Origin of the sequence: Rhodococcus sp. IEGM 1307, assembly GCF_030056915.1 — a bacterium.
GTDB classification, from domain to species: Bacteria; Actinomycetota; Actinomycetes; order Mycobacteriales; family Mycobacteriaceae; genus Rhodococcus_F; species Rhodococcus_F opacus_D.
This window is the reverse complement of the sequence record NZ_JASHKW010000004.1, coordinates 195206-251375: the sequence shown is the minus strand read 5'-3', so window position 1 is coordinate 251375 and position 56170 is coordinate 195206. Positions and strand designations below refer to the sequence as shown.

General features: G+C 66.7%; 54 protein-coding genes, 1 tRNA gene and 10 pseudogenes (1 of these 65 only partly in view). 32 read left to right on the top strand and 33 right to left on the bottom strand.

Annotation, left to right across the window (positions count from 1 at the left end; translation table 11 throughout):
• Positions 1–1014, bottom strand: the 5' portion of a protein-coding gene (locus QM841_RS09835) for an ABC transporter ATP-binding protein/permease (protein ID WP_283331854.1). It extends 714 nt beyond the left edge of the window; 1014 of the gene's 1728 nt are visible here — the first part of the coding sequence; its start codon is at positions 1012–1014; its stop codon lies off the left edge, out of view.
• 188 nt (positions 1015–1202) lie between these two features.
• Between QM841_RS09835 and QM841_RS09830 the strand changes: the two genes are divergently transcribed.
• On the top strand, positions 1203–2276 hold the full coding sequence (locus QM841_RS09830; protein ID WP_502943243.1) for a serine hydrolase domain-containing protein: 1074 nt from the start codon (positions 1203–1205) through the stop codon (positions 2274–2276).
• Positions 2277–2341: 65 nt separating this feature from the next.
• Here the strand turns inward: QM841_RS09830 and QM841_RS09825 are convergent.
• The 7 genes and pseudogenes from QM841_RS09825 to QM841_RS09795 form a co-directional block, all read right to left on the bottom strand.
• A pseudogene (locus QM841_RS09825) lies at positions 2342–2549 on the bottom strand (GTP 3',8-cyclase MoaA); the annotation flags it as partial.
• 96 nt (positions 2550–2645) lie between these two features.
• On the bottom strand, positions 2646–3410 hold the full coding sequence (gene istB, locus QM841_RS09820) for an IS21-like element helper ATPase IstB (protein ID WP_283331852.1): 765 nt from the start codon (positions 3408–3410) through the stop codon (positions 2646–2648).
• Positions 3411–3476: 66 nt separating this feature from the next.
• Positions 3477–5014, bottom strand: a pseudogene (gene istA / locus QM841_RS09815) (IS21 family transposase).
• Between the two features lie 180 nt (positions 5015–5194).
• A pseudogene (locus tag QM841_RS09810) lies at positions 5195–5353 on the bottom strand (GTP 3',8-cyclase MoaA); the annotation flags it as partial.
• A 113-nt stretch (positions 5354–5466) separates the two neighbouring features.
• Positions 5467–5673 (bottom strand): alpha/beta fold hydrolase, encoded by a 207-nt coding sequence (locus tag QM841_RS09805; RefSeq protein WP_283331851.1) that lies wholly within the window; start codon positions 5671–5673, stop codon positions 5467–5469.
• A 220-nt stretch (positions 5674–5893) separates the two neighbouring features.
• Positions 5894–6238, bottom strand: coding sequence for a CD225/dispanin family protein (locus QM841_RS09800; RefSeq protein WP_283331850.1), 345 nt, complete (start codon positions 6236–6238; stop codon positions 5894–5896).
• Between the two features lie 99 nt (positions 6239–6337).
• Positions 6338–7006, bottom strand: coding sequence for a hypothetical protein (locus QM841_RS09795; protein WP_283331849.1), 669 nt, complete (start codon positions 7004–7006; stop codon positions 6338–6340).
• Positions 7007–7639: 633 nt separating this feature from the next.
• Between QM841_RS09795 and QM841_RS09790 the strand changes: the two genes are divergently transcribed.
• The 4 genes from QM841_RS09790 to QM841_RS09775 all read left to right on the top strand — a co-directional run bounded on the left by QM841_RS09790 (position 7640) and on the right by QM841_RS09775 (position 9718).
• Positions 7640–7903 (top strand): hypothetical protein, encoded by a 264-nt coding sequence (locus QM841_RS09790; protein ID WP_280783797.1) that lies wholly within the window; start codon positions 7640–7642, stop codon positions 7901–7903.
• A 744-nt stretch (positions 7904–8647) separates the two neighbouring features.
• Positions 8648–8959, top strand: coding sequence for a hypothetical protein (locus QM841_RS09785; RefSeq protein ID WP_283331848.1), 312 nt, complete (start codon positions 8648–8650; stop codon positions 8957–8959).
• Positions 8960–9209: 250 nt separating this feature from the next.
• Positions 9210–9557, top strand: coding sequence for a hypothetical protein (locus tag QM841_RS09780; protein WP_283331847.1), 348 nt, complete (start codon positions 9210–9212; stop codon positions 9555–9557).
• Between the two features lie 87 nt (positions 9558–9644).
• Positions 9645–9718, top strand: a tRNA-Thr gene (locus QM841_RS09775).
• 128 nt (positions 9719–9846) lie between these two features.
• On the opposite strand, the pseudogene QM841_RS09770 reads toward QM841_RS09775, so the two are convergent.
• Positions 9847–9969 (bottom strand): annotated as a pseudogene (locus tag QM841_RS09770) (DUF4193 family protein); the annotation flags it as partial.
• A 506-nt stretch (positions 9970–10475) separates the two neighbouring features.
• Between QM841_RS09770 and QM841_RS09765 the strand changes: the two are divergent.
• The gene (locus QM841_RS09765) at positions 10476–10619 is read left to right on the top strand and encodes a hypothetical protein (protein ID WP_280783795.1); all 144 of its coding nucleotides are present in this window, start codon (positions 10476–10478) and stop codon (positions 10617–10619) included.
• Between the two features lie 238 nt (positions 10620–10857).
• The gene (locus QM841_RS09760; RefSeq protein WP_283331846.1) at positions 10858–11184 is read left to right on the top strand and encodes an ANTAR domain-containing protein; all 327 of its coding nucleotides are present in this window, start codon (positions 10858–10860) and stop codon (positions 11182–11184) included.
• Positions 11185–11622: 438 nt separating this feature from the next.
• Here QM841_RS09760 and QM841_RS09755 read toward each other — a convergent pair whose 3' ends face one another.
• Both QM841_RS09755 and QM841_RS09745 read right to left on the bottom strand, forming a co-directional pair.
• Positions 11623–11838: a hypothetical protein gene (locus tag QM841_RS09755; protein ID WP_280783793.1), complete on the bottom strand. Its 216-nt coding sequence runs from the start codon at positions 11836–11838 to the stop codon at positions 11623–11625.
• A 1660-nt stretch (positions 11839–13498) separates the two neighbouring features.
• Positions 13499–13810, bottom strand: coding sequence for a Clp protease N-terminal domain-containing protein (locus QM841_RS09745; protein ID WP_283331845.1), 312 nt, complete (start codon positions 13808–13810; stop codon positions 13499–13501).
• A 668-nt stretch (positions 13811–14478) separates the two neighbouring features.
• Here QM841_RS09745 and QM841_RS09740 point away from each other — a divergent pair.
• A complete protein-coding gene (locus QM841_RS09740) occupies positions 14479–15261 on the top strand; it encodes a DUF3109 family protein (RefSeq protein WP_283331966.1) in 783 nt (260 codons plus the stop codon).
• Between the two features lie 406 nt (positions 15262–15667).
• Here QM841_RS09740 and QM841_RS09735 read toward each other — a convergent pair whose 3' ends face one another.
• On the bottom strand, positions 15668–15865 hold the full coding sequence (locus QM841_RS09735; RefSeq protein WP_280783789.1) for a hypothetical protein: 198 nt from the start codon (positions 15863–15865) through the stop codon (positions 15668–15670).
• Positions 15866–16329: 464 nt separating this feature from the next.
• On the opposite strand from QM841_RS09735, the gene QM841_RS09730 reads away from it, so the two are divergent.
• Both QM841_RS09730 and QM841_RS09725 read left to right on the top strand, forming a co-directional pair.
• Positions 16330–16629 carry a hypothetical protein gene (locus QM841_RS09730; RefSeq protein ID WP_283331844.1) on the top strand — a complete coding sequence of 100 codons (300 nt, stop codon included), beginning with the start codon at positions 16330–16332 and terminating at the stop codon, positions 16627–16629.
• A 114-nt stretch (positions 16630–16743) separates the two neighbouring features.
• Positions 16744–17160, top strand: a complete 417-nt coding sequence (locus tag QM841_RS09725) for a hypothetical protein (protein WP_283331843.1) — start codon at positions 16744–16746, stop codon at positions 17158–17160.
• Positions 17161–17275: 115 nt separating this feature from the next.
• Here QM841_RS09725 and QM841_RS09720 read toward each other — a convergent pair whose 3' ends face one another.
• The 5 genes and pseudogenes from QM841_RS09720 to QM841_RS09700 all read right to left on the bottom strand — a co-directional run bounded on the left by QM841_RS09720 (position 17276) and on the right by QM841_RS09700 (position 20725).
• Entirely contained in the window at positions 17276–17743 is a 468-nt protein-coding gene (locus QM841_RS09720) for an SRPBCC family protein (protein ID WP_280783787.1), read from the bottom strand.
• Between the two features lie 63 nt (positions 17744–17806).
• Complete coding sequence (locus QM841_RS09715) at positions 17807–18016, bottom strand: glyoxalase (RefSeq protein WP_283331842.1); 210 nt, start codon at positions 18014–18016, stop codon at positions 17807–17809.
• A 109-nt stretch (positions 18017–18125) separates the two neighbouring features.
• Entirely contained in the window at positions 18126–18446 is a 321-nt protein-coding gene (locus tag QM841_RS09710) for a hypothetical protein (protein WP_283331841.1), read from the bottom strand.
• Positions 18447–18639: 193 nt separating this feature from the next.
• Positions 18640–18902, bottom strand: a pseudogene (locus QM841_RS09705) (DUF6328 family protein); the annotation flags it as partial.
• Positions 18903–19249: 347 nt separating this feature from the next.
• Positions 19250–20725: pseudogene (locus QM841_RS09700) on the bottom strand (CYTH and CHAD domain-containing protein).
• Positions 20726–21061: 336 nt separating this feature from the next.
• Between QM841_RS09700 and QM841_RS09695 the strand changes: the two are divergent.
• Entirely contained in the window at positions 21062–22024 is a 963-nt protein-coding gene (locus QM841_RS09695) for a DUF8129 domain-containing protein (protein WP_283331840.1), read from the top strand.
• A 140-nt stretch (positions 22025–22164) separates the two neighbouring features.
• Positions 22165–22368 (top strand): three-helix bundle dimerization domain-containing protein, encoded by a 204-nt coding sequence (locus QM841_RS09690; protein ID WP_280783782.1) that lies wholly within the window; start codon positions 22165–22167, stop codon positions 22366–22368.
• A 264-nt stretch (positions 22369–22632) separates the two neighbouring features.
• On the opposite strand, the gene QM841_RS09685 is transcribed toward QM841_RS09690, so the two are convergent.
• Entirely contained in the window at positions 22633–23334 is a 702-nt protein-coding gene (locus QM841_RS09685; RefSeq protein WP_283331839.1) for an MspA family porin, read from the bottom strand.
• 280 nt (positions 23335–23614) lie between these two features.
• Here QM841_RS09685 and QM841_RS09680 point away from each other — a divergent pair, with 280 nt between their 5' ends.
• The gene (locus QM841_RS09680; protein WP_283331838.1) at positions 23615–23839 is read left to right on the top strand and encodes a hypothetical protein; all 225 of its coding nucleotides are present in this window, start codon (positions 23615–23617) and stop codon (positions 23837–23839) included.
• Positions 23840–24280: 441 nt separating this feature from the next.
• On the opposite strand, the gene QM841_RS09675 is transcribed toward QM841_RS09680, so the two are convergent.
• The 3 genes from QM841_RS09675 to QM841_RS09665 all read right to left on the bottom strand — a co-directional run bounded on the left by QM841_RS09675 (position 24281) and on the right by QM841_RS09665 (position 25949).
• Positions 24281–25057, bottom strand: coding sequence for a VOC family protein (locus QM841_RS09675; protein ID WP_283331837.1), 777 nt, complete (start codon positions 25055–25057; stop codon positions 24281–24283).
• 154 nt (positions 25058–25211) lie between these two features.
• Complete coding sequence (locus QM841_RS09670) at positions 25212–25457, bottom strand: hypothetical protein (protein WP_283331836.1); 246 nt, start codon at positions 25455–25457, stop codon at positions 25212–25214.
• Between the two features lie 228 nt (positions 25458–25685).
• Positions 25686–25949 (bottom strand): DUF389 domain-containing protein, encoded by a 264-nt coding sequence (locus tag QM841_RS09665; protein ID WP_283331835.1) that lies wholly within the window; start codon positions 25947–25949, stop codon positions 25686–25688.
• A 43-nt stretch (positions 25950–25992) separates the two neighbouring features.
• On the opposite strand from QM841_RS09665, the gene QM841_RS09660 reads away from it, so the two are divergent.
• Positions 25993–26256: a hypothetical protein gene (locus QM841_RS09660; protein ID WP_283331834.1), complete on the top strand. Its 264-nt coding sequence runs from the start codon at positions 25993–25995 to the stop codon at positions 26254–26256.
• Positions 26257–26414: 158 nt separating this feature from the next.
• A pseudogene (locus QM841_RS09655) lies at positions 26415–26869 on the top strand (DUF6537 domain-containing protein); the annotation flags it as partial.
• 14 nt (positions 26870–26883) lie between these two features.
• Here QM841_RS09655 and QM841_RS09650 read toward each other — a convergent pair.
• Positions 26884–27651 (bottom strand): RraA family protein, encoded by a 768-nt coding sequence (locus tag QM841_RS09650; RefSeq protein ID WP_283331833.1) that lies wholly within the window; start codon positions 27649–27651, stop codon positions 26884–26886.
• Between the two features lie 139 nt (positions 27652–27790).
• Between QM841_RS09650 and QM841_RS09645 the strand changes: the two genes are divergently transcribed.
• Complete coding sequence (locus QM841_RS09645; RefSeq protein ID WP_283331832.1) at positions 27791–28276, top strand: Lrp/AsnC family transcriptional regulator; 486 nt, start codon at positions 27791–27793, stop codon at positions 28274–28276.
• Between the two features lie 43 nt (positions 28277–28319).
• Here the strand turns inward: QM841_RS09645 and leuD are convergent, their stop codons facing one another.
• The 3 genes from leuD to QM841_RS09630 are packed head-to-tail and all read right to left on the bottom strand — an operon-like array spanning position 28320 to position 31757.
• A complete protein-coding gene (leuD, locus tag QM841_RS09640) occupies positions 28320–28916 on the bottom strand; it encodes a 3-isopropylmalate dehydratase small subunit (RefSeq protein WP_283331831.1) in 597 nt (198 codons plus the stop codon).
• 31 nt (positions 28917–28947) lie between these two features.
• Entirely contained in the window at positions 28948–30348 is a 1401-nt protein-coding gene (gene leuC / locus QM841_RS09635; RefSeq protein ID WP_283331830.1) for a 3-isopropylmalate dehydratase large subunit, read from the bottom strand.
• Between the two features lie 59 nt (positions 30349–30407).
• Positions 30408–31757 carry a 2-hydroxycarboxylate transporter family protein gene (locus QM841_RS09630; protein ID WP_283331829.1) on the bottom strand — a complete coding sequence of 450 codons (1350 nt, stop codon included), beginning with the start codon at positions 31755–31757 and terminating at the stop codon, positions 30408–30410.
• An 876-nt stretch (positions 31758–32633) separates the two neighbouring features.
• On the opposite strand from QM841_RS09630, the gene QM841_RS09625 reads away from it, so the two are divergent.
• Positions 32634–32879, top strand: coding sequence for a hypothetical protein (locus tag QM841_RS09625; RefSeq protein ID WP_283331828.1), 246 nt, complete (start codon positions 32634–32636; stop codon positions 32877–32879).
• Positions 32880–32994: 115 nt separating this feature from the next.
• On the opposite strand, the gene QM841_RS43380 is transcribed toward QM841_RS09625, so the two are convergent.
• Positions 32995–33543, bottom strand: coding sequence for an Rv1733c family protein (locus QM841_RS43380; RefSeq protein ID WP_502943241.1), 549 nt, complete (start codon positions 33541–33543; stop codon positions 32995–32997).
• A 292-nt stretch (positions 33544–33835) separates the two neighbouring features.
• Between QM841_RS43380 and QM841_RS09615 the strand changes: the two genes are divergently transcribed.
• The 4 genes and pseudogenes from QM841_RS09615 to phoU all read left to right on the top strand — a co-directional run bounded on the left by QM841_RS09615 (position 33836) and on the right by phoU (position 36150).
• Entirely contained in the window at positions 33836–34663 is an 828-nt protein-coding gene (locus QM841_RS09615) for a hypothetical protein (RefSeq protein WP_283331827.1), read from the top strand.
• Between the two features lie 78 nt (positions 34664–34741).
• Entirely contained in the window at positions 34742–34927 is a 186-nt protein-coding gene (locus QM841_RS09610) for a hypothetical protein (protein ID WP_283331826.1), read from the top strand.
• A 123-nt stretch (positions 34928–35050) separates the two neighbouring features.
• Complete coding sequence (locus QM841_RS09605) at positions 35051–35443, top strand: DUF6308 family protein (protein ID WP_283331825.1); 393 nt, start codon at positions 35051–35053, stop codon at positions 35441–35443.
• Positions 35444–35500: 57 nt separating this feature from the next.
• Positions 35501–36150, top strand: a pseudogene (gene phoU, locus QM841_RS09600) (phosphate signaling complex protein PhoU).
• 10 nt (positions 36151–36160) lie between these two features.
• Here the strand turns inward: phoU and QM841_RS09595 are convergent.
• The gene (locus QM841_RS09595; RefSeq protein ID WP_283331824.1) at positions 36161–36685 is read right to left on the bottom strand and encodes a Clp protease N-terminal domain-containing protein; all 525 of its coding nucleotides are present in this window, start codon (positions 36683–36685) and stop codon (positions 36161–36163) included.
• Between the two features lie 46 nt (positions 36686–36731).
• On the bottom strand, positions 36732–36992 hold the full coding sequence (locus QM841_RS09590) for a hypothetical protein (protein WP_283331823.1): 261 nt from the start codon (positions 36990–36992) through the stop codon (positions 36732–36734).
• Between the two features lie 959 nt (positions 36993–37951).
• Here QM841_RS09590 and QM841_RS09585 point away from each other — a divergent pair.
• Positions 37952–38761 carry an SDR family oxidoreductase gene (locus QM841_RS09585; protein ID WP_283331822.1) on the top strand — a complete coding sequence of 270 codons (810 nt, stop codon included), beginning with the start codon at positions 37952–37954 and terminating at the stop codon, positions 38759–38761.
• Between the two features lie 177 nt (positions 38762–38938).
• On the opposite strand, the gene QM841_RS09580 is transcribed toward QM841_RS09585, so the two are convergent.
• Positions 38939–40108 (bottom strand): PucR family transcriptional regulator, encoded by a 1170-nt coding sequence (locus QM841_RS09580; RefSeq protein ID WP_283331821.1) that lies wholly within the window; start codon positions 40106–40108, stop codon positions 38939–38941.
• A 143-nt stretch (positions 40109–40251) separates the two neighbouring features.
• Between QM841_RS09580 and QM841_RS09575 the strand changes: the two genes are divergently transcribed.
• The 4 genes from QM841_RS09575 to QM841_RS09560 all read left to right on the top strand — a co-directional run bounded on the left by QM841_RS09575 (position 40252) and on the right by QM841_RS09560 (position 44884).
• Complete coding sequence (locus QM841_RS09575) at positions 40252–41235, top strand: phosphotriesterase family protein (protein ID WP_283331820.1); 984 nt, start codon at positions 40252–40254, stop codon at positions 41233–41235.
• On the top strand, positions 41232–42902 hold the full coding sequence (locus QM841_RS09570; RefSeq protein ID WP_283331818.1) for an AMP-dependent synthetase/ligase: 1671 nt from the start codon (positions 41232–41234) through the stop codon (positions 42900–42902). The genes QM841_RS09575 and QM841_RS09570 overlap by 4 nt, the downstream gene beginning before the upstream one ends.
• Positions 42903–43066: 164 nt before the next feature.
• Complete coding sequence (locus tag QM841_RS09565) at positions 43067–44065, top strand: DUF2855 family protein (protein WP_283331817.1); 999 nt, start codon at positions 43067–43069, stop codon at positions 44063–44065.
• Positions 44066–44554: 489 nt separating this feature from the next.
• Entirely contained in the window at positions 44555–44884 is a 330-nt protein-coding gene (locus QM841_RS09560; RefSeq protein ID WP_283331816.1) for a hypothetical protein, read from the top strand.
• Positions 44885–45910: 1026 nt separating this feature from the next.
• On the opposite strand, the gene QM841_RS09555 is transcribed toward QM841_RS09560, so the two are convergent.
• On the bottom strand, positions 45911–46600 hold the full coding sequence (locus tag QM841_RS09555) for a ZIP family metal transporter (protein WP_283331814.1): 690 nt from the start codon (positions 46598–46600) through the stop codon (positions 45911–45913).
• A gap of 309 nt (positions 46601–46909) precedes the next feature.
• Between QM841_RS09555 and QM841_RS09550 the strand changes: the two are divergent.
• A pseudogene (locus QM841_RS09550) lies at positions 46910–47160 on the top strand (superoxide dismutase family protein); the annotation flags it as partial.
• A gap of 836 nt (positions 47161–47996) precedes the next feature.
• Here QM841_RS09550 and QM841_RS09545 read toward each other — a convergent pair.
• Entirely contained in the window at positions 47997–48803 is an 807-nt protein-coding gene (locus tag QM841_RS09545) for a TetR family transcriptional regulator (RefSeq protein ID WP_283331813.1), read from the bottom strand.
• Between the two features lie 412 nt (positions 48804–49215).
• Here QM841_RS09545 and QM841_RS09540 point away from each other — a divergent pair.
• Positions 49216–49520, top strand: a pseudogene (locus tag QM841_RS09540) (hypothetical protein).
• Between the two features lie 919 nt (positions 49521–50439).
• Complete coding sequence (locus tag QM841_RS09535) at positions 50440–50814, top strand: Ig-like domain-containing protein (protein WP_283331811.1); 375 nt, start codon at positions 50440–50442, stop codon at positions 50812–50814.
• 1143 nt (positions 50815–51957) lie between these two features.
• Here the strand turns inward: QM841_RS09535 and QM841_RS09530 are convergent.
• Positions 51958–52146: a hypothetical protein gene (locus tag QM841_RS09530; RefSeq protein WP_283331810.1), complete on the bottom strand. Its 189-nt coding sequence runs from the start codon at positions 52144–52146 to the stop codon at positions 51958–51960.
• A gap of 705 nt (positions 52147–52851) precedes the next feature.
• Entirely contained in the window at positions 52852–54138 is a 1287-nt protein-coding gene (locus tag QM841_RS09525) for a serine/threonine-protein kinase (RefSeq protein WP_283331809.1), read from the bottom strand.
• A gap of 168 nt (positions 54139–54306) precedes the next feature.
• Between QM841_RS09525 and QM841_RS09520 the strand changes: the two genes are divergently transcribed.
• From QM841_RS09520 to QM841_RS09510, 3 genes are all read left to right on the top strand, one after another.
• Positions 54307–54768 (top strand): SRPBCC family protein, encoded by a 462-nt coding sequence (locus QM841_RS09520; protein WP_280783774.1) that lies wholly within the window; start codon positions 54307–54309, stop codon positions 54766–54768.
• Positions 54769–55060: 292 nt separating this feature from the next.
• Positions 55061–55378, top strand: a complete 318-nt coding sequence (gene gvpJ, locus QM841_RS09515; protein ID WP_280783773.1) for a gas vesicle protein GvpJ — start codon at positions 55061–55063, stop codon at positions 55376–55378.
• Positions 55375–56169, top strand: a complete 795-nt coding sequence (locus QM841_RS09510; protein WP_283331808.1) for a GvpL/GvpF family gas vesicle protein — start codon at positions 55375–55377, stop codon at positions 56167–56169. Before gvpJ ends, QM841_RS09510 begins: the two co-directional genes overlap by 4 nt.
• The last annotated feature ends 1 nt before the right edge of the window (position 56170 follow it).

Here is a 56170-nt window from a genome sequence, read left to right as displayed (position 1 = left end):
CGTGACCAGCACCGGTGAGCCGAGCAGCACCGCCAGGGTCAGCCGGTTGCGAAGGAGGACATCGACATTGCGTTGTGTGAGTAGCCACCATTGCCGCACCATGCCGGTGCGTCCCACGTCGGACCGGGTGGAGGGGACGGGCGGGATGGGCGGTAGCGCCGAGCCGGGCAGGGATTCCGACGTCCCACCGCTGTCCGCGAATCGCTCCGCCCAGACCTGGGGGGTGTGCTCACGAGCCAGCCGGTCGTACACGTCGGCGAGGTCCTCCACACCGAAGTAGCGCCGAACCTCGGTCGGGCTGCCGGTGAAGGCCAGGTGGCCGTCGCGAGCCAGGAACACCACCCGGTCGCACCGATCGATGCCGGCCGGCTCATGCGTCGTGAGGACGACTGTGACCCCGCGCCGGCTGAGTCGGCGCAGTAGGCGCATCACGTCGGCTGCGGTCGACGGGTCGAGCCCGGAGGTGGGTTCGTCGAGGAAGAAGAGGTGTGGCCGGGTCAGTAGCTCCACGGCGATACTGGCCCGCTTGCGCTGGCCGCCCGACAGCGCACGGACCGGTACCTCGGCTCGATCGGCCAGGTCGAGGTCCTGCATGGTCTCCTCGACTATCCGGTCCGCTTCGACCGCCGATGTGCCCGCGGGCAAACGGAGCCGCGCGGCGTAGCGCAGCGTGCGGCGCAGGGGCATCTCGAGGTGGATGATGTCGTCCTGGGGGACGTAGCCGATGCGCGAATCGGCGCTGACCCGGGCACCGCGAACGACGCCGTCGTGCCGGACCTCCCCGGCGGACGGTGGTTGCAGTCCCGCGAGGATCTCCAGCAATGTGCTCTTTCCTGCTCCACTGCCGCCGGCGATGGCGACCAACTCGCCCGGCTCGACCGACATCGACAGCTCCTGAAGGATCTGCCGTGCCCCGACATGCCGGCTCACGTCGACCGCGTCGACGCGCCCGACGGTCGGTGATTCGACGGTCGATCCGGTCATGACCGGTGATTCCTGAACTCGCTTTGTCATGCCCCGATCATCGGTCGACCGCTTATGTCGTCGCATGGGGCGTTTGCCTCAAATCGGGCGCCGGAAACCGATCCAAGTCGAAGCAGATGAGGCAAGCTTCCATCAGACGACAGTGGAGGCTTGGATTGGGGAGCGGGGTGTCACAGACATTCGCGGGACGCCGAATCGTCGCGGTGTTGGCGATCTCGATGACCGGACTCGTGGGGTGCGGTGAGTCGGCAGTGCAACCGGCCGTGCCCGACGCACAGCTCGACGCCACGATTCCGGGGGCGATGGAGCACGCCGCGATTCCCGGGGCCATCGTCGGTGTCTGGCAGGACGGCGCCGCACCCTACGTCCAGGCGTTCGGGGTGGGCGACACGGCCACCGGCGACCCCATGGCGCCCGACCTGTTCATGCGCATCGGCAGCGTAACCAAGACCTTCACCACCACCGCAGTGCTGCAACTGGTCGATCAGGGAAAGGTCGGCCTCGACGATCGGATCGACAGGTATGTGCCCGACGTCCCCAACGGGGACACGATCACCATCCGCCAGTTGGCGGCCATGCGCAGTGGACTTCCCGACTACTCGGAGGTGGTGATCCCGGCGCTCCCGAGTCAGCCGCAGCGCCAATGGACGCCCCAGGAACTGCTCGAGATCAGCTTCAGCCGTCCACCGCTGTTCGCACCGGGCACCGAGTTCGACTACTCCAACACCAATACCGCGCTCCTGGGCCTCGTGGTCGAGAAGGTCTCCGGCGAGCCGCTGAACGCTTACATCGACGAGTACATCACGCGACCCGAGAATCTCGGCCACACCTCGGTCCCGACCGATGCGGCCCTCCCGTCACCGCACGCTCACGGATACACGAAAACAACCGACGGCGAATCGGTGGACGCGACCGACTGGAATCCGTCGTGGGGATTCGGTGCGGGAAACATGATTTCCACGCTCGACGACCTGCGTGTGTGGGTGCGCGACTTGGCGACCGGTGCGTTGCTCTCGCCGGCGACTCAGCGCGAGCGGGAGCAGTTTCAGCCGGCGCCGTCGGAAGGTGCGGGTTCGCTGTATGGACTTGGTGTCGAGTACCAGAACGGCTGGATCGGCCACAACGGAAATATCGCGGGCTACCAGACCTACGCGTATTACCTTCCGCCTGAGGGTAAGACGGTGGTAATGCTGGTCAACACGAACGTCGACCCGCTGGGCGTGTGGAACTTCTTCGCCGAGATCGTGAAGATCATCAGCCCCGATCATCCCTGGCCGGCGCCTCCGTCGTAGAGATCAGATGATAGGAGGTGCCGCGTCATGACCAGGTGTCCTGGTTGTGGGCGGCGGTGGGGACGTGGCATTTTCTCGATGAATCGCAGGGCGACAACCTCATGTAGGCGCCACTGCAGCAGATCTCCGGCGCCGCTCAGGGTTTCGGGCATGAGTACAACGTTGATCTTCACCGGTTCCAGTCCGGCGGCGACGGCGGCGCGGATTCCGGTGAGTACCGACGGCAGTCGGTCCCGGCGGGAAGGACGCGAAGTGCGCGCGGTCGATGGTATTGTCGACCGTCACGTAATTCCCCAGGGGTGTCCGTCACGTAATTCCCCATGCTCGGGCGTGCTGAGTCGAGGGTAACCCGAGCGGGCGGGGTGCGGGTCAGGTTGCGGCGGTGGGGCGGTGTCCGGGTCGTTTGCGGGGTCGGTAGGACGGTCCGTCCATCAGGGTTTGATGGCTGGTGTTGATGAGCCGGTCGAGGAGCGACTCGGCGACGACCGGGTTCGGGAACAGCGGGTACCAGTCCTTCGGGGCGCGGTTGCTCGTCAGAATCAGGGGTTTGCCGGCGATGGCGCGATCGGAAACCAGATCGTAGAGGTCGTCGGACTGGGTGGTGGTGTGCTCACGCATCGCAAAATCATCGATAATCAACACCAGCGGCCGGGTGTATTCGCGCATCCGCTGACCGATGGTGCGGTCGGCATGGCCGCCGGCGAGATCGGCGAGCATGCGGGAGCACTTGACGAACCGCACGTCCCCGCCGCGGCGGGCGACGTGATGCCCAAGCGCTTGTGCCACATGGGTTTTGCCTACTCCAACGGGACCGTAGAGGATCACCGACTCGCCGGCATCGAGCCAGCGCAGGGCGGCCAGGTCCCGCAGCATCGCCGCGGGGAGTTTCGGATTCGCGGTGAAATCGAAGTCCTCGAACGTGGCCGGTTGCTCGAACCGCGCTCGTCGCAGCCGACGGGCCAGCGCCGCGGTTTCCCGGCGGGCGATCTCATCCTCACACAGCACTTGCAGGAACTCGAGGTGTCCGAGCTGCCCGTCCCGGGTCTGAACGAGCCGGGCGTCGAGCGTGTCGAGCATCCCGGTCAACTTCAACGTCTTCAGCGCAGCCCGCAGGCTGGGGTCGTGAATGGTCATGACGATTCCTAGTGGTCTGATGAAAGTAATTGGTGTGCAGCATGCGTCGGTGCAGCGTTCAACAATTCAGGCGGTGCGTTCGGTGTCGAAGGCGTCGGGTCCGCGCAGGAACGCCGGCGCCGGCGTGGGGGCCGGTGTGGGCTCTCCGTCGTGTTCGGTGCCGGCGGCGAGGATGCCCTTGACGGTGCGGTAGCTGGGGTCACCGACCTCGAGGGCGCGGGCGCAGGCCGCGTCCAGGCGGGCGTCGTCGTAGCGGTCCCGCAGTCGGACGATGCCCTGGATCGCCCGCAGCCGGTGCAGCGCGTTGACCTGCGACAACTCGGCGACGACCGCGACGGCGCCGGGACCGATCTGCTCGGCCGCGCCCGACACCAGACCACGGTCTGCAGCGTGTAGGCGATCTTGTGCGGCGGGTAGTGCTCGGGGTTCGTCGACCGCCCCGACAGGTGCAGCACATGCGTGGCGGCCACCTGCTCGGTGTGGAAGATCTGCACCACGTCGCCGCAGGTGCGGACCAGCACCTGCTGGCCGATCAGCCGCCAGGGCACCGAATACAGGGCCTTGCCGGCCTTGACGTGACAGTCCGGGGCGACCTTCCCGACCTGATAGAGGACCAGCTCGAACGGTTTCGGAGGAAGTGCTGTGAGAGTGCGCTTTTCGATGGCGTCGAACACCGCTACGGGTTGCGCACCGTCGAGACCACGGTGATTGTGGAGCCCGTAGACGTCGGTGCACCAGGCCAGGGCAGCGTCCTGCATCTGCGCCAGTGAGGTGAACTCGCGGCCCTTGAAGTACGAGTCGCGGATATAGGGCATCGGGCGCTCGATCCTGGGTTTATCCTTTGGTTTTCCGGCGCGGGCGGGGTCGATCAACACCCGGTAGTAGGCGGCGAGTTCGGCGTAGGCGCGGTTGATCTTCGGGTCGTACAGGTCAGGCCGGTCGACCCCGGTTTTGAGGTTGTCGCACACGATCCGGGCCGGCGTGCCGCCGAAGAACTCGAACGCCGCCACGTGCGAGGCGCACCATGAGGACTGGTCCATCCGCAGCACCGGCTGCACGAACAGCATCCGTGAGCAGGACAGGATAATCGCGAACGCCCACACCGCCACCCGCCGGTCGGTGGCCGGGTTGCGCCACATGCCGAGCTTGCCGTAGTCGACCTGGGCCTCGTCGCCAGGCGGGACCGCGCCACGGGCCACAGTCACCTTCGACTCCGCCACCTTCTCAGCGAATTGTGCTGCCACATACCGTCGTACGGTCGATTCCGACACCGCGACGCCGAGGTCGTCGCGCAGGCGTTGCGCAATCGTCGCTACCGTCACCGACGCCGTCAGCTGCCCGTCGATCCAGTCGTGGTGCGCGGCGATCGCCGGCCATGTCACCGCCCGCGCCGCCGGGTCGCCGACCTCCGGGAACCATCCGGTGATCAGCTCCCACCAGAGCGGCTCGTCGAACTTCCCTCCCTCGCCCGGTGTCAACCCGGCCGCCACGGCGGGAGCCAGGTATTTCCGGATGGTTTTTCGGTCGATATCCAGGGCCTCCGCGATCTGCACCTGGGACCGGCCGGCATGCCAATGCCGGAACAACTCCATCAGATCGATCATCGTCCACGTTCTCCTCGCCACCGTCAGGCCCCTTCCCGGGCCCCGTTGTCGGTGACCCAGTCAGGAGCGAACCTGCAGCAGCACCCGAACCCCCGGCCGACACGCCCCAGGGGTGGGGAATTACGTGACGGCGGGGTGGGGAATTACGTGACGGACAAACCCCTCAACCTGGGGAATTACATGACCGCTGACAATGGTATCGAGTGAGACGTTGACTCGGGTCAGTCCCGCATCGGCGAGCCGGTGTGCGCGATGTTCGAGGCCGACGGCGTTCGCGGTCATCGCGAGGGGAATGCCCGGTACCCGTTGTGAACAACCGGCGATGATCTGGTCGAGGTCCGCGCTCGCTCGTTGGCTCATTACCCGGCACGAGCGTGCGCACGCCTGGACCATCGCCGGTGCGCGAAGTCGGCAGAGCCGAATCGCACACCGATCGGCCTATGACACGTGATTCACGATCGGACCGGATCGTGGCGGTCGGTGAAGTCGAGGAAGCGGGGAATCACCTGCTCGGGATTCGCCCACAACAGGTCGTGCCCGATGCCCGGATAGATCTCGACCTCGACCGACGGGATGTGCTCACGGGCGCGGGCGGCTCCCAGCTCAGGATCGCCGCAATCGAACAGCCGGCGACGCAGGTGTTCGGTGTCTTCCGACATTGTCCATTCCAACACTCTTCGGGAAACGGCAGGTCCTACTGGGACGGCAGGTCCTACTGGGACGGCAAGTCCTATTGGGACAGCGGTGCGCCGACGACCGATCACCGCGGCGTAGACCTTAGCGGGCACCGCCAACCGCCCCCACACCGTGCTACCGGCATGGGCGGGCTCACGCGCTGCGTAGTGAACGTTCCTTGCATGGACAAAGCGCAAATGCTCCTTAGTAGCTGGAGTAGTCGTTGGCTCCCGCGACCATCGCGATCGTCAGGACGTAGAACGCGATCAACGTCGTGTTGAGGATGATGAAGATCCACAGGGCCGTCTTGCCGAGGCACTTCGTCCGGTGGGAGGCATGCGCCGCGCCCAGGTAGTCGCCGGTCGCCCACAGCGGATACACCCGGGAGGAGTGGTTGAACGCGGCGAACGCGAGCGGCCAGAAGAAGATGATGGCTGCGGCGGCCCAGCCGGCGTTCGATTTTGGCGGCGCGGGCTGGGGCGCCCCATAGGTCGGCATGGACTGGGCGGGGAACGACTGGCCGGACATGGGCGACGATGTCGGGTACATAGTTGGGAGCTCCTTCAACGGGCTGTCGAATTCGTGCTGTTATCAGTGAGATGCGTTCGAAGACGCGAAAGTTCCCACAAGTTCGGGGAACACCTCGGACTAATTGCGGTGGTCGCGGATGACGGGTTCGTCGCGGTGGTCGCGGACGACCGGACCCGTGGGCTCGTCGCGGTGGTCGCGGATGACGGGTTCGTCGCGGTGGTCGCGGATGACGGGTTCGTCGCGGTGGTCGCGGATCACCGGCGGCTCTGCGACCGGCGGGTCGGCAACGGGTGGTTCTTCGACCGGCGGGTCGGCAACGGGTGGTTCTTCGACCGGCGAATCGACAACGGGGGGTTCTTCGACCGGCGAATCGACAACGGGTGGCTCCGCTACCGGCGGATCGGCGACCGGCGGGGATGGGGGCGAACCGGGATCCGCGGGGGCCGGGCCGACGATCGTGCCCGGGTTCACAGGGGCTGGGCCGGGGTTCGCGGCGCCGTCACCGGACGGGTCAGCCCCGACGGCTCCTCCCGCAGTCGCGCTACCGTCGGGCCCGACGGTAGCGGGAAAGTTGCCGGGGAATTGCGTCCGCGCGTCCGCGATGTCTCTGCCGGTCTGTGGTGCGCTTCCAGGGACGACCTGCACTGTGGTGCCCTGTTCCCGGCCGGGAAGCGGAATGCCGCGCAGATCGTCGTCCGCGAGGACGATGGCAGTCGTCGCGGCCAGGGAGATTGACAGCGCCGCGAGGGCGCCGATCGCGATGCGGGCGCCGGTGTTTCGAGCCATGAAGTGCCTCCAACAGGGGGTACGGGATGGGATGACAGGCCTTATCCTGCGGCCCCGACGGACGACGGGACAGGCACCCGAGGGTCACTGTCGCCCACCCCGATGGGGCGCCCCGATACCCCATCGGGATGGGCGACAGCGCCCCAGCGTTGGTTAACTCTTTGACATCCTGCGTGAATGTCCGCGTGCGGGTTTCCACTGAATAGGGGTTGAACACGTGATTGTGATCGGGAGCGAGGCCAACGAGCACATCGCGTTGTCGCTCGGGGCAAATGCCCGGCCCTGACGAGCTGTTCCGGCGTTCGCCAGGGTGCCGATCGCGATCCGGGTGGGGGTTCACCGGTGATCTGACCGCGGAACTGATCCTGAGCGAATTCGTCGCTTTCCGGGACGGGCTACAGCAGGTCTACGAGACCCTGGCTGGACAGCGACCCTCGCCGGCTCGATCACACTCGTAGTGCACCTGAGAGCCGCGGCACCAAGTCCCATCGGACCCGCCGACCTGCTATGGATGCCGTACCGGCAAGGCGCACGGTTGAGTTCAGCGTTAATGCGCGTCGCGGTGCGCCGGCTCCTGGACAACCCTGGCGACCTCGCGGGCGATCTAAAGATCGTTGCGCCGGTGCACGACCTGTGACCGCCACCGCCCACCGTCCGGGTCGATGTCGCCTCGACGACGAACTCCTCATGCACGTCGACGCCCTCGCCGACCGGCTCGGCTCGGACCGCCAGGAGCTGGTGTATCTGGCGGCCAAACGCATCCCCCGGTTCCGCGGCAACATCGAGAACTGGAGGCTCGACGAAATGTTCCGCGGCCCGAAAAACCGTAAGCACATGCTGGCCAAACCTGCCCGCCGCGAGAAGATCCGTCGGATGGACCGCGGCAGCGACACCTGACCTGCGAGAATGGACGGTGGGTCGGGCCCGCACCACCGGAGGACCCATGTCTCGGTTTCTGCGCCTCACCCTCGCCGCGGCGGCAACAGCGGCTGCAGCGATGTCCCTAACCGCAGCACCCGCACACGCAGCACCGCCCGTCCCGAGTGGATGCGCATGGCAGAGTTTCGTCATTGGCGGGCTGTCGACGTGTGCACCGAGTTCGGTGAAATCCCATCAGGTGGAGGTGTTGTGCCATCTGCTCGGAGGATTCCCCTATATGGACTTTTCCGTGTGGGGGCCGGCGGTGCCCACCTCCCTGCCGTCGATCGCGCTGTGCCCGCCGCTTCACGTTGGACTCGGCGGCACTGTGCACACCCGATAGCGCAGGCGCGGCTTCCCGCACCGCCCACGCTGCAAGTGACCTCGGGAAATGGCATTGCCCGCTTTACCGGCGTGAACGCGGTCAACCACACCGGTTGGCCTCGGCCACCATGAGCCGCAGAGTCAGATAAGCATGTGCGGCGACCGCTGCAGCCGCTGCGGCGGCTCCGGCGAAGAGGGTGGCGGCGAGCGAGGGTCAGACGAAAAGGGGGAATCCGCCACAGTTCGGTGACCCGGAGCTGCCGTCGGGCGGCGGCAGTCCATGACAGCCGACTGCTCCGGCGGTGTTCTCGATCTTGGATGGTGGTCGGGTCGCGTACCGGGTCGAGTGATGCTTATGCTCGATTTCGGGAGTTTCGCCGAGCGAAGAGGTGTGTCAGCATGGCCCGAGACAGTGGCAACCGGCCGGTAGGTGGCCCGGAGTTGACGGTTGGTGTCCGGGTGCTGGTCCGCCGGAGTTCCGGGGCCGATCTCACCGGTGAGGTTGTCGAGGATTACGCGGCGGTGACTGATCCGGGCGGTGGTGGGCATGAGTGGGCGCCGGTGCATCGGTGGGCGGTCGCGCTCGACGACGGGCGGCTGGTCTTCGCCGACACCGAGGACCTGACCATCGATCCGGGCTCCTACCGTTCCGCCCCGAACCCGAACCCGGATTCGGCTGCGCGGACACCCGGCCGTCACCGGGGAGAATGATCGGCGGCAGCCGCTTCGTGGCCAGTTCTGGTCGGCGTCAAACATCGTGCACAGAATTGCGCTAGCAGTCAGTCGATTACATGAATCACGTGGATGAGGTCCTGAAGGGGTACGTCGATCTCACCGCATGATCGGTCGGGGTATGCCTCAGTCGTGGCATAGCCGCACCGGATGTGTTTTGCGCTGTGGTGTTGTTCGGAACTGAGGCTTCCGGTTTACCGTGTCGGGTATGAGACCTGATGAGGCTCGCGTGGCTCGGGACTTCGCGGGGTGGTTATCGTCTCAGGGGTGGACGGTCCGCACCGATACGGATGTCGTCGACATCGTTGCCGACAAGGACGGACGCCGGCTCTATGTCGAGGTCAAGGGTGCGAGCTCCGCGCCGGGGTTGGATGTCGATACCGCCATCGGGCAGCTCGTGCGGCGGATGCCGAGCGAACCGGATCAGTCGGTGTCGTTTGCTCTGGTCGTGCGTGATGAGCCGCGATCGGTGGAAGCGGCGGTGCGGGCACCACAACGGATTCTCGATCTGTTGGGGATGGCGCTGTATGCCGTTGATGACAACGGTGGGGTGCGGCAGCTCTTTGGCCGCGTGTGAAGACCTTCCCCCGGAGCGTGAGCGGGGACGGTCGGCGGTGTGGAGATACCGTCGCCAGGTCCCGCGAGAGTGGGGTAGTGCAGTGATGGGGCGGTAGCTCGGTCGGTTAGAGCCGTGGACTCGTAATCGGTTGGTCGCGGGTTCGAGCCCCGCCCGCCCCACCTCGTGTCGCCTGCGAGGCCGCAGGGAGGTCCGTGGAGGGCGAATCAGGCCGTGGCGGCGGCGATCGAGGGTGTGCGATGCGGACCAATCTGAGGGCGGCCGCGCTTCTCGGTTGGTCCGACCGTGTTCAGGCGCAGTCGCGGCAGAGTTGTTGCGCGGCGTCGGCGAGGCGGCTGCGGTGGTGGACGAGGAAGCAACTGGTGCAGGTGAATTCGTCCGGCTGCTTGGGGATGACGCGGACGGTGAGTTCTGGGTCTTCGGACCCGTCAGATTAGAGGGTCCGGTGCCGCGACATGCGCTCGGGGGCAGAATGTGCTGTGGACTCAACCGCTTCGGTCGGTGGGTGGTCGTGAGCGCGGTCCGGTTGCGTGGTGCGTGTCTCCCATTGTCGTTCTCTGGTAGGTGATATGACCTTCCGGGGTCGAGCCCAGTGGGTGGCCGGGACCCGTTCTGCGGCAGCAGGTGGGATTGGGTCCGCAGCCGGGTGTCCAGTCCTACCGGGCGTGCTACTCGCGACCCGTGGTCGCCCATGTCATTCGAACGAATGACACCGGAGCATCGGGGCGTGGGGATGCGCGTGTCGACAGCGCGGCACTGGACTGAATGGGCACTGCACGTCTCCAGCCAGAGCTGAGGATCGAGCCGCACGGTTACCAATGTCGGCTTGAGTTTTTCACTGCCGACATGTACAACAAAATCTATATGCGCCGACATAGATAAATTCGTTGCGACGAGCCAGACCGTCAAGGAGAACCGATGACCGCACACCCTCCGCGCCCCGTTCCCCGCGACCGCGAGGTCCTCGTGCTCCGCGCCGGCAGTGGCGGAGCCATCGCCGGGGGATTGATCGTCACACTGGCCCTCGGTGCGCTGACTCTCCTCTCGTCCCTACCCACCTGACCAGTGGTGACGCCACGCCCCGCCACCTGCACGCCGTCACGTCGCGCATGACCACCACGAAGGTTTGTGCGGGGCGTCGACCGGTATCTGGACGTTTGTGCAGATCGCTGGTTGCTGCCGGTGTGCTAGAACTGATCACGCATCGTCAGTGACGTGGCTCACATTCACGTCACGGTCGGGATGGTTGTCGGCACACCGGCACGTTCCGGTCGATGCACGAGAGCAAAGGACACATCACATGATCGAGGACACCGCAGAATCACCCCCCACCCCGGTTCCGAGCCCGACGCGCCTTCTTTCCCGCCGGCGCCCCGACGGTCGCGAACTACTCGCCAGCGCGAAGGGCATCCTGATGGCCGCCCGCGGCTGCAGCGACGCCCAGGCATTCGACGAACTCCTCGACGTCTCCCGCCGTCATCACCTGACCGTCCTCGGTGCCGCCCGGAATTTGGTCGACCTCGCCGCCGGATCCCCGACCCGTCGGCGGACACCGGACGCCGTCCGGTTCGACGAATGGGAGCAACTACTCACCCAACTCCCACAGCGGCACGCCCACGCCAGCTGAAGCAAAGCGGGAACACACCTCAGCGGAATCAAAGGATGCGATCGACACCCCTTCCGGAAACCGTTCAGGGCCAACCGATCTGGCTTGATTCAGTCCCTCGACACGGGGAGTGCGGTCGACGACGCCCGGCTCCGGCGTCCGCGGAAATGCTGACTCGGCACCGCCACCCAGCGGTCCGGCAACGGGGCGAAGTCGGTTCGGTGGTTCTACACTGAGTGCCACGGAGGTGTCCCGGTGGACAACCGTTCCGCTCGGTGGCCGTTGTGGGTGCTCGCGGCGGCGCCCCGGCGGTGGGGAGGGTGGCATTGACCTCACCGCCGCCGGTTTCCTCTCGGCGCCGCCATGCTGGCCGGTGCGCTCGGGGCCAACGCAGGGTCCATGATCCCGGCCGCGTGGCCAACCTGGTGCGCCATGGTCGGTGCCGATGTGTCCATACGGTCAGCGATCCGTGCGGCGCTCGCGCTCGCCCTCACTCGCTCTGATCGCCGCCGGAACTGGAGACCTCGTGCCATGCAACAACTTCTCGCCGACCACGAAGATATTGTCAACGTTGTGATGGTCATGGTTGTCGTAGCGCTCGCCGCTGCCGCGGTGTGGACGATCTTCCGTTGACCGGTCACGGTGCCGGGTCTGCTGGTGCAGCTCGAGTTCCACGCACGGTGGTCGTTGCTTCCCTGCGACCCCCACGCTGTGTCTCTTGCGTGTGCGATGGTTGCGGCGGGCGAGGTGGCCCACCAACCGGAGTGAGCGCCCAACGGTCACCGCAGCTGGTGGGCCCTACCACCCGAATCGCTATGTGTCCGAACGAACTCGGGAGGTAGCGTCAGTAGAGTATCCGCCGACGTGGCCATCGAAACCCAGAGGGCTTATGTCTCGGAAACGGTGCTGTTCGGGTGTTCAGCCAGAACAGTGCGCCCCATTCGGTGCGGGCCGCGCGGGCGGCGGTGGGCTCGGGCAACTCGTTGCCGCTGGCGAGGGCGACCAGGGCCTCGGCGAGGGTGAAGACGGACAGCCGTGACGGCGGGCCGCATTCACCAGTTCGTCGAAAGCGTCTGCGGTCCCGATCCGGCGGATCCCGATGAGCACCCCCTCGGCGGTGTCGAGGGCGCGGGTACGAGCTCCCGGACCGCGGGGATTGGTTGTGGTCTGACTGTGCAATGCTGCCATCGACGACACCTCCGCCGAAATCTTGGGAATGGGTTCCTCTCGGTCGTGCCCGGTCGGGTCCGAACTCACACTTTTACGCCTCCACCAGCTGCTGGACCCGGCGACGGAATCGCTTAAGATCTCTATCCTGACCAGCGCTGACGGAGTAGTTTCGACGTCACCGCGGACAGGTAGATGATCCGCGACGGAGAAAAGCGCTCACGAGGAAGCACGGCGCCGGCGTCGGCGAAGCCCCGACGTTAATGCATACGTGTTCGCGGTCGCGCGGGCACTAAAACGCCGACACGATCCGCCGATGGGACGAGGTCAGTTTCGATGCGGTGGTCGTGGTGTCGAGGCAGTTCCGGCACTACAGCGGACGCGACATCCTGATCGCGTGGAACCACTATTTCGGGTGGTCGTTGGGAATCGAGGGTCGCGCTGCGATCGTGTCCTGATCATTTCCGGGCTCGGGATCGGCCGTCGCCCGCAACCCGAGAACATCGCCGACCGAACTGACGAGCTCGTCGCCGACCTGCTGCACCGCGAATATCGAGCCCGGACAGTTTTCCGGTTCCCACTGTCGTCTACCGGCTCGGTACCGGCCCCGCCGCGCACGGGCCGTTCCGGCGGTGACGGACCGCCGGTTCCCGGTTGGGGGAGCGGTGCCTCGGCGAGGTCGGGATGCGCCGGCTGCGCACGGAAGTCGGGCGCTGGCGATTTGTCGGTGGCAGGGCCCGGACAGGAGAGGACGCCGGGGGCATGACGACGAGGCCGCGATCCGACCGTGGGTGCAGTCCGTACCCGTGGACATCGGTCCCCGGCGCCCACGGCGGCGGGGGTGGTCCTGGGCGACTGCGGCGAGCACCAGGATCCGGAAACCGCGGGCCTCGTCAGACAGTGAGACGGGCTCGGACCCGAGATCGGCGCCGGTGAGCAACTCGAACCCGCACGACACTTCGTTGTTGTCGGCTCCGAGCGGACGCGCAGCAGAGACCCGTACTCCCCGACCAGCGAGATCATCACCGAGTGGAATGGGGCGGTGCGCAGGCCACCCGCACGTCTGCGTGACCGCCGCCGGCAGGTTCCGTTCGCCGACCTCCTGCAGGCGCAGCCCCCCGATCCGGGACTGCGGCCGACCACAAGAATGTCGCTGGGGTCTGCGGGTCTACTCGTGGGGTTGGGGGTGTTGGGCGAGTTCTTGGAGGCGGTCGCGCATCTCGTGTGGGCTGATGGTGGTGAGGTGGGTGAGGATTCGGGTGCCGGTGCAGGTGGTGTCGGCGAGGAGGGCGAGGAGGAGGTGTTCGGTGCCGATGGTGTCGTGTCCGAGTAGGGAGGCTTCCCGCAGGCTTTGGGCGAGGGTCTTTTTCAGGGTCGGGGTGAAGGGGGGACCGGCACATCCGGGGTCGGTGTTCGGGTAGGCGGGGATCTCGTCGAGAGCGGTGTCGAGGTGGGGGCCGGTGATTCCCCAGGGTGGCACCGGTGGGGCCGCCGGCGGCGTGGATGCCGGTGAGGAGGTGTTCGCCGAGGTGGTTGTGGTGGTGGGTGCGGGCCGCGTCGGAGGCGAGCACGACGACGTGGCGTGCTTGGTCGCTGAATTTGTCGAACACCGTTTGATCACTCCCTCGGCGAGTGCCCTGCGCGGGGGTGGAGAGCTGGCGCCCTTCCAGTCTCCGTGTGGGGGCGCTGAGCCTGCAACGATGAGTCGCCTCGGTGAGGATGGGTCGTCGCTCGGTTGCGGCCCCGGGTGATCTCGGAGCGCATGCAGGCGTGGGCCGCGCAGCGCGGGCTACGTGGAACAGCCCGGACCTGCGTCCACAGGTCCGGCGAATTTCGCACCGGGCCACACCGGGAGCTGCGCTTCCACATGGGGTAGCCGCGCCCCGCCGGGCTCTTGAAACGGTCCTCGCGGGCTGACCGGGTGCCGGACGTCTTGGTCCGTGCCGATGAGCGTTGCTTCCGTTGCGCGGCACCGGGTCCGGGGGTGACCGACCGGAAATCACGGCGGTGGTCTTCATGGGGGTGTCGGCGAGATTCGGGTCGGGCGTCGTTCGCTTTCGGACGGGGATCGGATCAGTCCTTGTTTGTTATGTGGGTCGGCTACCGTGGGGGTTTGTGGCAGCAGGTATTCCGGGGCCGTCGGACAAGATGACGCCGAGCCCCGAGGTTGGGCTCGACTTCGCTCGGGAGTGGGTGGAGTTCCTCGATCCCGACGACGCCGAGCATCTCATCGCCGCGGACATGACGTGGCTGCTCTCGCACTGGACCTGCGTGTTCGGCACCCCGGCCTGCCAGGGCATCATCGCGGGTCGACCCGACGACGGTTGCTGCTCGCATGGCGCGTTCTTCTCGGACGAGGAGGATGTCGCGAGGTTGCGCGAGTCGGTGAAGCTGCTCAGACCCGAGGACTGGCAGTTCATGAAGCAGGGTCTCGGGAAGAAGGGGTACATCGAGGAGGACGAGCTCGACGACGAGCCGGCGCTGCGGACCCGCCGATACAAGGGTGCATGCATCTTCCTCAACCGTCCCGGCTTCGAGGGTGGCATCGGGTGCGCGCTGCACTCGATGGCACTCGAGCGCGGCATCGAGCCGCTCGAGGTCAAACCCGACGTGTGCTGGCAGCTGCCGATCCGGCGCACCCAGGAATGGGTGGAGCGACCCGACGGCGAGCAGGTCCTGAAGACGACGATCAGCGAGTACGACCGGCGCGGGTGGGGTGCGGGCGGCGCGGATCTGGACTGGTACTGCTCCGGCTCGCCGGACGCGCACGTCGGCGCGAAGGCGGTGTGGCAGTCGTATGCGCCGGAGCTGACCGAGTTGCTCGGTGAGGCCGCGTATCGGGAGCTGGCTCGGCTCTGCAAGCGACGCCAAGGCCTCGGCCTGGTCGCCGTGCACCCGGCGACCGCGGTCGCCGAGAAGAAACCCCGGTAGCGGAGTGGCGGTCCCTGAACGTCGACCCCGGTGACAGAGTTATGGGCGTCTACGGCGCAAGAGTCGGGTATCGCTGCGATTCGCAGGCGGCAGCGTGGTTGCCAAGTAGGCTCTCCGATCCCGACTAGTGTCGGTGTTCGGTTAGGGGCCCTCGAATGTAGTGCCGTGAGATGGACGTGATCAGGGAGCAGCTTTGCGCCGGTGGCGCTGGCCCGGTCCTACGACGCCGACAGCACTCCAACTCGCAAACTCGCACACTCGCACCAGGGTGACACTGACGGCAGGTCCTCTGAGGATCACGGCTGAGAAGTCGCCGAGGCGCATCAGCTGGTGGCCCGACTGATCGCCAAGTCCCCGGAACTGCGCGGTATCAGGCGACCGTCCGGCCGGTGAACGGAATCGTGAATCAGGTGCGGCGGGGTGTCGATAGAGGTGCGATCACCGCCAGGTTCACGGTGGTCATGCTGGCGGGTAACCCGATCTGCGGCCGCTCGGCGGTCAGGGTCACCGTCCGTACCGGTGGCGGGACGGGCAGCCAATACAGCGGCTCGCTGCGGTAGGTGCAGATCCCGGTGGCGGTGGCCTGCAGATCCGGGCGGGGCAAGGTATGGGTCCGCGACCGCGAGGTCGGCGGTTCCGGCCCACACGTTCAGAGAGGACCACCGGGCCGACGGGACCGCGAGGTCGGTCAGCGGCCGGGTCTGGTGCAGGGCGCGTCGTGCCGGTCGACCGGTCGCGGTCAGGGCCAGCTGCACCGGGAGCCCGGACGGGTACGCCGTGATCCGCACCAGTTCCAGGGTCAGGTGGGTGTGTGCGCTCAGCTGTCGGTGACCGTGCACCCGGTCACCGGCGCACGGCGGTGGGGCGGTCGAGGGCCAGCGTGGACTGCGCACGGAAGTGATGGTGCACCACCACCGGGAACCTGGCAAGAGCGGCGAGACGAACCAAAACGGTTGTACCGGTGAGTAACCGGCGATGGTCGGAGGGGCCGGGTTTTCGGGTCGCCTGCTGGAGGTGAGGGTGCTTATGCTCCAACCCCGGGTTCACCGAGCAAACGAGGTGCAGCAGATGGCCCACAGAAGCGGTAGCAGGCTGGTTCGCGGCCCGGAGTTGACGATCGGTGCCCGGGTGTTGGTCCGCAGGAGGGCTGAAGCGGACGTCACCGGTGAGGTCGTCGAGGACTTCGCGGTGCTGACCGAATCCGGGGGCACTGGTTACGAGTGGGCGCCGGCGCATCGGTGGGCGGTCGCGCTCGACGATGGTCGCCTGATCTTCGCCGACTCCGAGGACCTCACCATCGATCCCAGCTCCGGCCGCCCTGCGGAACCGGAGTTGGCGCCCAAGCCGGTCACATCCCCGGGGGAGTGAGAGGCGGACAGACAGGCCCGCGACCTGTTCAGGCGGACGATCGGTGGGTACTTCCGGTCGGACAGGATCGGCGGCGTCGTCGATCTCGGCGATGGTGGAGCGGGGCGAAAGGTCATGAACTTGGTCAACGGAACGGCACGGGCGGTGACCGGAGCGGGTGAGGCTGCGACGGCCACCCTCGGCGCGGTCGGTGGGGCCGCGGTCGGCGGTCTGGTCGGCAGCATGAAGGGTGCGGCCGTCGGGGCTGCGGAGGGTGCCCGGCGTGGAAGTCATTCGACGCCTGCGGCCGTGTTGACCATGGGTGCGGTCGCGGTGACCGGTGTGGTGCAGTGGCCGATCGTGGCCGCGGTCGGTGGGACGGCGCTGGTCCTCGATCAACTCAAACTCGGCACCAGACCGGATAAGCAAGGGACCGGCGAGCCGTCGACCGGACCCGGAACCGCGGCCGAAGCAAAGACTCCCACCCCTGCGGCGAAGCCGGTGCGGGGACGCCGGACGCCGGCGAAGACACCGCCCTCGTCGACACCGTGACGGTGGGCCCGACGCGGACGTCGCCGGCCTACCTACCTCCACTGCTACGGAATGTCGGACACGGTGGCGCCGCCGGGCACCGTGGTTGCGGTGCTCGACGGCGCGACCGTGGGGTCTAAATGTTGTTCGCCGTCCGCGGGGTGTGGTTGCGGGCCTCGATGGCCGCGACGGTCTTGTCGAACGCCTTTCCCAGGACGCGGCTGCCGAAGACGCCGAGCACGGCCCCGAGCGCTCGTCCTTTGAGGTTCTTGCCGTCGCGGACCACGACGGCGTCGACGTCGGTGGTCCCGTCGGGGCGCGGGGTGAGGGTGTAGGTGTGGCCGGAGTTGCCGCCCCACAGGTTGGAGTCGGTGGTCGTCATGACGATGCGGTGGGGGTCGGTCCAGTCGTAGCGCAGGCGTTCCCAGGCCCCGCCCGAGCCCTCGGTGACGTCGGCCTGAGTGGTGCCGAGTTCGTGTACCTGGAGGTAGTTGTCGGCGCTGTTGCCGAAGACCGCCTCGCGGCCGGGCCCGAAGTCGGTGAGTGCGTCGAGGAATTGTTCGGGTGTCGCGGTGGTGGTCTGGTGCAGGTGGATCGTGGACATGACGTTCTCCTTGGTGGGTGGTGCAGGGGTGACGGGTTGATCGGTGGGTGGTGTCGAGGGCGGTTAGCGGGGCGGCTCCGTCCCCGCCTGTTCGGCGACCATGTAGGCGGCGTACCAGTGGGGCCAGTTCGGGTCCGCTGAACCGGTGCGCTTCTCGTGTTCGCCGTGGGCGATCGCTGCGCGAATCAGCGCACCGGTCAGGTCGACGGTTCTGCCGAATGTTGTTGCCGTGCTGGTGTTCGTCTCGGTGGTGCGGGTGTCGATGGTGCTCATGGTTGCCTTCTCGCCGGTTTCTCAAACAGTGGTGACGTCGGATGTCAGGCCGTCAGGCCCTGATGGGGGAGCAGCTGGTCGCCGCTGGCACCCCCGGGATAGGCGGCTGCTACAGCTGGGAGCTGCCGCTGTTCCAGCCGGCCAGAATCTCGTCGAGGACGATGGTTTCGGCGCGACGGTCCTGCCGCTGGTCACGTTGGCGGTCGTGCTGGCGTTGCTGCTGGATGTCGTTGTCGCGGTCGAGCGGGCTGTCGTGGGTGACGGCTGCGGCGACGGGTTGCGCGGCGTTCGAGGGTGCGGTGGTGGCGGCGGCGGCGGCCACTGGGACGAGGCCGAGTGCGACGGTCGCGGCGGCGACGGCAGCCAGTCGCTTCCAGGAGGAGGTGCTGGTGGCGGAGCGGGTGATCGGGTGAAGCTGTGTGGCGATCATGGTGGGTGGTCCTCATTCGAGTGCCGCGGGCCCAGCGTCTGCGGCTACTCGAACGGTGTCGGGGAGGGCCGGAAGCGTTACACCAGCCAACCTCAGATCTGTGTGACGTGTGTCACTACCGGTGTTACCGCCGTGGATGGTGACGGACCTCGCTGCGGGTCACCGCGCTGCTGACGTGACGGCATCCCGGGGTCAGCAGCATCGTCGATAGGACCGACAGGGCGACGGTAACGGGGTAGGTCCCGACCTCGCGAAGTCCGTCAGGTCCGTGAATCGCTGCTGGAACGGCAACGTCAGCAGGTACCCGGTGAGCAGTTGCACGCCGGTCCGCACGACGGGGAGTTCCTGGAGCAGCGCCGCCCAGTTTCGGTCGAGTCGTTGGGTTTCCGCCTCGTGGCGGGCGCGATAGTTCCACTCGTCGTCGTCCCGCGCCCGATCGTCACTGCCGTCCGACATCTCCCACCCGCTGTTCTCGGTATGGATCGGTCACCCGTGGCTGGGACGCGAGGTGCCGCGATCAGGATGGGCCTGGATCGAGGTACTTGCCGCCCGGCCGGTACTGGACACTGCCCACCTGGTGTTCCCGAAATGTCCGTTTCTCACATCCCTGTCCGGGCGGCCTCCGTGCCGAGGCGCGAGATCTGCCCGGCTGAATGGCCCGCCCGCGACCCCCCGACGGTGATGCACCGTCGTCGGCTCCGGGCATGGGCGGGCGCGGGTCGGGCGACGCCCGGTACCGGAGTGTGTCGGTCCGCAAACGACGGGCCACCGCATCCTCGCCGGTGCGCACTGCGGAACGCGGATCAGGTGGCGAGCCGGGCGGCGTCGTCGCGGGCACGGCGGGCGGCCTGCAGCTCGAGCCCGTAGAGCAGCCCGAAGGTGAATCCGTTCTCGCCGTCGGTGCTCCCGGCGCGGGCACCGAGGTCGCGGAGGGTGCCCAGGGCCACCACGCTGTCCTGGTGCTCCCCGAGAACCTTCTGGATCTTCTTGTATTCGGCGATCCTCTTCTTGCTCGTCTTCTTCCCGACCAGCCCGCGGGTGAGCTCGGCGGCGTAGCGGGCCCGCTACGCGGCCTTCCGGGCGCGGTGCAGGGCCTCGTCGTCGCCGTCCTCGACGGCGGCAACCAACCTCTTGTCGGCCTTGCGGCGGGCCTTGCGGGCGGCCTTCTTCAGCACCCGGGCCCCGGCGGTGGCGTCCTCGGTCAGCGGCGGTGCGGTGCGCCACCGCGCCAGCGCGGCGAGCACCGCCCGGTACCGGTCGCTGTCGACGGTTTCCATGACCTCGGCCCGGTATCGGAGTTGCTCGGCGAGCAGGTCGTTCTCGATCCGGGCGGCGACCGGACCGAGTACCAGCTCGTCGGGTAGGTCGGTGACCGCGGCGGCGAACCGGGCACGCTGAACCTGCCGGTCCCGGACCTCACCGAGCACCCCCGCGTACCAGGACAGTTCCTCGTCGAGCCGGGTCCGGGCGGCGGGGTCCAGCACCTTCTTGAACACCCGCAGGGTGCTGCGGAACCGCCGGATCCCGACCCGGGTGGCGTGGATCGGGTCCAACCCGCGGCGCAGCCACACGTCGCCGCCGACGATCGCCTGCACCTGGGTGTCGAGGTAGCCGGTCAACAGCTCGCGAACCACCTCCGCGCCGGAGTCGTCGTCGACGGTGCCCGGACCGTTCGGGTTCAGTGCCCGGGACAGTTTCGACGGATACCGGGACGGGCGGGCGTCTTCCCGGGTCAACCGTTCACCGATCGCCTCGAGCAGCTTCCCGTCGCCTCTCTCGCCCAGTTCGACCTCCACCTCGCGCCACTCGCTGGCGACCGCGCCGTCCCCGGCCGCCGCGGCGGCCGCGGTGGCCCGGACCGTGTCGTCGGCGACCTCGGTGAGCAGGTTTCCGTCCGGGTCGAGCATCCGGCGGCGGAGCCGGACGGTCGAGATCGACGTCACCGGGTGCACCGGTTTGCCCAGGGCCACCCCCGAGACCAGGGCGGCCAGCTCATCGGGCATCGAGTCGTCCGCGGTGAGCGGAAATCGGATTTCGGTGCGTGCCTTGCGGTCGGGGACCTTCAGCTGCCAGCCTTCGTCGGTGTCCCCGGATCGGCGCCGCAACGTGACGTGCTGGCGGAGCAGGTCTCGGTCCGCGGTGTCGAAGTATTGGTTGTCGAGGGTGACGGTGTCTTCGTCGACCCGGCCGCCCGGTGGGACGAGGTCGTCCAGGTTCGGTACCGCGAAGTCGGCGCCGACGTCGTACTTGTCTTCCCGTTCTTGCTGCGCCGTGCTCATGAATCCAGACTGCCCGCCAGGCCCGTCGAATAATCAGGACCACGTTGACCGAGGACCCGCTGCGGTGCTGCGCTGGCCCTGGGCGGGGCGTCAACTGTCGCCCACCCCGAGCGTCCTACTCGTGGGACCGGGTTGCGCCGGAAATGGTGTGTCACCCGCTTTTCGTTTTTGCCGACGCGGGAATCGACCGATGGTGCGGACGCGGGTTGAACATGCTCGGTCGGCGGTGCTAACAACGGTTGAACAGTGGCCCGGCCCGGGCTGCCGTCGGCCTCGGCGGGGTACGCGGCCAGGGTGCAACCGTCCATGCCATCAACTCCGAAGGGGCACACCCGCATGAGCACACCCGACACGACCACCCTGCTTGCCCAGCTGCGCACGGTCCTCGATCTCACCCACACCGAAATCCAGGTCGCCGAAACCCGCGTCGTCCAGGCCCGCACCGACGCGGTACGCCGAGAACTGTCGGAGAACGCCGCCAACGGCCGCTCCCGGGCCGAGGCCATCGACGCCGCAATCCGCCAACTCGGCGGTGTCCCCGAGCTGATCGGCCCGTTCCTCGGCCGCGCCGCCGCCGTGGTCAAGGCCCTGACCGAGCAGGCCCAACCATTCGACGAAGCGCTGTTCGGCGATCTGGCCCTCGAACACCAGCTCCTCGACCGTGCCCGCTACATCAAGGCCCTCGCCGTCGCCGCCGGGGAGAGCGACATCGAAAACCTTGCGTCCCGGTTGATCGCCGCCCACTCCGCCACCGTGGATTGGTTGACCACCGTGCTCGCCGAGGACGCCCTCGGTGGCCCCGCCGCGCTGCGCCGCACCCCGTTGCAGGCCGCCGCCGGCGCCGCGGTGCGGCTGGTCCAGGGACCCGTCACCTGGTCCGCACGCGGCCTGGACCGCGCCCTCGACACCGTCCGCACCACCCCACCCGCCCTGAACGAGCTCCTCAGCCGCGGCGCCCGGGCGGGGGACGTCGCGGTCAAGACCCTGACCGCCTCCCGCGACGCGGCCCTCGAGACCGCCGAACAGGTCACCCGCCGGGAGGGCGCCGGTGGTGTCGCCGGGGTCATCCACTCCGCCCGCACCGCCACCGGTGTCCTCGAGCCCGGGGAGCTGCCGATCGACGACTACGACGAACTCAACGTCACGAAGGCGGCCGCCGCGATCCAGGACCTCACCGAGCCGGGCGACGTGCGGGCGATCGTGGCGTACGAGGAGGCGCACAAGAACCGGCACAGCGTCGTCTCCGCCGCCCAGACCAGGCTGGCCGCCATCGCGCAGGAGGTGGTCGGCATCGACTAGGCGACGCCACCACTCAGCGGGAATCCCCGCACACCCGGTGTGCGGGGATTCCCGCGTGTCGGCGGGCCGGGCCCGCACTCGGTTCCGGCGCCGCGACGTGACGGATTGACGGGGCGACCGGGGGCGCGCAGGCTTTGGGTATGAACTCCGCGGAGGAAGAACGCCAGCTTTCGCAGGTCACCGTACGGTTGCTGAACAAGTTCCCGGCCGCGTCGCGGGAGATGGTCGGGACCGCGGTAGGGGAGGCGGTCGCCTACTTCGTCGGATGCCCGATTCGGGATTTCGTACCGTTGCTCGTCGAGCGTGCGGCGACCGCGAAGCTCGGCGCGTTGCTCGACGCATGACTTTCGACGCGGTGGCGCGGCACCAATGTGGCGGAGGCGCGATCTTCCCTTGGCCAACTCGCCGAATGCGCTGGGGTGGCCACTGCCTCGCCACCGGTTGCGCGCCGAGCTGTATGAATTGCACTGGCCACGAAGGCGCTCGTCGCCGTGCGCACGTGTGCAGATATGTGCGGCCCGCTCGACGCGACTCGCGCGGAAGGGGCCGCCGGATTTGCCCCGACGGCCCTCCGCAACCCGGCACCCGGCCGTGCGGCCACCTCATACCTAGTTGAGTTTCTGCGGCACACCGTATGTCATGACGGTGTCACCGTTTTCGGTGACGGCCTTCGCGTATGGCCGGATGGTGACGGCTCCGATGGCGCCGGAGATGGACCCGTGAACGCCCTGCATCCGCACCAGCGCCTCGGGTCCGTCGAACTCCTGATCCTCGAGCAGCGGGATCTCGGTGATACCGCCCGGCTCCAGGTCGATGTCCAGCTCCTGCGACGGGATGATGTCACCGGCCAGCTCGGCGTTGGTTCCGGCGCTCAGATCGAGGGTGAAGTCGGGGACGAGCCCCAGGTCGATGCCGGTGTCCGACCCGATCGCGAATCCGAGGCCGGGCGAATTGAGGACGATGGTCGCGCCGGCCAGCGCGATCGGGTAGCCGATCTGGTAGCCGACGGTGAGCTTGGTGCCCTCGAAGTCGGCGGCGTCGGGGCCGCTGATGTTCACCGCGGCGTAGCCGTTGTGGAAGAATTCGACGCTGGTCGGTACGCCGTCGAGTGGCGGGACGGCATGGTACTGGGTGTCGCCCTGCAGGACCTCGATGCGGTTGCCGTCCGCGTCGATGACGGAGCTGGAGTTGTCGACTCCTGCCGAGGCGGTGCCGTCACCCATCACCATGGCAAGTACGGCGATACCTAAGACCGCCGCCAGGCGGGTGAAGGGTTTGTATCCGGGTCGAGCTGTGCTGATGTTCGTCATGCGAATCCCCATTCGGTCCGTACTGCAACCGAAACGAAAAAGCATGCAGAGCTTAACCATTCGGGTCGGATGATGTCCTTGTGTTGATCAGATCTTCACGTGAGCTTCGTGTGTATCTTCGACGACCGGCTCCCGCTCGGCATCCGGGTGAGTTGCTCGGGGCTCCGTTGAGGTCGCACGGCCCGCCCGCGATCGTGGACCCGGTGCGCGGCCGGCCGACTGACCGGCGAGGTGGTGCAGATGGTTGGCGACGCCATCGTGATCGACGATCGTCGAGGCGGTGCGCGGGAGGTGGCCACCGAGTGCGGCGGCGCTGCGCGTGCGGGACTGGACCGGCGATGACGTGCTCGCCGACCAGCTCGACGCCGCGTTGGGGACGTCCCCGACACCGTTGCTCCGGCCACTTGCGGGCGACCTCGACAAACTCACATCGGTGCTCGAGGGAGACCCCGTCGACGGGGGCGACCGGATCGATTTGAAGACGCCGACACGTGGCCGGCGATGATCGCGGACGCCCCGACCGCTGGCTGTCCGTGCACTGCGCCCGATCGCGGGCGAGTCACCGTGACATGGCGTCGTTCATTGACTGGTCACCAACTCGGCTCCTGCGCCGTGACCTGGCCCGATCCGTCGGCACCGCGCGCCGGCGCGGCTGGCCCGCCCATCCCACACACGGAGCAGCGATGTAGGACAGCCGTCGGTGCCGACCTGCGCGACACCGGGGCGGGTGATGGGACTTCACAGCATCGCGTTCAGTGCCGTTCGCGCAGTTCGCTTTGCGGGATTTGCACGTCAGACCGAGGTTGTCATCGACTGCCCCAACCGCGGGAGCCCACTTCACCTCGGGAACCACCGACAGACCGGCACGTCCTTTCCGCAGTCGGACGCGACGCTTCGACCAGCGCCCGCACTTCCCGAACCGGATAATTACCTCTCCGAGACCCCTCTACCCCTGCCTACCCGGCAGCGGGGAACCTACCGTGAACGTCGCCCCGAACGGATCGGTGACATCCGCGGTCCGCCCGTACGGCATGTCCGTCGGGTCCTGCGCGGTGCCCCCGTTGGCCCGGGCGGCGGCAACGGCGGCGTTCGCATCGGCAACCTGGAAGAGCGTGCCCCAGGAGGACTCCGAGGCGGCCGGGTCGCCCACGATGCCACCGATCTCGTGCCCATCCGGTCTGCGCAGGAAGGTGAAGTCCACTCCGGGCAGGTCGTCGTTCCCGTCCAGCGTGAAGTCGAAGACCGCCGCGTAGAAGTCCCGCGCCGGGCCGGGATTCGGGGTCACCAAGTCGTTGCGCAACAACGTGTTCGGCTCGTTCACGAGCTCGCAGCCGACGTGCGCCCGCCCCTGCCACAGGCCGAACTGCGCACCGGACGGATCCCGCACCATCGCCATCCGACCCTGCTCGGCGATGTCCATGGGCTCCATCAGCACCGTGCCGCCCGCGTCTGCGGACCGAGCGACCGTCGCATCGAGATCGTCGGTCGCCAGGTAGACGTTCCACCAGAACTCGGTGGCGTTCTCGTCGGGATTCGGCATCAGCGCGGCAACCTTCCTGCCGCCGAGCAGACACATCGTGTACCGCCCGTACTCCTCGGGCCCCACGTCGAACTCCCAGCCGAAGACCGCCCCGTAGAAGGTCATCGCCCGGTCGAGGTCGGGAATGCCCAGGTCGATCCAGGTGGGGGTGCCGAGTGGTTGATTCGTCGTGACCGCGCTCATCGCTGCTCCTCAGCTGCCGGGTACCCACTCGACGCTAGCCTGCGGCACCGACATTCGACGGCGGAGCCACGGGATTCGCTGTCCGCTCCGCCGAACCCACTCTGCAATCGACAGGACGGAGTCCTGAAGGTGCAGGGCGGCCGATGCCCGGTAGTCACCTCGCCGAGGCGTCCTTCCGGGTCACCGACAGCGGGTATCGGGCAATCAGTGGGCCGGCCATCCGACGCGCCTCGAACGGTTGCTCCTGCAGCGCCGGAACCTCCGCCCGGAGACGTTCGGCCGGGACGTTCACATCGTCGCCCAGTGCTCGCTTTCCGCGCGTTCGGCGGCGTCGGCGGTCACCTCCTTCCGGTGCGTCACCCCAGCGTGTGCGGCAGCTCGACATGCTCACGCTGGGCATCGCCACAGCGTGAGCGACCTGCCCAGGCGGTGGTGACAGGGTTCAGGCCGGGCCGGTGCTCTGGGGGTGTGGGCTGCGTTGGTGGAATCGTGCCCGTTGCTGGCCCAGAAGGATCACGCCCTCGTGGATCCGCCGTTGGTGGCGGGCGATGGTGACTCGGACGGCGGCGGTATGCCGGCGCGGGGTGGGAATTAGCAGGCGCGGGCGGGCGGGCGGAGCGGGGGTGGGTTAGAGCATGCGGTGTGGGCGGGTGAGGGCCTTGGCGCGGCGCACCGAGATCCGTGACCACACCGCCTGCTGCAGACTGAGCGTGGCCCATCCGGCCAGTGCCATTCCGGTCAGGTTCAGCAATAGCTGCAGGGTGCTGCCCCAGATCGCCGAGCCGACTCCGAACGCCGCCCCGAGCGCGATGTTCCCCGCGGCGGGGACGGTGGTGACCGAGATGAACACGCCCGTCAGTCCGCCGACCTTGGCGGAGGTCAGGGAGAGCACGCCGGCAGCCGCGGCGTGTAGCCCGACGGGAAGGCGCAGACCGATGTCCGAGAAGAAGGATCACAGTCCGAGACCCGAACCCGGTCCGCTCGGCGCGGGCGCACGGGTGCTGGTGCGCCGGCCGTCCGAATCGGCGCAGACCGGTCGGATCGTCGAGGACTACGCCGAGCTGACCGACACCGAGGAGCGCGGGCACGCCTGGGCTCCGGTGCATCGGTGGGCTGTCGCCCTCGACGACGGTCGCCTGGTCTTCGCCAACACCGACGACCTCACTGCCGACCCGAGCACGCCAGGATCCGCCGGGTAGACCGACCCTGGGCGGTGGAAAAACCACTGAGGGGCCGCGCCCCCCGAGGGGTGACCACAGCTGCAGCTGTTTCGTGAGTGACACCGTCGGCCGGAAGTCGCGGGCCGAGAGCATCTGTGGCTGCCAGTGGCGGCGTGGGTTGTCTTGGGGGACAGCCAAGCGCAGCCCCCGCCAACGATGAATATCAGCTGATGGCCTACAAGGACGAATACGAGGTCGCCCGCATGCTCACCGACCCCGCCTTCCGCGAGGCCGTGCGAGCCGAGGTGCCCGGCGGCGGCAACCTCACTTACAAGCTGCATCCCCCGGTCCTCGAAGCGTTGGGCCGGAAGAATAAGTCGGTCTCGGCCCCCGCAGCCACGCTGCACTCCGTGTGCTGGCGAAGGGTAAGCGGCTGCGGGGCACGCGGTGGGATCCGTTCGGATACGCCCTGGTGCGGGGGCTCGAACGACGCCTCGTCGCCCAGTACGAGCAGATGGTGCTGGGATTGGCGCGTGCGCTGGATGCGAGCACGTACGAGACGTCGGTCGCCGCCGCGGAGGCCGCGGATCTGGTGCGCGGCTACGAGGACGTCAAACTCCGCAATGTCGACAACTACCTTCCGCGGTGCTGAGAGTCGGCCGCGGGTCAGCGGTCGAACACCCTGACCGGTCGTTGCCGCAGCTTGCCCATCAGGTCGGCGATCGAGTCGCTCGACCGCAACTGGGCGAGCAGTTCGTGCTCGACCCGGTCGGCTTCCACGCAGATCTTCACCACGTCGAACATGCGGTCGGCCGGGATGACGGCGACCCCGTCGTCATCGGCGACGATGATGTCGCCCGGGTGGATCAGGCGTCCGGCCAGCCGGACCGGTTCGCCGATCGATTCGGTGGCGTAGCGGAACCGGGCGGCCTGCGGGGCTCGGGCCACCGACCAGACCGGCAGGCCGCTGTCGACGATGGATACCGAATCACGCACCGCGCCACCGACAATGCACCCGGCGAGTCCGGCCAGCAGTGCCCATTGCGCCGACAGCGCACCCACGACCGCGGTGTCGGCGGGGGCGGGGCAGTCGAACACTGCCACGTCACCGGGGCGGGCGCTGCTGTAGAGGTCTCGGTCGCCGAGGCGGGTACCGAGTCCGTCCGCCCTGTTGTAGGCGACGTCGCCGGTCAGTTGCCGGTACCGCAACGTCACCGCTGGCCCGCAGATCCGCTGCCCTCGGCGCAGGGGTGCGAGGGTACCGGCACCGACCGCGGCACCGACACCCAGCTGGTCGAGTGCGTCGGCGACCGCGCAGGAGACATCGGAAACCTGCGACAGGGACGTCAACAGCGCGGCACGATCGCGCTGGACGGCCGTGACAGGCGCCTGGCGGTGGAGGGCCGGCGAGACCGGAGAGGCTTGCTGGGACATCGAGTTCTCCATTCTTCAAAATAGGGGGGCGGTGTAGGAATCTGCCCCCGGTGGGCTAGTGGTAGTTGACTGGAATCAAAGTTTGAGCAATCGGTCCGGTCCGGTTCTGTCTGAGCGTTGTAGCGGGCACAATGGGGCGATGCAGTTGACCACTCCCTTGGACAAGTTGGATCTCGATCTGTTGAAGCTGATCGTCGAGGAACCCAAGGCCGGGGTGCGTGAGTACGCCCGCCGCCTCAACGTCGCGCGCGGCACTGTGCAGTCGCGGCTCGACAAGTTCTCCCGCGAGGGGGTGATCACCAGTTACCGCCCGCAGATGCAACCGACCGCGCTCGGGTACTCCATCCTGGCGTTCGTGCACCTGGACATCGCGCAGTCGATGATGGACGCCACCTGTCAGCATCTGGCCACCATCCCTGAGGTGCTCGAGGTCAATTCCGTTGCCGGAAAGGGTGATCTGCTGTGCCGGGTGGTGGCCAAGGATCACGAAGACTTCGAGCGGGTGCTGCAGGAGATGATCGCCACCGAGGGGGTCCTGCGTACCCAGTCGGAACTGGTACTCAGCCGCCGTATCGCCCCGCGGATCGTGCCGTTGCTGGAAAAGAAGCGGACCGAGACGCCCTGAGGGTCTCGGCCCGTCCAACACTGTGGTCAACGAATCGCTGTGGTCAGCGAAGCAGGGTGGTAGCCGGCAGTGCGGGGCGCCGCTGATGCTCGAAGTCGCTGATCGTGGCGGCGTGAGTGAGGGTCAGGTCGATGTGATCGAGTCCCTCGAGCAACCGCCACCGGGTGTTGTCGTCGAGTTCAAACGCCGCGGTGATCTCACCCGCCCGCACCCGCCGTTCGACGAGGTCGATGGTGACCTGGTGGCCCTGGTCGGCCTCGAGCAGTAACCAGAGTTGCTCGATGATCTCGGTCGGCAACACCACGGTGAGTAGGCCGTTGGTGAGGGCGTTGCCGCGGAAGATGTCCCCGAACCGTGGCGCGATCACAGCCCGGAATCCGTAGTTCTGCAACGCCCATACCGCGTATTCCCGCGACGATCCGGTGCCGAAGTCCCGGCCGGCGATCAGGATGGTCGATCCGGCGTACGCGGGGTCGTTGAGGACGAAGTCGGGCTCTTCGCGCCAGTCGTGGAAGAGCTTGTCGGAGAACCCGGTCCGGGAGCTGTGGGTGAGGAAGCGGACGGGGATGATCTGGTCGGTGTCGACGTCGGTGCGCCGCAGGGGTGCGGCGACGCCGGTGTGCACGGTGAACGGTTGCACGATGGTCCTCGATTCGAAAACGGTGGGGGAGTCAGTTCAGGTCGGCGGGTGCGGCCAGGTGGCCGGCCACCGCGGTCGCGGCGGCAACCGCTGGCGAGACGATGTGGGTGCGCGAGCCCTTGCCCTGGCGGCCCTCGAAGTTGCGGTTATTCGTCGATGCGGCCCGTTGACCGGGTGTGAGGCGGTCCTCGTTCAGAGCCGCGCACATCGAGCACCCGGCGAACCGCAGTCCCGCCCCGGCGGCCTCGAACACCTCGTTCAGGCCTTCGTCGATCGCTTGCTGACGCACTTTCATCGATCCGGGCACGATCATCAACTCGACCCCGGGTGCGACCTTCCTTCCGTCGAGGACGCGTGCGACTTCCCGCAGGTCCTCGATGCGGCTGTTGGTGCATGATCCGATGAACACGACATCGACCGGGAGCCCGCGGACCGGGCGTCCGGGGGTGATGTCCATGTAGGCCTGGGCGCGCTGCACGGCGGCCCGCTCGACCGGGTCGGGAAACTGGTCCGGATGCGGGACCGGATCACCGAGCGGACCTGCCTGCGCGGGCGTGGTGCCCCAGGACACGAACGGGGTCAGGGTGGCGGCGTCGATGACGACTTCCTTGTCGAAGACGGCGTCGTCGTCGCTGAACAGGGTGCGCCAGTACGCCACTTCGGCGTCCCATGCAGCCCCGGTCGGGGCGGCGGGACGACCGTGCAGATACTCGAAGGTCTTCTCGTCCGGGGCGATCATCCCTGCCCTGGATCCGGCCTCGACGGACATGTTGCACACCGTCATCCGGCCCTCCATCGACAGCTCCTCGATGGCCTGGCCGCGGTATTCGATGATGTGGCCCTGCCCGCCCGCGGTGCCGACGCGGGCGATGATCGCCAGGATCAGATCCTTGGCCGTCACTCCCTCGGGCAGCGATCCGTTCACGGTTACCGCCATGTTCTTCAGCCGTCCCATCGGCAGGGTCTGCGTCGCCAGCACGTGCTCGACCTGACTGGTACCGATCCCGAACGCCAGCGCCCCGAACGCGCCCTGGGTGGCGGTGTGCGAATCACAGCACACGATCGTCGAACCCGGATGGGACAGGCCGAGTTCGGGACCGATGACGTGCACGATGCCCTGATGCTCCTCACCGAGGCGGAACAACTCGATCCCGAACTCGGCGCAGTTCTTGCGCATCAGCGACACCTGTTCGCGGGCCGCGGGGTCGACGATCTCCTTGTCCACGGCCACGGTCGGGGTGTTGTGGTCCTCGGTGCCCAGCGTCAGGTCCGGGCGCCGCACCGTGCGACCGCTCGCCCGGAGACCGTCGAACGCCTGCGGTGTATTCACCTCGTGGAGCAGGTGCATGTCGATGTAGAGCAGGTCCGGTTCGCCCTCCCCTCGGTAAACTATGTGTGTGTCCCAGACCTTCTCGGCCAGCGTCTTACCCATGTGTTTTCTTTCTCCTCATCGAATACGTTCGCGCCGACGACATCGGCAGACCGCAGAAATCAGCCGTAGAAGTAGGCCAGGAAACCCGAAGCCGACAGCAGTACCAGCCCGCCGCCGAGGCGCGAGGTGATCTGCGCGAACGGCAACAGGTGCATGCGCCGGGTGGTGCCAAGGGTGGCGATGTCGCCGGACCCGCCGAGGTCGGTCATGCACAGGCCGGCGGTGATCGAGGACTCCACGAAGTACAACTTCAGCAGCCAACCCACGAACCCGGCGGTCAACGCGGTGATCAGCACGGTGGCGACGGTGAATGCGAGATAGGCAGGGCGGGAAACGAGTTCGGCGATCTGCTCTATGTCGATCAGGGATACCCCGATGCCGACCAACGCTGCCGGCACCCACAGCTTGACCACGAATTGGTACCACTCGGTCGTCGACTCCTCGACCTCCTGCGGCAGCACACCCGACAGCTTGATCGCCGCGGTGAGCAGGATGACCCAGGCGTAGAGGTGCACCGGCGGAACCGCGGCCTGCAGCATCGCGCCGACGAGGTAGATGGCACCGGTCATCAGCAGGCCGGTGCCGAGGCCGCTGATCGTCAGCGGACGCTTGTCGGTCAGCGCGGCGACCTGCTCCGGGGTGGCCTTGATCCGCAGCATCTCACCGTGGCCGTTGAAGCCGACGAACAGCTTGGTGCGTCGACGGGTCAGGTTGGCGTACACCGATGCCAGCACGATGCACAGCAGGTTCGCGCAGATGATCGGCGGCACGATGCTGGACATGTACTGCTGGGCGTCACCACCGATGGTGTCGGCGTACATCTGCGACAGCGGGATCGCACCCCCGGAGATGCCGCCGGCCATGATCGGGATCGTGACGTCGAGGATTGCGGTCTTGAATCCGAAACCGGTTGCCGCGGCGATCGTCCCGATGATGGTGACCACCAGCGCGAATGCCACCACAATCACCGCGCAGAACCGGCCACCTGCCTTGATCAGGAACCGACGGTCCATCCCGAGGATGCTGCCGGCGATGATCGACGCCACCAGGATCTCGACGAATCCGTACCCGGTGAACCAGTTCTTGACGATGTCCGAGAAGCTCTCCGGAACCACTCCGAAGTACACGGCCAGGGCCGGCGCGAAGACGCACAACAGCGGCCCGCCTCCGATCGCGGACAATGCCGGGGTGCGGTCCCCGATCCAGAACAGGCCGCAGCCGATGATCATCGCGATGGCCAGACCACCGAAGATGTTCTCCGGGAGCGTGCCGGTGTAGACAGCACCCAGACCGACCCCGACGAGGACGAGGTACCACGGCCAGGGCATGGACAAGATCTGGGCGCGGGAGGACCCATTTCGGGTCGACTCCGTCGCCTCCGTGCCGGGCACAGCATCCTTGATTTTCACGTTCGCCTCCTGCGCCGTGCCGGCGGGGCTGTGCCGATCACGGAAGTTTGTGGAGTGACTCAGGTCACTGGTCACGAACGGTAGCGTTTCTTGCGCCTCAATTGCCAATGCCTCTGAGTTATTCATACCAATGGACCAGCTTGCTGCGGCTAGGGCAGGCCAGGTTGGACAATTGGTCCGACTTCCGTCCGGGCACCCCCAGGTCGCCGCTGATGACCTGGGGGACCTGTCGGCATTCGCACACCTGCTGACCGCCGGTGACACGGGTGGGAGCCGCCGGCAGGAGGTGGCAGCGGTTCTTCGACATGTCGGACGGGCGGCAGTGGTCGGCACGGCCGGGATCTGGTGGAGGCGGCAGCGGTGTTGGGGTTCGTGGTGGTGTATTCGACGGCCCGTCACGTACGCGGAGCAGACCCGGATGTGACTCGGAGAGAACGGCTTTCCGTCCGGACGCACACTGTTGTGTCGGTCTCGTGGTGATCATCGTCCGGCCGTCGAGGTCAAGACCAGCCATTGCCGGGCGGTGGGGCGGTGGTTGTCGGCGTTCGTCGACGACGAACCCGAGCTTGTGGATGCTCTGCGGTCCTGCGAGGTGCAGGCACACTCTTTCGACGTCCTGACCGGGCTCCGGGTGCGGGAACTGCGAGCCACGCTGACAGCGGGGACACCCGGCGCACCGACCGGACGCGGGCACAGCTCGGGGGTCACGGTCGCCGGGCGCGCCGCATCGCAGGCGGGGCGCGGTGGTGCAGGGAGCGGGCTGCGGTACACACTGCCGTCTTCGTGGGGCTGGGGCTTTGTCTCACGTTGTCACTCATCCCGGCGGGGGTTGTGCTCGGCCGGCGCCACTGGGGTGGGGATGTCACAATCATTTCCATGGCCGACACGCCGAAGGAGAATCGTGGCCCGATCGTGCCGGGGGCACGGGTCCGGGTCCGGGCCGGCGGTGCTCGTTCGGCGTGGGTGTCCGGTGTGGTGGTCGACGACTACGCCGCAGAAGTGGGTACTGGTGCCCGTCACGAGGGGGCGCCGGTGCGCCGGTGGGCCGTCGCGACGGATGACGGCACTCTGGTGTTCGCCGACGATGGTGACATCGAACTTGTTGCACCGGACGAAAGCTGAGACCGACCTCCGGTTCGGTGATCCGTGCGGTCCTCACGCTGAGTAGACCACTCGCGGGCGGTGTGGGCGGTGCGGCGCCCCGCCTCCCTCGCGGATATCCGGCCGATATCGAGGATTATCTCGGTGGCTTGTCGAACTGTTTCCACTCGTGTGCCCAGTGCCGCAAGCGGTGTCGATTCAACAGTAGGTGTGCGAGGACGGTGGGGAAGACGATGGCACCGGCGGCGAGTGCCCAGACTCCGCATCCAGCGGTCACCGCCACCACGGTGTTGTCCCGGGTGCTGGGGAGGGGGCCGGTGAGGTTGCCGTCGGCGTCGACGCTGATGGTGACCGTCTGACCGGCCTTCGCCGGGCTATGGGTGGGCACTGCGGCGGTGCGGTCCCCGTGGGGTGTCGGCCACCGGGCGCGGGCCGTTTCCCGGGTGCCGGTGGCGCGCAGGAGTATCCGGTGGTGTCGGGTGCGGGATAACTGTCCTCGAGCAGGACGGCCGGCACCTGGTCCACGTCGGCGCGCAGTGCCTCGGTTTGGTGTTGCAGTCGGGTGTGCGTTGAGGTGCCGAACGCGGCGGCGACGGGAACCATGAGCTGGACCAGCATCGAGGCGAGCAGGACCAGGGTGGCCTCGACGCGGTCGCTGCTGCGCATCAGGTGGTTGCGGCTCCACGGCCGCAGGCGCCACCACCGGATCGTTGTGGGCACCGGCACCGGTGCTGACTGGTTCGGACGCATCGCTTACCCCCGTTAGGACTTCGCTTCTCCTCCTTCCTCGATTGTGCGTCGGAATCCGAGTCGGTGTCACACGCTGTTGCGGGTAGCGCGTGCTGCGCGGCAGCCTGTGACGAACGACGGTAGGTCCCTGTTCTGGCTCGACACGGCTGATGATCCTGACGTCGCGCGTCGGCTCTGGCGTCGACCGATCTGACCATCGCTGAGATGACTTTGTAACCCGTCAGATTGTGTTCGCGGCCGGTGTGGACCGGTCGCTGCACACGCTCGACCCCATCGCCCTCGCCCGCGCGTTCTCCGAGGGCGGCCGCGGCTACATCTCCCGCGCCCGGGCCCGTGACCGCGAGATTCCCGTGACCGTGGACACCATCGCGACCGCCGTGTGGGGACTGGCATTCATCCGCGACCCGGCGGTGCGCCGCGAACTCGACGACGGCGCGGCGGAGGCCCGCCGGATCCGGGCCGAGCAGCCCGAGCTGATCGACGGCGTCCTGGCCTCCGCCGAGACCATCGATGCGGCCAGGGATTGCGGGATGAACCTGCGCACCCTGCTCGCCGGGGAGTACGTGTCCGCGAAGTCGTTGGGTATCGCCGCCTCACTGGTGGCGGTCTACGCCCGGCAGCAGCAGCTGCGAGCCGAACGCGCCACCCTCGTCCCCGGTTTCCTCGCCCCGACCGGTGCCAAGGTCACCGACCTCGGCGCCACCGTGACCGTCCGTCTCCCGCATCATCGACGGCCACTACGGCGCCAAGACCCTCCTGGTGCTCCGCACCGACGGCAACCAGCTGATCAAGTGGTTCGCCACCGGTGTGCGCGACTACGAACCCGGCCAGCGGGTGCGGATCCTGCGCGCCACCGTCAAGGACCACGAAACGTTCCGCGACCAGGACCAGACCGTCGTCACCCGCGCCAAGCTCGAACCCGTCGACCCCGCCGCCCGACACGCGGCACCAACCACCACACCGCGCGCCCAGCCTCGGCGAGATGCCCTCGACGGCCGCCGATCTCGCGCGCCCACTTCTGCTACGACAAAAAGGACATGACATGCCTGCGCTGATTCGCTCGACCTACCGCTACACCGACCCGACCCTGACACCTCCGACCCCCGGCGCCGCCCTGGTCATGGAGGTGGTTGGTGTTCTCCCGCCCCGGCATCGGCCCGAAGGGCGGCGGCCGGCACGGCGGTATCCCGCGCTCGGTCGGCCCGACCACCACACTGTTCCGCCGTCACGACGGCATCGAGATGCGCCTGCCGAACACTGATCCGCTGCTGTGGGACGCCCCGTTCACCTGGGGAGATGACACATCGTGGCAGGGCTGAGGAGGTGTTTGGACCGATCCGCCTCCTCCTGGCGAGCCGGGCCGTCGAGCGACCGCCCGGTGACGTTGACGGAACCCACTTGCCCCTGACGCGTACGAAATCCCTGGTCAACCAATTGCGGCGTTGAATGCCATTCTGACGGCGATAGGCCCGGACCGGGACCTGGTTTCGACGAACCGGAGCCGCTCGCCCCGGGATGGCCCGCCTGGGAGCTGGAAACGGCCCTGTGGGCGCTGCCGGGGATCGGCCGGGATGAAGGCAACGAAGTTGATCGCCCGTAAACGCCCCCGGCTGTACACGATCTGGGATTCGGTCGTCAGCCAGGTGCTGGGCGCCGAGCGGGCACATCTGAAGCCGGTGCGGGAGGCGCTATGGGCGGATTACGGGACGTTGCATCACCGGTGGCTTTCGACTCGGAAGGAGGCCGGCCTCCCCGACGAGATCTCCGCACTGCGGGTGTTCGGTGTGATCGCGTGGATGGACGGGGAAGAATCGCGGCCTGGGCGAGCGTTCTGACCGGGAAATATGAGATGTCCCGGTGCTGTCTTCGGCAGGTGCACGAGGATGATGCGCATGCGGATGAAGTTTCACGAGCAGCTCGACGCGCTGACCGACCGGTTGGCGTCGATGTGCCACCTGGCCGGGGATGCGGTCCAGGCGGCGACCGAGGCCCTGGTGCTGGCTGACCTGCCCCTGGCGGAGTGGGTGTTCGACCTCAACGAACAGATCGAGGAGTTGCGCGGTCCGTGCGAGGACCTGGCGATGGCGCTGTTGGCGTTGCAGGGCCCGGTGGCGCGTGATCTGCGTCAGGTGGTCACCGGTGTGCACCTGGTGACGGATCTGAGTCGGATGGGCGGGCTGGTGCAGCATGTGGCCGAGAGCGTCCGCCGCCGCCATCCCGAGCACGTCGCTTCCGGTGAGGCGGAGGAGTTGCTCTCCCAGATGGGGCGGGTGGCGGCCGAGTTGGCCGGCCTCTCGCCGAATGGGTCCTGCGCACGCACGATCCCGAACTGGCCGCCGAGATCGGTAGACGTGACGACGAGCTCGACGACCTGCACCGCCGGCTGCTCACCCTGATCGAGGATCCGGCCTGGACCGGCACCATCCCGGCTGCGGTCGATGTCACGTTGTTGGGGCGTTTCTACGAACGCTTCGGCGACCATGCCGTCGTGGTCGGGCGCCGGGTGATTTTCCTCGTCACCGGGGAACAGATGACCCCGTAGGTCGTCGCCGTCACGGGCCGCATCGCCGCGGCCGATCCGAGCATGGACTTCGCCCTGCCCGTTGGTGTGCGCGTTCGTGCCGTTGGTGGTGTGGTTCTTCGTGTCGATGGCGCTGTTCTTCACCCCCGATTGAACCTGTTATTCGGGTTGTTCGACGGCGTCGGTGATGCGGTCGTGGACCGGAGGTTTCGAGGTTCTGGCCGGGGGTGCGGGCGGCAGCGTGGGCGCAGGTGTATTCGTCGTCGCTGAGCCGGATGGGGATTCGGTGGGCGGGGCCGGGAGTGGGCTGCTGGGCCAGTTCGCGTCTGAGGTGCTCACGCATGTCGCCGATGCTGAGGGATGCAAGGTCGGTGAGGATGTGAGCGCCGGTGGAGACGGGGTGGTCGAGCAGCGCCAGGAGGAGGTGTTCGGTGCCGATCTCCTCGTGCCCGAGCAGGGCGGTCTGGCGCAGGCTGCCCTCGAGGACCTTCTTCGTCTTCGCCGGTGTTCGGGATGTGCCCCGCGGCCGGGGCGGAGCCTGCCGGTGCGCTGGCACCGTCGAGCTTGCTCTCGGGTGCCGGGGCGGTGAGACCCCATGAGAGTCAGTGCTGCCGTTCCGGGGCCGCCGGCGTCGAAGATCTGGGGCGGGCAGGTGTTCGGTGCCGACTCCAGTTCTGGTGGTGGGTGCGGGCGGCGCCGGCGGCGAGGACGACCACTTGACGGCCGGAGCAGCCGTCGGTTACGGCACGATAGATCACGTCGGCCGTGACTTCCGGTGCGGAACCCGAACTCGCCCGCGGGTAGTTGAAGAATCTATCCATGTCGACGCGGTAGTCGTCCGGAGCCTGGAAAGCGATATCCATCTTCGAGAAGATCGCGGTCGTATGGGTACCAGGTAGGACGGACTTGACTGCGACCCCGAAGCTTGCAGGCTCGATATTGAGGCCCTCGCGCTGAACGCGGCAACGGCAGCCTTGGATGCGGCATACCACGGAGGTGGCCATACCGAAACGTGCAGATGGCGGGTCGATGTTTTGCAGGAGGCGGGATGCGGTGTGGCAGTGCTGCAATGAGCGCGCCACCCCGCCGGAGCCCGACCGTAGCATGGTCGCCGCGGGAAGCGGAGTTGCTGCTCCACGAAGCGGTCACCTCACCCGTCTATAACGGGTGCCCGTTCGCGAACGCAAACGCCGAAGCCCTCTCAGGCAGTGTGGGAGCGAAAGCATTACGCACTGCCTGGGACTGGCTCGCCGACCTGCCCCTCACCCTTACCGCCGAGGCCAGGTTCGCAGACCCTCACGACGTGGCGAACCAGCTACGGTTGCTCTACGACGGAGTGGTCAGCAATGACGAGTGTCGAGCTTCGCCTTCGGCGGCTGCGGTCGATCAGTTTGTGTTGAGTCCTTGACGTCGACCGAATTGTAACGGAAACTTGGTCTTGAATTCAAGTTCATATACTACAGTGGGAGCTTCCCTCACCCGCGTTACCGAAGCGCTTGGAACCCGACGGTGCCCGTCGACAACGCTGGCATCATCGCGCCAACCTGCGCTTCAAGACGCGTCGACTAGCGGGACGCCGTGATGAACGTGTATCTGCGCGGCTCCTCTCGTTCCTCGCCAGTGAGAGGGCATTTTATCTGGCCAGGTCATCTACGTCGCCGGGGAGCCGCGCGACTAATACTTCGATCGTGGTCCGGCGCCAGTTCTCGGCCGGCCACGACCCGACTCGCCCGTCGGCCACACGCTGGTGGGTGCCCGCCCCGTCGGTCATTCGCCGTTGCGCGGGCGGGAAATTCAGTCCCGAAAAAGGAAGGCGTGACCGATGGATGTACGCAACAAGACTGCAGTGGTGACCGGAGCGGCCGGTGGGATCGGCGCCGCACTTGCCCAACGACTCCTCGAAAGTGGCGCCCGCGTGCTGCTTACCGACTTGGACGACAGCCGCCTACAGGAGACCGCCTGTGCCCTTGCCGAGTCGTTCGTCGATCACGTGGTTGCATGCGCCGCGGACGTCTCAGTTGCCGAGGACATTGCCAGCCTGCTCGCATTGGCCACGCAGACTCACGGGCCCGTGGACCTCTACTTCGCCAACGCCGGAGTCGGTGGCGGCCCCGGGCTCGAGGCTACTGACGACGAGTGGCAAGTCGCCATCGATGTGAACCTAATGGCGCATGTGCGTGCCGCCCGGCTGTTGGTGCCTGACTGGCTCGAGCGCGGCGAAGGGTATTTCATCAGTACCGCCTCTGCTGCCGGCTTGCTCACTCAACTCGGCTCCGCGACATACTCGGTCACCAAAGGCGGCGCGGTCGCGTTCTCGGAGTGGCTCGCGGTGACGTACGGCGCAGCCGGCGTGCGGGTCTCCTGCGTGTGTCCGATGGGCGTCGACACCGACATGCTCCGCGCCGGCATGCAGTCACGCGATGAACTCGAGCGGGTCGCCTCCCGGGCGGTCACCGATGCCGGCGGCGTGCTCTCGCCACTGGACACCGCCGACGTAGTGATGGCGGCCATTGACGAGGAGCGGTTCCTGATCCTGCCGCACCCTGAGGTACTCGAAATGCACCAGCGCAAGACTGTTGATCGGGATCGGTGGATCCGTGGCATGCAACGGTACGGGGCGAGCTTGAGGTGACCCCCTGTCGACCTGATCCCGTCGCGCACATCCCCCCATCTTCATCGTCCACGGTCGTGGTGACCTTCGGCCCGAGGCAGGATGCGTATCCCGCTGCTGGCCGCGATTCGGCCCTTCTGCGGTCAAGTCCAGTGGAACTATGCAGTTGCGGTCCGACGGCGCTGCGGTAACCCCGGGTCAGGTCCGTCCGGTTGCGATCCTGGAGCGCTGTAGACCCCACCACACCTCGATCGCGCTGCTGGGGTCGCGCAAGTCTGCGCCGGTGATGTCTTCGAAGCGGCGCAACCGATAACGGACGGTGTTTTCGTGGACGAAGAGCGCCGAGGCGGTGACGTCCACCTTCATGTGATTGGCGAGATACTGTCGCACGGTCTCCAGAACGTCTGGGCCGCCCTGTCCGTCGTCGAGTGGGGCGACGTAGCGCCGGACCATCTCGTCGCCCACCTCGTCGTCGGCGAGCACAGCCGGCAGCAAGCCGAGTTGATCGAGGCTGTGGACGCCGCTGAGTCCAAACGCGGCGGCGGTCGCAGCGGCTCTGCTGGCGATTCGGAACGAGGTTGGTAGACCGTCGAGCAGCGTCGGCGGGCCAACGCCGACCGACACTTCGGTGGTGTCGGCAGGGACGTGGTCGACGAACCCGCACACGTCGCCGTCGATCATTGCGGTAAGTCCGCGTGGCGCGTGGCGCCACGGCCCGACGGAAAGCAGCCTTTCCACGCTGTCGGCGGGCATCTCGGGGGTGGGGCAGGCGCGTATTGCGAGGTACCGCGCATCAGGGTCGAGCCCCTGGGCTTCCATGTCCTCACGGACCTGAGCGGTGTTGATCGCTCCCGACAAGATGCTGCGCAAGAGATCGACTCGTCGCTGTTGTTCTGCCCGGTCCCACAGCAGTTCGGCATTGCGGTGGCCGCGCGCGGCGAACACCATGGCCACGTCGGAGGCCGCGAGAACGTTTCGAGTCAGTTCGAGCACGATGCCCTCGTCCAACGTCTCCTGACGCGCCAGGTCGAGCATCTCGTCGACCAAGGCCCGGGTTCCGAGACGCCACCCCCGCAAGAGTTCTTCGATTGCGATTCCCCGCCGGGCGCGGGCTTCGCCGTGCTCTACGAATGCAGCAACTTCGGCATCGGTGAAAGAACGGGACGACGACATGGCGGGCAGCATCAACTGGATGTTCAGCAATGCCGCTGGCAACAGTTCATCGACCGACAACTCGGCGTACGCCGGCATCTCGTCCTGCATTCGTTGGACGATCCGCCGGCCGAGCGGCTCCAGCCGCTGGCGTACCAGCTCGAGAAGCATGCTTTTGGTTTCGTCCTGTCCGGTCCTCCGACGCGGTGCTGCCACGGCCCTGACTCTACGGGATGGTCCCTTCTTTGGAGCCGGCGACAACGCAAGCCTTGTAAGACTTGTCCGCGGCTCCATTCCCACAGGCCCACGGCGCTGACACTCTGGTGGTCGCCAATCATTTCCCACACGAGAGGTCCCGGATGTCCATGCTCGAGACGGTGCGGGGGCCACGGGACCTCGCATCCTTGGGGAAGGTGCTCATGCATGAGCACGTCTTCATCCTCACTCCCGACGTGCATCAGAACTACGGCGACGAGTACTGGGACGAGGATAAGCGGATCGCCGACGCGATCTCAAAGCTCAAGACACTCAAGGGCGCTGGAATCGACACGATTGTCGACCCAACGGTGGTCGGCCTGGGCCGCGACATCCCGCGGATCCAGCAGGTTAATGCCGAGGTCGACATCAATATCGTGGCGGCAACCGGCCTCTACACCTATGACGAGATCCCGCACTACTTCTCCTACCGTGGCCCCGGCGCGCTGTTCGACATGCCGGAGCCGATGACCGAGATGTTCGTGCGGGACATTGAAGAGGGTATCGGCGGGACCGGGGTCAAGGCCGCCTTCCTCGAGTGCGTGGTGGAGGAGCGTGGGTTGACACGCGACCAGACCCGAGTTGCCAAGGCCATCGCCGCGGCCCACCGACAGACCGGCGCGCCGATCACGGTGCACACCAATGCGGCGCACCAAACTGGCCGCGCCGCGCTGGACCTGTTTCGCGAGGAGGACGTGGACCTGAGTAAGGAAGTCGTGGGTCATGCAGGGGATTCCAACGACCTCGACTACCTCCGTTGGATCGCCGACCAAGGCGCCGTCATCGGTTGCGATCGTTTCGGAATCGACGTCTTCAATCCGGACCCCAACCGGATCGAAACACTCGCAACGTTGTGTCGTCAAGGCTACGTCGACAGCATCGTCCTTTCCCAGGACGTGGCCTGCTACATGGATTACTTCTCGGGAGAGATGATGCAGCAACAGGTACGTAAGGCGCTGCCGAATTGGCACTACCTGCACATCCTCGAGGACGTGCTGCCGGCTCTCGAGGAGCGCGGCATCAGCGACGAGCAGATCCGAACGATGCTGATCGATAATCCGCGTCGATACTTCGAGGCGCGGTCATGATGAATGCAACGACGCCGGAACCTCGACAGCAAGGCCGTGACATCCCCGCCCTCTCTGCTTTTACGCTGTGTGAAGCCTTTCAGACGACTGTGCGGGCCAGAGGCGACGAGGTGGCGTTGCGAACCTCGGGCGGCGGGGTCGTGCTCACCTGGCGACATTACGCCGAGAGAGTGGGGTGCGTCGCCTCCGGCCTTGCGGCGTTGGGCGTAGAGCGCGGGGACACTGTTGCGCTGATGCTGACCAATCGACCCGAGTTCCACATCGTCGACATGGCGGCCCTGCATCTGGGCGCAACGCCCTTCTCGGTGTACAACACGTTTTCTCCCAAACAGATCGCGGAGGTCTGCGCCAACGCCGGCCCACGGGTCGTCGTTACCGAGCGGCGCTTCCTGGAGCAGGTGAAGTTGGGTATGACAAACATCGAGCACGTCGTCCTCGTCGATGCCGACTCAGATATCGACGGCGTCCTCAGATTGGAGGAACTCGAGGCACCCCTTGGAAATGGAATCAATGTCGAGAAGTCTTGGCGCGCCGTCGATCCTGAGGACCTGCTCACCATCATCTACACCTCTGGGACGACGGGTCCATCGAAAGGCGTTGAGCTCACCCACGCCAATGTGCTGCAAGTCCTGTGCGCGATGACCGAACGGTTTTCGATGCAGCCCGGCGGACGTGCGGTGTCCCATCTGCCTGCAGCGCACATCGGCGACAGGTGGGCCAACCACTACTGGCCGGTGCTCTTGGGCGCAGAGGTGACGTGCGTACCGGAACCCCGCGCCCTTCAAGCGACACTGAAAGAGGTCCGGCCGACGTACTTCGGGGCAGTGCCGCGAACCTGGGAGAAGCTGAAGGACGCCATCGAAAGGGATGGGTTGCGACGTGATGCCGGCGAACCCGGCCCGCTCGAGAGCTTCGGCCTCGGCGATTGCCGCTTCGGCATCGTCGGTGCAGCCCCGACACCACCCTCGGTAATCGAGTTCTTCGCAGGACTAGGTTTGCCGCTCTGTGACGTCTGGGGCATGTCCGAAACGGCAGGGCTCGCTACGGCTACACCCCCTGAGAGGATCAAGGCCGGTTCGGTCGGACTTCCCTTGCCCGGAGTCGAGTTGCGTACGGCCTCCGACGGCGAGCTGCTCCTGCGGGGCGGCATGGTGATGCGCGGCTACCGCGCGGATCCGGCCAGGACCGCCGAGGCCCTCGACGAGGAAGGCTGGTTGCACACCGGCGACCTGGCCGAGGTCGATGACGACGGTTACGTCCGCATCGTCGATCGCAAGAAGGACATCATCATCAACGCGAGCGGCAAGAACATGTCACCGGCGAACATCGAATCGGTCCTGAAGGCCGCCTCGCCACTCGTGGGGCACGTCGTGTGCATCGGTGACGCTCGGCCGTACAACGTTGCCTTGGTCGTGCCTGATTCCGAAGCGCTGGCCGGACGCCCAGCCGACGACCCGGAGGTGCACTCCGAAATCGCTTCAGCTATCGACCGCGCCAATGCCGACCTGGCCCGAGTGGAGCAGATCAAGACGTTCACCGTCGTGGATGCAGAGTGGCTCCCCGGTGGAGTGGAGTTGACGCCGACGATGAAGCTCCGGCGTCAGCCGATCATGGAGAAATATGCCGACAGGATCGAGCAGTTGTACGACCGGTCAGGTCCCCAATGACGGCTCTAGCGCACTCGTTCTCGCGACGAACACCCAACCCCTCGAAATTAATGAAAGGACCATGAGCCATGGCTCAAATTGTTCGCATAGAGTCGTTGAAGAGTGATCTGGGAGTGACAGGGACCGTGGAGTTCCCGACGTCACCGCTGGCTGACGGAGAGGTCTTGGCGCGCATCGAACGCATTGCGCTGACGACCAACAACATGACCTATGCAGTCTATGGCGATTCAATTGGATATTGGAACCTGTTTCCCGCGAACCAGTCTGGGTATGGTTGCATTCCGGCGTGGGGGTACGCCGAGATCGTCGAGTCGCGTGTATCTGAGATCCCTTTGGGCACTCGCGTATTCGGGTACTTTCCCATCGCGACCCACCTGGCGATGAAGCCCACGGCGGTCACCTCTCGCAGCTTCGTCGACGGCGCCAGCCACCGCACAGGCACTCCCAAGGTATACAACCTGTACGAATTTCAGCCCCAAGGCCCCGATCCGCGCATGGACAGCCTCATATCGCTCTTCCGCGCCTTGTTCATCACCTCATACACAGCCGAGGACTATCTGGCGGAACGGCTGTATTTCGGAGCTGAGCAGTTCGTAATCTCGAGTGCCTCCAGCAAGACTGCTTACGGAATCGCACATTGCCTCTCCGACGTTGCGACGCCCAAGATCGGTCTAACTTCGCGGCGCAACAAGTCGTTCGTCGAGGGACTGGGATGCTACGACGCCACTTATGAGTACGAAGAAATGACGGACATCGATCCGTCGAAATCGACCGTCTACGTCGATCTGTCCGGCGACGACATGCTCCATCGCAGGGTTCACGAGCACTTCCGCGATCGATTGGCGTTCGACTGCCTGGTCGGGTCCACCCAGTCCACCAGCTTTCCAGAGCGGGATAGGGACCTCCCCGGACCCGACCCGGTGTTCTTCTTCGCTGCGCTGCAACTTGACTCCTACAAGGCAGCGGGAGAATTGCCTTCTTTCATGCAGCGCTACCTGCGCGACGAGCGGGTCTTCCTCGAGCGGATCGCCGACCCTCGACATCCATGGATGATGCTCGTCGAGCATTCGGGTCTCGATGATGCACCCGCTGTAATCACCGATCTGCACAACGGGTCGACCGACCCGTCAGTAGGGCACGTATTCGACCTGACCATCCGATAGGTGAGTTCGACGCAAGACGGGAGTCGAGAAGCGGCACCGCGTTCGAGCGGTGTGTGCGAAGCGGGTCCGTCCGCGACGCGCACGTCTACGAATTCGTCCATGAGCCGATCGATACCGATCGGGGCGATACCACGATCGTCCGAGACGTAGCGCCACCACCGCGCGCCCGACCGTCGCCGTCGTTCGGGAAACCAACGACGGCGAGTGGCGGATCGCTGGTGCCGTGATGGTCCCGTCGTTAATGAAGCGCCTGACGTGGTCGTCGAGTCTGGGGCGGAGCCTGATGGGCACCGGGTTCGTGTAGCCGCGGCGTAGAAATTTACTCGATCCGCCGGCCTGACGTCGTGGGGGCGGGCGTGTGCCTGAGTTAGTCAAATGGCTCGCAAACTGATCCGTCACGACCTAGGGATTCGTTCTGTCTTCGTCGTTTCTGCGGATCGCCGAGATACTTGGTGGGACAGCATTTCCGCACCACTTCGAGGAGTTTCGATGTTTGCTGTGTGGCGCAGTTGCCAGCATTACGCCAGTCCCGATTCGCTGCCGGATGCGTCCGCGGCAAGCCTGGAGACGGTGTTGAACGCGTCGTCGCGGTTGCCGTCGGCCGGTCGCGCGGCCCGGTTCGTGGCGCGTGAGATGAACGCGGAGTGGTCGGCGGTCGGGTTCATCAAGGACGGGGGGCTGATGGAGACGACGACGGCCACTCAGCTACGTAAGTACGACCGGGTGCGGCGCCGCGAAATTCAGTGGTCGAATGACAACTACCGGGCGTTGACCGCGGCCGATCATCCTGAGCGCACCGTGGACCTGGACCAGCGATGAACATGCCCGCCTCGGGCGGCCGAACACCCGAACGGGCCCGGCCACGTTCTCGAGGAAGGAACTTCGACCGAATTTCACCTGACAACAGCTGGGTGTCCTCATCGTCGACTACCGCGAAGTAGGTCGCGTCCAGGGCCGCCCGCGCGGGATCGGCAGCCCCAGCGCTGGTGAGTGAACTGACAGCGAAGACTTGCCGCGCGAGCTGCTGGTTTCTGAGGGCTGGCGTCGCGCGAGCACGAAACCGCCGAAGGGCGGGGGCGGTCTCGACCCGCTGCCGCGCATTGAAGAGACCGGCGAACGGCGCAGGAAGCGCGACTTGTTCCGCGAGCGCGTTAAGTCCGTCCTGGACCCATTGCGTGTTGCTCAGGTCCGCTCGATCGATCGCTGTCCGGGCAGCCCACCGGGCAATCGAGCGTTGAGTGGTGGGCGATGTCGATGCGATCGCTTCCGCGACGGTCCGGTCCAGGAGACAAAGGTTCGGTGCCATCGACCCGGCTGCGAGAAGCTCGGCTGTCGGGGGATTACCTCCCCAGATCGCAAAATCGTCATCCGGCGACAGCTCGGGGCTGTGGGGTGTCGTCCGAGAAGCCGATGCAGGCGTCGATTGGCCGAGCTTCTGCAGGATCCGCATCAGTCGTCGTGGTGTCGGTCTCGGTCCAGAGCTTCCTCGGTGGGAGGTCATCGGTTGTGGACGTGGCAGGCCATAAGCGGAGGCGCCACGTATCTCCCGGTTCGGTCGTGCCGGGCCAACCGAGGGCCACGAAGCCGCGGCCGCATACTTCCACGCGGTACCGGCCCGGATCGACCGTCACGTGGTGTGGTTCTCCACCGGTACCGTTGGTAGGTGCCGGGATGGCAGGATCGTACACACCGGGTCGGCGAGGGGTGCCTCGGCTAGGGCGTCCGTCGCGGGAGCCCGGGACCTGCTGCGAGCCACGATCGTTCCGGCAGGGCACCGGCCCGCCCGACCCCCGGTCACCGGCCGCACCCATGGTGCGGTAGGGCCAGGACGCCGTCGTATTCGGTCTATGCTCCAAGACCGAATGCGACGAGGAATCCCAACGCGGTGGACAGGCCCACCCACCAACCACCTTCCCGGTAGGCCTCGGGCATCAACGAATCCGCCAGTACGGCGATGGTCGCGCCGCCGGCGAAGGCCTGGATGGTGGCGATCGCACCGTGGGAGATCTGGTCGGACACCAGGTTCGCTCCGATCACCACGAGGACGAGTAACGCTGCGGTTGCTGCCCACACGGCGAAGGCTCGCGGCCGGTTGAAACCGGGTTGGGCGCGCATCGACGCCGCTCCGGCGACGGCTTCGGGGACGTTGCCGACTGCGACCGCGACGAGCAGCACGATTCCGCCGCTGCCGCCGAGGGTGACCCCGAGTGCCGTGTTTTCCGGCACGCCGTCGAGCAGGGCACCGAGCATCAGAGCCCATCCGAGGGCGCCGGCGCCGAGTTTGTTCTCGATCAGGTGGTCGGCGACGACGTAGACCAGTGCGCCCGCGAACAGGGCCGCGCCTGCGCCCCAGATTCCTTCGGTTTCGAACGCCGGCTGGAACAGTTCGGTGGAGACCGCGGCGACCATGGTGCCGGCTCCGAAGGCCATCAGCGCGGCGAGTAGTGGTTTGGGCAGGTGGTATCGCAGGCCGACGCCGGCCCCGATCAGCAACGGTAATGCAGTTCCCAGTCCATACAACACGGCAGTGAGCATGCGGGGATGGTATCGAGGCCGACCTTTGGCGTTGCCGGCCGACCGAGCGGGTGCCCGGTGAGCACAGCGACGGGTGACGCTCGTGGCGGGCGGACATTGAATGCCGGCGAGGCGTGAAAGCTCAATCCTCCGTCGCGGCGTGGTGTCCAGGCCTCCTGTGCGCTGGGAACGACGGAGGGGTCGAACTCGAGGCCAGGCGACCACACCCCTTGCCGCAACTCAGGCGCGTCCTCGACGAATTCGAGAGAGTCGGTCGACTGCGAAACGCAGCCGCGCTCGCGGCCGCGCGTAAAGAACCCCGCCGGCAATCAGAACGACGTCGACCCTGCGGCCACGCCGGAAGCTCCGTCGTCGGATCGGGCCTACGCGAATCCCCAGAACGAGATCTAGCTCGATGTCACCACCGAAGCGAACGGCAACGCCCAGGCGTCGACGACCGTCCACTGGAAGTTTCGTGACGGAGAAGCCAACTCCGCGGTTCTGCACGCACAGCACACCACCGGTCCGGGGCAGGCCGGCATGGTCGGTGATGTCTGGCCTGCATCGATGAGGACTTCTGAAGGTACCGCTGACGTCGTGCAGATTAGGCGAAGGGGCATGGATATGGATCCCCCAGCCGCGTACTTCCGACGTGTCAACGACGTTGCGACACAGAGTCATCCTCGGGGCCATGCAGACGCACGTCAGGTCGTGGTCGGCTATCTTGCTGACTCGACCACCGCGGCGCTGCGGCGGGTGCGTCCCGTCGTGCCCGTGAGCGGGGGCGTGACCCCGTCTCGAGTTCTTGGCGTCCCAGGCGGCGTCGAGACGAGGTTGTTCTGACATCTCCGGTCACGGCGGTCGTGCTGACGTGCTCCGCCCTCCTCACAGTCGAACCGAGTCCCGTGTGCGCAGATTCGCCGACGGACCGTCAGCACCCACACCACCGATAACGAAACTGGTCGGGCCACCGCGTCCCGGTTGGACACGCGTGATCCGGGCACGCGGTGGTTGTGGCTTCGGGCACCGACGGGCAGCACGATGCTGTCCGCGCAGAATGCAGCGACCGATGACACGGAGGCAGCTGTGGCCGTGTACTCGTCGGCAGGTCGGGTACGTCGAACTTCGGCGGGGCAACAACCTCTCGCCCTCCCTTTCCTGGAGGAGAAGTGCGGTGCTCAATCTGTGGTGCTCAATCTGTACTATCCGCTGGTCATCGTCTTGTACACCATCTCGGCTTTGCGGCAGGGCAATCTCGGCCACTGCTGAGCGTTCCCATCAGCCGACCGTTCCGTGCGACAGCATCCCGGATTCTGAACACTGGACGGGCGAACCTGCCTGAGGGGCTTCTGGCAGGTTCCCCTGGTTCGGTGTGCGGCATTCGTGCCGCCGATGCGGGTGGCGTTCAGCTAGGTTCCTACCGAACGGGTTTCGGTTGGAGGGTGCGCGAAGTGGACGTTGACCGTGGGCTGCGCGACGAGCTAATTCCGGCGGCTCGCCGCGCGTCCCTCCGTGGCGGTTTCGCGGGGACGATCTCGCCCGTGATCGACTGTGGTGGGGCGCTGGGTGCCGGTGGTGGTGTCGTGCCGCGGTGGCCGACACGGGCGATCTGCCGTGTGAGAAGTTGACGGAAGTAGTCGATGCTCGTGGGACCGACCAGGCCGGGTAGAAGCAGGTGCCAGGTTGTGGTCAGCCGGACGGGCAGATCGTCGAGGTGCCCGGTGGCTGCGGCCAGTAGGCGGGCTCCGGAGAGGGTTTCGACCAGGAGAAGAGCAATGGCGTCGGGATCGTCGTGGTGGAGGTCGCCTTCGGCGATGGCGCGGCGGGCGAGTTGTTGGTAGTCGGACAGCCAGGTGGTGAGCAGCGGCGTGCCGGTATCTGGACGGTCGGGAACTTCGGTGATCAGGCGGAACGCCGCTCGGACCGTGGCGTCGTTGACGACAGGATCGAGCAGGGTGCACGAGATGCCGATCAGTGCTTCGAACGCGGGAATGTGGGAGGTGCGGAAGGGGTTGCACGCGATCGTGAAGCGGGCGCTGCCGGCGTCGATGACTGCGCGCGCGAGTTCTTCCTTGGAGTTGAAGTGGTCGTAGAGAGCGCCCTTGCTGACGTGAGCGCTGGTGGTGATCGTGTTCAGCCGGGCATGGGCATACCCGACTCGGGCGAACACCACTGCCGCTGCCTGCAGCAGCGCCGCACGAGTGACTTCCGCCCTCTTCTGCATCACTGATCACCTCAGACGAGGCGACCGCACTACCCGAGATCCGGACCCGGATCCCGCGTGGCCGGGACGAGCGTGCTGGCGGCACGGGAATCGGGAACGCTGTGCGGCACCCCGCTCTCCGTGCACGGCTCCCGCCGCGCGCAACAACGCCGGAACAGAGTCCGACTGGTCTGTTTCATTCTCCTCTCAACAACTGCGGATGTCACCGTTGGTTCGGCGCTCTAAGCACTCGTGGATGATCCACCCCGTCGGCCAGCACGACCTGGATCCCGCTAGGACGCTACCTAAGGGAAGTGATCTAACTCTGCGGCTGAGTCGATGTCGATTCGTCTCTTGCTGTTGTGGGTAAGCCGGGAATCCATCTATCCCTAGCGAGAACCCTTGCCGGGGGCTGCCAACCAGGAACCGATCGATGACCATACAGAGTTCACACCGCCACATCACCACTGATCATGACGAGATTCGCCGTTGGTCGAAGGGCACCACGGCTCACCGGCGCGGACGGCGTACACGGCCACCGCCGGTAGCGCCGGTGTCCTGCGCATTGCCGTCCCCGGTCACGCGGTGGGACTCGAGCACATTTCCTGGCATGAATGGTTTACCGCATTCGACGGGCAACGCCTGGCATTGCGTTACCCGGATCCGCACATCCGCGGCGGAACCAGTGCATGGTTCGAACTGGTGCATCGGGATATCGGGGACGGGGATTTCGCCTGACGTGGTGTCACGAGCTGCCCGACACGGAGCAGCGCGGGCATGCCTGGGCGCTGGTGCATCGTGGACTGTCGCTCTTGACGCCGATCTTTGCCGACACCGACGACTTCAGCGCCGACCCGCGCACGCCAGGATCTGCCGGGTAGTCTGACTCTGGAGGCAAGAGGACCATTCCGAGACCTTGTCCCTGTGGGTCCGACTGAATTTGGGTTACCTCACCGCCATGCTGCCGGTGGAAGAAGAACGGCCGTGCGCCGAAGCAGAAGGCGATCGCGCTTCCCATCCCGAACCCCGTGGGCGTTTTTCCGTACCCTCAGGCCCAAACGCAGCGGTCTGGAAGTTGAGCTCGAGCCGAAATCAGAAGCAGGCTGCATATCGCATGGAAAGTCCGGGAGACTGCACCCCTTCACACTGAACAAAAGACCAATTCAGGTGGACGAGCGATCAAAAAGGAAAATGGACGACTGCTCAAAATGTGTGATCCCCCCGGTGCTTCAGGGAGGGGAAGGGGGCGATCCGGCGTGGCGTGAGACCCCTGGTGGACTGGGCGCGCGCCGCCGAATCGTCTGTGCCAGCGTTGCTGGCGCGAATCGGGCCTACCCCGCCATGCACCGGGCCGGTGAGGGCGCCCGATCGGATAACACCTCGGTGAACCACGGAAGTGGTGTGGGCCGAAACTCTGGCGGCCAAGCAGTCTGTTGTCGGGTATTGATGGCAAATGCCTGCTACGAGTAGCGTCAAAATCAGCGGTCCGGGCGGCCGTCAAAACTTCGGATGCGTGGTCGTCCGCTTCGCGTGTCACACAAGCGCGAATTGAAGGAGCACGGTCATGATCACATTCGTAAGTTCAAGTATCGGTTCGGGTTCGGCAGGGCAGGGCACGCACATGCCACGCCGCCCGGCCCCACGGGGGAGAGCGGCAATGTTCACCCTGGGAGCCGCTGCTTCGGTGATGGTGCTGGTGGCTCCACCCGCCGCAGCAGCGGCCGATACCACGACGACTGTGTCCGTGCAGGGGACCGTCGCGACCACCTGTCCGGTCACGCTGACCGCGAAGGTAACGCCTGTAAACGCCGCTGGCACGGTGGAGTTCAAGGATGGCCCCACCGTGATCGTTCCCGCCGCCGTCGTCATGAACGGCACCGCGACCGCCAACCACACCTTCAACGCGCCAGGCGCGCACGTCATCAGCGCAAAATTCAAAGCAGCGGCAGGCTTCAACAACTCGGAGGGCAGCACAGCCGTCACCGTGGCAACCGGACTGAATCTTGGCTCGATCTGCCTCCCAATCGGTTGACTGATTCCTTTACAAAGCCGTTCCTCTGAACGCCTGCTCGTCGGTCCCCGCCGGGTCCCCAGGATCGCCTGCGTGTGCGCCAAGTCGGCATACCGCAACGGAGCGGCGGTAACGAGGTCGAACACCCACATCCAGAACTCGGGAGCTGAAATTATCAGCCATCGACCATCGACGTCGCGACGAAATCGTGTCGGCCAGCACACAACCCACGCTGTAGCTACTGTCCTGCGCGGCGCGCACCGCTACAGGCAATTGGGCGATCACTTCGGGTTGGAAGATACCCGCCCTGAAAGTCGACCAGACCGTGGCAGAGCTCGGTTAAGCGTGTGCGTACCTGGGTAGTCGCGACGAAAGACTTGCTTTGATCCGAAGGCCGGGCGCGGAAGATGTCCACCGATGACCGATACAGTCACCGTCACCGAAAGTGGGCGCTGTCGGCTATCTCGAGCGCCGTTTGCACCACGAGCGTGACGAGGTGTGGCGGGTCCTCTGCCTGCTGCATCCCGCGTGCGCAGACAGGGGACATGGCGTGCCGTCTTCAGGCGCCCAGTCTGCTCGAGTATGCGAGCGGGGCAATCGTGCTGCGGTGAGACATCACCGGCGACGGTCGCTCGCGGTCGGTTCTGCAGTTCAGCCACTGTTGCCCCAGCCGGGAGGGCGGCATCGAAGAGAAGGGCTGGTGGCTCACCGAACTCGACGTCCTCGGTGAGCTACTCGAGGGCGCGGACGTGACCGATTTCCGGCGCCGTGCCGATGACATGATCGACCGCTGCCGACGCGCGTTCGGATAACAAAGGGATCGAGGGCAGATGAGTCCTCACTCCTCGGTGGACTGCTCGAGTCGGTACTCGGTTCACGATGTGGTGGGCGGTAACAGGGCTGAGGGACCTCGACGTTGTCGGAGAGATTGTCGCGCATCTTGTCCACTTCCTGCTCGATCCGGTCGACGGCGCTGTCGTTGCTGAGGACGGTGACCACCCCTGCGGCAAGGCGATCGAGATGACGATCGCCAGCGCGCTCAGCACCAGGCCGACGACCGCCACCCCCTTGCCGGTGATCCCCACCTGGCGGCAGCCCGCCGGCCGATCACTCCGAGGATCAACCCTATGATGCCCAGCAGCCCGACCGGGGACAGGATCACAATCAGCACACACACGACGCGGCCACCCCGAAGGCGAGCGCGAAGGCCGCGGCCGCGCTGGTGCGCGCCCGCCTGGTGACCACGCGTTCCTCGACAGCGGCAGGCTGGTCGTCGACAGGGCGCTCGTCGACCCTAGGCTCTATGCGCCGCGGGTCCTCATCGCGTCCCGGGCCGCTCAGCGGTCTGTTCATCGTTACCTCCGTGTCGGTCGTTTGCCATGCGGCGCACCTCGACGCTCGGTGTGCCACCCAATACGCCCAGCTCACGTGCGCCCCAACCCGGACCGAGCCCATCGGCGTCCTTCGTTGCACGCGGTACTTCTACTCGGACGTGGGAAGGAAGCCGCCGATGCGGCGGCGGGATTGACCAGTGAGGTGAGCGGCGTGGCAGGCGTACCGCCGCATCGACGCGGGTACCCGATCCGGGTGGGGCAAGGGAATGTCGAGAGGCCCCTCGTGAAGGTGATCGTTGATGAGCAATCTGAATCTGTACTATCCACTGGCTGTTGCGCTGTACATCCTCGTGGCACTCTGGCAAGGCAATCTCGGCCACTGGTGAGATGCGCCGAGGGCGTCCGGCGGGTCCGGGTGGAGTGCCGCCCGATGTAGAAAATCGACGAGACTCGACGACCCACCCTTTGTGCTCGTCGATGGTGGAACGGTGTGCCCGAAAACGGGGGTTGGTCGATGTCCGGGGGACGGGTGAGGATACGTCAGCACGACGACCGTGAGGGAATCGCCTATGAGCGTGTGGATCCCGAGCGTCGGTGCCATTCGGTGGCCAGGGTCAGGCCAGGCGTCACCTTGGGTGCGATGAGGTTTCATCTTCCATTCTGACGCCCCAGCAAGCGGCGATGTCCATTCCTCGTGGTGGAGGCAAGTGCGTGGGCGGTCCGTTCAGTTCCCGCCGCCGTTGCCGCGGCCGCCACCGTTGTTGCCCCCGTTGCCGTTTCCGTTGCCGTTTCCCTGGTTCCCGTTGCCCGGACCGCCCTGGCCGTTGCCTCGGTTGCCGCCGCCCTGGTTGCCGTTCCCGCCGCCGGTGCCCGCGCCTCCGCCCGGTGCGGTGTCGTCCGGCGCGACAATGTCCGGTGCCGGGGCGATCGGTTCCGTGCTGATCATCGTGGCCGGCGGCGGCGCTGCCGGGGCGAGGCTGCTGCTCGGGGTGGGAGCGGACGGCGACAGGACCGAGGTCGACCCTATGGTGCTGCCCTCGTCCTGCGACGCGACGGCCAGTGCCAGCAGCGCGATAGCCACCAGTACTGCCGCGACCGCGGCGATGATCACCCCGGTACCGGGTGACCGTCGCGGCTGTGCGGGTGGAGGCGGGGGATCAGCGGCGACCGGGACGGGGGTGAACACCCGGGTTGGGGGAATCTTGCGCGGATTCGTGAGGGCCGCACGCATCTGCGCCGCGCTGGCGAACCGCTGCTGGGGGTCGCGGCTGAGGGCGCGCTCGATCACGGCGATCAGCGTCGGATCGAGGTCGGGGCGCACCGCGGCGAGCGGTTCGTATTGACCGTTGACGATCGCGTGAGCCAGCGACATGATCGTGTCCCCGGTGAAGGGGCGGTGTCCGGCGAGGGCCTCGTAGCCGACGACACCGACCGCGTGGAGGTCGTCGGTCACCGTGGCGGGGTGTCCGGTGATGCGGTCGGGACTCAGGTAGGCGACGGTGCCGAGGACCTCTCCGGCGGTGGTGTGGTCGGTGTCGGCGCTTTTGGCGATGCCGAAGTCGGTGACCTTCACGGTGCCGTCGGCGTCGAACAGGATGTTGCCCGGTTTGATGTCCCGGTGCAGGATTCCCGCCGCGTGTGCGGCACCGAGGGCGTCGAGGGTTTGGGCGAGAATGGTCCGCGCTCGCGGTGCGGGGAGCGGGCCGGCGAGGAGGTCGTCGAGCAGGGTCCGTCCGGGCAGGCGTTCCATCACGATGTACGGGGCACCGTGGTCGTCGCCGCTGTCGTGGACGGCGACGACGTTCGGGTGGTTCAGTGTCGCGGCGAGGCGCGCCTCGGACTCGAAACGCCGCCGGGTCTGCGGTACCGAGGCCATTTCCGGGCGCAGCACCTTCACCGCGACCGCCCGGACCAGGCGCTGATCCCACCCGTCGTACACGTCGGCCATTCCGCCGCGGCCCAGCACCTCACGCAGCTCGTACCGACCTGCGAGAATCACCGACACCGACATACGTTCACGCTAGTTGGCGCGGCCACCGTCCGGTAACCACGCCGCCGACCTGGTCGGTACTCGCCCGCTTTCCACGCCAACCCTGTGGGCGTCCCCGTGGGCACCCAGTCCGTCCGAATGCACGCGGCTTTCGTGTGGGATCGGCGAGAGCCGGGTACGCGAGGGGGCATGAGCACAATCACCGAAGAGGTCGACGTCGATGTTCCGGTCCGGGTCGCCTACGACCAGTGGACGCAATTCGAGACGTTCCCGAAGTTCATGGAGGGCGTGCGAGAGATCCGTCAGCTCGACGACACCCACACGCATTGGGTTCTCGATATCGCAGGGCAGATCCGTGAGTTCGATGCCACCATCACCGAACAGCATCCGGACGAGCGGGTGGCATGGCATTCGGACGCCGGCCCTGATCATGCCGGGGTGATCACCTTCCACCGTCTCGACGACGCCCACACCCGGGTGACCGCGCAGATGGACATCGACCCGGACGGGTTCGTCGAGAACGCCGCCGACAAACTCGGCGTCCTCAGCCACCGAGTCAAGGCCGACATGAAGAAGTTCAAGCACTTCATCGAAGAGCGCGGCGCCGAAACCGGCGGCTGGCGCGGCGACGTCGACCGCCCCACCCCCTGACAACACCCGGAAGAGGTGCTCCCTCCAAACCGCCACGGCCCCGTGGGGGCGTGGTCATCGGCAGCGGCTACCAGTCTCGGTTGGGGTCGGACCGTTTCGTACGGGCCGAATCGCCCAGGCTCCAGCGGTTTTGGCGGATCGAACTGCGGCCGTTGCGGGAAGTCCGGTAGTTCCCGCGCGGGCATCCGTTTTCGGGGTATGCCCGCGCGGGGGCGAGCCCGGCCGGGGCGCCGAGCGGACCGCACACGACAAGTTCCGGGGTGGGTGGTGGCGGGGAGCGAGGAGCGAAGCGATGACCACAGCGGGCGGTCCGAGTTCGAGCAGCCTGGCGGACGTCATCGACACCATCTTGGACAAGGGCTTGGTCATCGACGCCCGCATCGTGGTCGCGAGCGTCGACACCTACCTGCGTTTCGCCGAGGCGGCGAACCGACTGGCGATCGGCAGCGAACCCAAGGGCCTGTCCGACCTCGTGTCCGACGTCAAGGGCAGCGGCAGTACGAAGTCCAAGACCAAGGGCGTCCTCGAGGGCGTGGGGGAGACGCTCGGTGAGCTGCTCGGCGGATCCGGAAGCGACCGCGAACCGGCACCCCGCCGGAGGCGGAAATGACCTCCGCCGACGACACCGCCGACCACGACACCGACGAGGGTGCTTCGGCGGCCGTGATCTACGTGTACGGCATCGTGCCCGCGGACGTGCAACCCGAGAAGGACGCCGCCGGCGTCCACGATGCCCCGATCGAGATCGTCAAACACGGCGACATCGCGGCGTTGGTCAGCGAGATCGACCCGGACCAACGCCTCGGCGCCCCCGCGGACCTGCAGGCCCACGCCCACATTCTCGACGGCACCGCGCACGTCGCCCCGGTGCTGCCGCTGCGGTTCGGTGCAGTCGTGTCAGATCGTGACGCGGTAATCCGCGAGTTGCTCGCCGAACATCACGACGAGTTCGCCTCCGCCCTCAATGAGCTCGAGGGCTTCGCCCAATACATGATCAAGGGCCGCTACGTCGAGGAGAGCATCGTGCGGGAGATCGTCGACGAGAGCCCGGAGGCGTCCGCACTGCTCGAAACGATCCGCGACCAGCCCGAGGAGCTCACCCGCGATGCCCGGATTCCTCTGGGCGAGCTCATCGGCCACAGCCTCGAGGACACGCGGGAGACAGACACCCGCACCACGCTCGAGGCGTTGTCACCGCTGACCGACACCGTCACCGTCCGCGAACCCACCCACGACGAGGATGCCGTGCAGATCGCGGTTCTCTTCGAGGTCGACCGACAAGAGGAACTCGAGCAGACGGTCGGGGACCTGGCCGCACGCTGGGACAACCGGGTCACCATGCGGGTGCTCGGTCCCACGGCCCCCTACGACTTTGTGGTGAGACCGAAGCGGGAGGACTGAC

What these genes read in the sequence shown, in the direction of transcription:
- QM841_RS09575 (WP_283331820.1), top strand. Translation starts at nt 40,252, where the DNA reads ATGTCCATGCTCGAGACGGTGCGGGGGCCACGGGACCTCGCATCCTTG.
- gvpJ (WP_280783773.1), top strand. Translation starts at nt 55,061, where the DNA reads ATGACCACAGCGGGCGGTCCGAGTTCGAGCAGCCTGGCGGACGTCATC.
- leuC (WP_283331830.1), bottom strand. Translation starts at nt 30,348, where the DNA reads ATGGGTAAGACGCTGGCCGAGAAGGTCTGGGACACACACATAGTTTAC.
- QM841_RS09535 (WP_283331811.1), top strand. Translation starts at nt 50,440, where the DNA reads ATGTTCACCCTGGGAGCCGCTGCTTCGGTGATGGTGCTGGTGGCTCCA.
- QM841_RS09720 (WP_280783787.1), bottom strand. Translation starts at nt 17,743, where the DNA reads ATGTCCACGATCCACCTGCACCAGACCACCACCGCGACACCCGAACAA.
- QM841_RS09795 (WP_283331849.1), bottom strand. Translation starts at nt 7,006, where the DNA reads ATGGCTCGAAACACCGGCGCCCGCATCGCGATCGGCGCCCTCGCGGCG.
- QM841_RS09660 (WP_283331834.1), top strand. Translation starts at nt 25,993, where the DNA reads ATGTCCGAGAAGAAGGATCACAGTCCGAGACCCGAACCCGGTCCGCTC.
- QM841_RS09695 (WP_283331840.1), top strand. Translation starts at nt 21,062, where the DNA reads ATGAGCACACCCGACACGACCACCCTGCTTGCCCAGCTGCGCACGGTC.
- QM841_RS09740 (WP_283331966.1), top strand. Translation starts at nt 14,479, where the DNA reads ATGACGCCGAGCCCCGAGGTTGGGCTCGACTTCGCTCGGGAGTGGGTG.
- QM841_RS09830 (WP_502943243.1), top strand. Translation starts at nt 1,203, where the DNA reads ATGACCGGACTCGTGGGGTGCGGTGAGTCGGCAGTGCAACCGGCCGTG.
- QM841_RS09590 (WP_283331823.1), bottom strand. Translation starts at nt 36,992, where the DNA reads ATGGATATCGCTTTCCAGGCTCCGGACGACTACCGCGTCGACATGGAT.
- QM841_RS09650 (WP_283331833.1), bottom strand. Translation starts at nt 27,651, where the DNA reads ATGTCCCAGCAAGCCTCTCCGGTCTCGCCGGCCCTCCACCGCCAGGCG.
- QM841_RS09555 (WP_283331814.1), bottom strand. Translation starts at nt 46,600, where the DNA reads ATGCTCACTGCCGTGTTGTATGGACTGGGAACTGCATTACCGTTGCTG.
- QM841_RS09625 (WP_283331828.1), top strand. Translation starts at nt 32,634, where the DNA reads ATGGCCGACACGCCGAAGGAGAATCGTGGCCCGATCGTGCCGGGGGCA.
- QM841_RS09585 (WP_283331822.1), top strand. Translation starts at nt 37,952, where the DNA reads ATGGATGTACGCAACAAGACTGCAGTGGTGACCGGAGCGGCCGGTGGG.
- QM841_RS09785 (WP_283331848.1), top strand. Translation starts at nt 8,648, where the DNA reads ATGGCCCGAGACAGTGGCAACCGGCCGGTAGGTGGCCCGGAGTTGACG.
- istB (WP_283331852.1), bottom strand. Translation starts at nt 3,410, where the DNA reads ATGACCATTCACGACCCCAGCCTGCGGGCTGCGCTGAAGACGTTGAAG.
- QM841_RS09765 (WP_280783795.1), top strand. Translation starts at nt 10,476, where the DNA reads ATGACCGCACACCCTCCGCGCCCCGTTCCCCGCGACCGCGAGGTCCTC.
- QM841_RS09675 (WP_283331837.1), bottom strand. Translation starts at nt 25,057, where the DNA reads ATGAGCGCGGTCACGACGAATCAACCACTCGGCACCCCCACCTGGATC.
- QM841_RS09710 (WP_283331841.1), bottom strand. Translation starts at nt 18,446, where the DNA reads ATGATCGCCACACAGCTTCACCCGATCACCCGCTCCGCCACCAGCACC.
- QM841_RS09645 (WP_283331832.1), top strand. Translation starts at nt 27,791, where the DNA reads ATGCAGTTGACCACTCCCTTGGACAAGTTGGATCTCGATCTGTTGAAG.
- QM841_RS09715 (WP_283331842.1), bottom strand. Translation starts at nt 18,016, where the DNA reads ATGAGCACCATCGACACCCGCACCACCGAGACGAACACCAGCACGGCA.
- QM841_RS09520 (WP_280783774.1), top strand. Translation starts at nt 54,307, where the DNA reads ATGAGCACAATCACCGAAGAGGTCGACGTCGATGTTCCGGTCCGGGTC.
- QM841_RS09560 (WP_283331816.1), top strand. Translation starts at nt 44,555, where the DNA reads ATGTTTGCTGTGTGGCGCAGTTGCCAGCATTACGCCAGTCCCGATTCG.
- QM841_RS09570 (WP_283331818.1), top strand. Translation starts at nt 41,232, where the DNA reads ATGATGAATGCAACGACGCCGGAACCTCGACAGCAAGGCCGTGACATC.
- QM841_RS09670 (WP_283331836.1), bottom strand. Translation starts at nt 25,457, where the DNA reads ATGCCCAGCGTGAGCATGTCGAGCTGCCGCACACGCTGGGGTGACGCA.
- QM841_RS09530 (WP_283331810.1), bottom strand. Translation starts at nt 52,146, where the DNA reads ATGAACAGACCGCTGAGCGGCCCGGGACGCGATGAGGACCCGCGGCGC.
- QM841_RS09725 (WP_283331843.1), top strand. Translation starts at nt 16,744, where the DNA reads ATGAACTTGGTCAACGGAACGGCACGGGCGGTGACCGGAGCGGGTGAG.
- QM841_RS09800 (WP_283331850.1), bottom strand. Translation starts at nt 6,238, where the DNA reads ATGTACCCGACATCGTCGCCCATGTCCGGCCAGTCGTTCCCCGCCCAG.
- QM841_RS09525 (WP_283331809.1), bottom strand. Translation starts at nt 54,138, where the DNA reads ATGTCGGTGTCGGTGATTCTCGCAGGTCGGTACGAGCTGCGTGAGGTG.
- QM841_RS09730 (WP_283331844.1), top strand. Translation starts at nt 16,330, where the DNA reads ATGGCCCACAGAAGCGGTAGCAGGCTGGTTCGCGGCCCGGAGTTGACG.
- QM841_RS09690 (WP_280783782.1), top strand. Translation starts at nt 22,165, where the DNA reads ATGAACTCCGCGGAGGAAGAACGCCAGCTTTCGCAGGTCACCGTACGG.
- QM841_RS09760 (WP_283331846.1), top strand. Translation starts at nt 10,858, where the DNA reads ATGATCGAGGACACCGCAGAATCACCCCCCACCCCGGTTCCGAGCCCG.
- QM841_RS09685 (WP_283331839.1), bottom strand. Translation starts at nt 23,334, where the DNA reads ATGACGAACATCAGCACAGCTCGACCCGGATACAAACCCTTCACCCGC.
- QM841_RS09805 (WP_283331851.1), bottom strand. Translation starts at nt 5,673, where the DNA reads ATGTCGGAAGACACCGAACACCTGCGTCGCCGGCTGTTCGATTGCGGC.
- QM841_RS09510 (WP_283331808.1), top strand. Translation starts at nt 55,375, where the DNA reads ATGACCTCCGCCGACGACACCGCCGACCACGACACCGACGAGGGTGCT.
- QM841_RS09545 (WP_283331813.1), bottom strand. Translation starts at nt 48,803, where the DNA reads ATGCAGAAGAGGGCGGAAGTCACTCGTGCGGCGCTGCTGCAGGCAGCG.